The 54788-nt window shown below is 63.0% G+C and carries 59 protein-coding genes (2 of these 59 cut by a window edge); 25 read left to right on the top strand and 34 right to left on the bottom strand.

Annotation, left to right across the window (positions count from 1 at the left end; all coding sequences use genetic code 11):
- Positions 1 to 49, bottom strand: partial view of a Cu(I)-responsive transcriptional regulator gene (cueR, locus tag NKI19_RS16360; RefSeq protein ID WP_254819466.1) — the 5' end (the start) only. The gene continues 350 nt to the left of window position 1, outside the view; the window shows 49 of its 399 coding nt (coding positions 1–49); its start codon is at positions 47 to 49; the stop codon falls past the left edge of the window.
- 268 nt (positions 50 to 317) lie between these two features.
- Between cueR and NKI19_RS16365 the strand changes: the two genes are divergently transcribed.
- The 3 genes from NKI19_RS16365 to NKI19_RS16375 are packed head-to-tail and all read left to right on the top strand — an operon-like array spanning position 318 to position 3312.
- Positions 318 to 1385: a type III polyketide synthase gene (locus NKI19_RS16365; RefSeq protein WP_352489896.1), complete on the top strand. Its 1068-nt coding sequence runs from the start codon at positions 318 to 320 to the stop codon at positions 1383 to 1385.
- Positions 1382 to 2095 (top strand): methyltransferase domain-containing protein, encoded by a 714-nt coding sequence (locus NKI19_RS16370; protein ID WP_352489897.1) that lies wholly within the window; start codon positions 1382 to 1384, stop codon positions 2093 to 2095. Before NKI19_RS16365 ends, NKI19_RS16370 begins: the two co-directional genes overlap by 4 nt.
- Positions 2092 to 3312, top strand: a complete 1221-nt coding sequence (locus tag NKI19_RS16375; protein ID WP_352565381.1) for an NAD(P)/FAD-dependent oxidoreductase — start codon at positions 2092 to 2094, stop codon at positions 3310 to 3312. Before NKI19_RS16370 ends, NKI19_RS16375 begins: the two co-directional genes overlap by 4 nt.
- 116 nt (positions 3313 to 3428) lie before the next feature.
- Here NKI19_RS16375 and NKI19_RS16380 read toward each other — a convergent pair whose 3' ends face one another.
- The 8 genes from NKI19_RS16380 to NKI19_RS16415 all read right to left on the bottom strand — a co-directional run bounded on the left by NKI19_RS16380 (position 3429) and on the right by NKI19_RS16415 (position 8832).
- Positions 3429 to 3593, bottom strand: a complete 165-nt coding sequence (locus NKI19_RS16380) for a hypothetical protein (RefSeq protein ID WP_352565380.1) — start codon at positions 3591 to 3593, stop codon at positions 3429 to 3431.
- A 118-nt stretch (positions 3594 to 3711) separates the two neighbouring features.
- Positions 3712 to 4278, bottom strand: a complete 567-nt coding sequence (locus NKI19_RS16385) for a hypothetical protein (protein WP_352489899.1) — start codon at positions 4276 to 4278, stop codon at positions 3712 to 3714.
- The gene (locus tag NKI19_RS16390; protein ID WP_352565379.1) at positions 4275 to 5012 is read right to left on the bottom strand and encodes a DsbA family protein; all 738 of its coding nucleotides are present in this window, start codon (positions 5010 to 5012) and stop codon (positions 4275 to 4277) included. Before NKI19_RS16390 ends, NKI19_RS16385 begins: the two co-directional genes overlap by 4 nt.
- A 94-nt stretch (positions 5013 to 5106) precedes the next feature.
- Positions 5107 to 5790 carry an SCO family protein gene (locus NKI19_RS16395; protein ID WP_352489901.1) on the bottom strand — a complete coding sequence of 228 codons (684 nt, stop codon included), beginning with the start codon at positions 5788 to 5790 and terminating at the stop codon, positions 5107 to 5109.
- Positions 5791 to 5857: 67 nt separating this feature from the next.
- A complete protein-coding gene (locus tag NKI19_RS16400; RefSeq protein WP_352489902.1) occupies positions 5858 to 6385 on the bottom strand; it encodes a TlpA family protein disulfide reductase in 528 nt (175 codons plus the stop codon).
- A 7-nt stretch (positions 6386 to 6392) separates the two neighbouring features.
- On the bottom strand, positions 6393 to 6833 hold the full coding sequence (locus NKI19_RS16405; RefSeq protein WP_352489904.1) for a DUF411 domain-containing protein: 441 nt from the start codon (positions 6831 to 6833) through the stop codon (positions 6393 to 6395).
- A gap of 30 nt (positions 6834 to 6863) precedes the next feature.
- On the bottom strand, positions 6864 to 8294 hold the full coding sequence (locus tag NKI19_RS16410; RefSeq protein WP_352489905.1) for a multicopper oxidase family protein: 1431 nt from the start codon (positions 8292 to 8294) through the stop codon (positions 6864 to 6866).
- Positions 8295 to 8424: 130 nt separating this feature from the next.
- The gene (locus tag NKI19_RS16415; protein WP_352489906.1) at positions 8425 to 8832 is read right to left on the bottom strand and encodes a hypothetical protein; all 408 of its coding nucleotides are present in this window, start codon (positions 8830 to 8832) and stop codon (positions 8425 to 8427) included.
- A gap of 113 nt (positions 8833 to 8945) precedes the next feature.
- Here NKI19_RS16415 and NKI19_RS16420 point away from each other — a divergent pair, with 113 nt between their 5' ends.
- Positions 8946 to 9542 carry a cation efflux transmembrane domain-containing protein gene (locus tag NKI19_RS16420; protein ID WP_352565377.1) on the top strand — a complete coding sequence of 199 codons (597 nt, stop codon included), beginning with the start codon at positions 8946 to 8948 and terminating at the stop codon, positions 9540 to 9542.
- A 122-nt stretch (positions 9543 to 9664) separates the two neighbouring features.
- A complete protein-coding gene (locus NKI19_RS16425; RefSeq protein WP_352489908.1) occupies positions 9665 to 11104 on the top strand; it encodes an FAD-binding oxidoreductase in 1440 nt (479 codons plus the stop codon).
- Positions 11105 to 11169: 65 nt separating this feature from the next.
- Here the strand turns inward: NKI19_RS16425 and NKI19_RS16430 are convergent, their stop codons facing one another.
- Positions 11170 to 11592 carry a hypothetical protein gene (locus NKI19_RS16430; RefSeq protein ID WP_352489910.1) on the bottom strand — a complete coding sequence of 141 codons (423 nt, stop codon included), beginning with the start codon at positions 11590 to 11592 and terminating at the stop codon, positions 11170 to 11172.
- A gap of 187 nt (positions 11593 to 11779) precedes the next feature.
- Here NKI19_RS16430 and NKI19_RS16435 point away from each other — a divergent pair, with 187 nt between their 5' ends.
- The 4 genes from NKI19_RS16435 to NKI19_RS16450 all read left to right on the top strand — a co-directional run bounded on the left by NKI19_RS16435 (position 11780) and on the right by NKI19_RS16450 (position 16952).
- On the top strand, positions 11780 to 12592 hold the full coding sequence (locus NKI19_RS16435) for a class I SAM-dependent methyltransferase (protein ID WP_352489911.1): 813 nt from the start codon (positions 11780 to 11782) through the stop codon (positions 12590 to 12592).
- A gap of 568 nt (positions 12593 to 13160) precedes the next feature.
- Positions 13161 to 14690 (top strand): DUF2778 domain-containing protein, encoded by a 1530-nt coding sequence (locus NKI19_RS16440; RefSeq protein WP_352489912.1) that lies wholly within the window; start codon positions 13161 to 13163, stop codon positions 14688 to 14690.
- A 363-nt stretch (positions 14691 to 15053) separates the two neighbouring features.
- Positions 15054 to 15839, top strand: a complete 786-nt coding sequence (locus NKI19_RS16445) for a ThuA domain-containing protein (protein ID WP_352489914.1) — start codon at positions 15054 to 15056, stop codon at positions 15837 to 15839.
- A gap of 54 nt (positions 15840 to 15893) precedes the next feature.
- Positions 15894 to 16952 (top strand): Gfo/Idh/MocA family protein, encoded by a 1059-nt coding sequence (locus NKI19_RS16450; protein WP_352489915.1) that lies wholly within the window; start codon positions 15894 to 15896, stop codon positions 16950 to 16952.
- A gap of 120 nt (positions 16953 to 17072) precedes the next feature.
- Here the strand turns inward: NKI19_RS16450 and NKI19_RS16455 are convergent, their stop codons facing one another.
- Entirely contained in the window at positions 17073 to 17771 is a 699-nt protein-coding gene (locus NKI19_RS16455; protein ID WP_352489917.1) for a TetR/AcrR family transcriptional regulator, read from the bottom strand.
- 195 nt (positions 17772 to 17966) lie between these two features.
- On the opposite strand from NKI19_RS16455, the gene NKI19_RS16460 reads away from it, so the two are divergent.
- Both NKI19_RS16460 and NKI19_RS16465 read left to right on the top strand, forming a co-directional pair.
- Positions 17967 to 18452 carry a RidA family protein gene (locus NKI19_RS16460; RefSeq protein ID WP_352489918.1) on the top strand — a complete coding sequence of 162 codons (486 nt, stop codon included), beginning with the start codon at positions 17967 to 17969 and terminating at the stop codon, positions 18450 to 18452.
- A gap of 408 nt (positions 18453 to 18860) precedes the next feature.
- Positions 18861 to 19292 (top strand): DUF6841 family protein, encoded by a 432-nt coding sequence (locus NKI19_RS16465; protein ID WP_352565409.1) that lies wholly within the window; start codon positions 18861 to 18863, stop codon positions 19290 to 19292.
- Positions 19293 to 19357: 65 nt separating this feature from the next.
- On the opposite strand, the gene NKI19_RS16470 is transcribed toward NKI19_RS16465, so the two are convergent.
- The 10 genes from NKI19_RS16470 to NKI19_RS16515 form a co-directional block, all read right to left on the bottom strand.
- Entirely contained in the window at positions 19358 to 19753 is a 396-nt protein-coding gene (locus NKI19_RS16470; protein ID WP_352489919.1) for a hypothetical protein, read from the bottom strand.
- Between the two features lie 81 nt (positions 19754 to 19834).
- Complete coding sequence (locus NKI19_RS16475) at positions 19835 to 20563, bottom strand: amino acid ABC transporter ATP-binding protein (protein ID WP_352709492.1); 729 nt, start codon at positions 20561 to 20563, stop codon at positions 19835 to 19837.
- Positions 20564 to 20592: 29 nt separating this feature from the next.
- A complete protein-coding gene (locus tag NKI19_RS16480; protein ID WP_352489922.1) occupies positions 20593 to 21267 on the bottom strand; it encodes an amino acid ABC transporter permease in 675 nt (224 codons plus the stop codon).
- Entirely contained in the window at positions 21264 to 21935 is a 672-nt protein-coding gene (locus NKI19_RS16485) for an amino acid ABC transporter permease (protein WP_352489923.1), read from the bottom strand. Before NKI19_RS16485 ends, NKI19_RS16480 begins: the two co-directional genes overlap by 4 nt.
- A gap of 120 nt (positions 21936 to 22055) precedes the next feature.
- Positions 22056 to 22844, bottom strand: coding sequence for an ABC transporter substrate-binding protein (locus NKI19_RS16490; protein ID WP_352489924.1), 789 nt, complete (start codon positions 22842 to 22844; stop codon positions 22056 to 22058).
- A gap of 111 nt (positions 22845 to 22955) precedes the next feature.
- Positions 22956 to 24119, bottom strand: a complete 1164-nt coding sequence (locus tag NKI19_RS16495) for a saccharopine dehydrogenase family protein (RefSeq protein WP_352489925.1) — start codon at positions 24117 to 24119, stop codon at positions 22956 to 22958.
- Complete coding sequence (locus NKI19_RS16500) at positions 24116 to 24619, bottom strand: Lrp/AsnC family transcriptional regulator (protein WP_352565375.1); 504 nt, start codon at positions 24617 to 24619, stop codon at positions 24116 to 24118. Before NKI19_RS16500 ends, NKI19_RS16495 begins: the two co-directional genes overlap by 4 nt.
- A gap of 318 nt (positions 24620 to 24937) precedes the next feature.
- A complete protein-coding gene (locus NKI19_RS16505) occupies positions 24938 to 25981 on the bottom strand; it encodes an acyltransferase family protein (RefSeq protein ID WP_352489928.1) in 1044 nt (347 codons plus the stop codon).
- Between the two features lie 214 nt (positions 25982 to 26195).
- On the bottom strand, positions 26196 to 26921 hold the full coding sequence (locus NKI19_RS16510; protein WP_352490110.1) for a 3-keto-5-aminohexanoate cleavage protein: 726 nt from the start codon (positions 26919 to 26921) through the stop codon (positions 26196 to 26198).
- Between the two features lie 176 nt (positions 26922 to 27097).
- Complete coding sequence (locus tag NKI19_RS16515) at positions 27098 to 28918, bottom strand: tetratricopeptide repeat protein (protein WP_352565373.1); 1821 nt, start codon at positions 28916 to 28918, stop codon at positions 27098 to 27100.
- A 357-nt stretch (positions 28919 to 29275) separates the two neighbouring features.
- Between NKI19_RS16515 and NKI19_RS16520 the strand changes: the two genes are divergently transcribed.
- Entirely contained in the window at positions 29276 to 30019 is a 744-nt protein-coding gene (locus NKI19_RS16520; RefSeq protein WP_352489930.1) for a 2OG-Fe(II) oxygenase, read from the top strand.
- A 30-nt stretch (positions 30020 to 30049) separates the two neighbouring features.
- Here the strand turns inward: NKI19_RS16520 and NKI19_RS16525 are convergent, their stop codons facing one another.
- Both NKI19_RS16525 and NKI19_RS16530 read right to left on the bottom strand, forming a co-directional pair.
- The gene (locus tag NKI19_RS16525; protein WP_352565371.1) at positions 30050 to 31405 is read right to left on the bottom strand and encodes a sigma-54-dependent transcriptional regulator; all 1356 of its coding nucleotides are present in this window, start codon (positions 31403 to 31405) and stop codon (positions 30050 to 30052) included.
- A 6-nt stretch (positions 31406 to 31411) separates the two neighbouring features.
- Entirely contained in the window at positions 31412 to 33271 is a 1860-nt protein-coding gene (locus NKI19_RS16530) for a sensor histidine kinase (RefSeq protein WP_352489932.1), read from the bottom strand.
- A gap of 236 nt (positions 33272 to 33507) precedes the next feature.
- Between NKI19_RS16530 and NKI19_RS16535 the strand changes: the two genes are divergently transcribed.
- The 5 genes from NKI19_RS16535 to NKI19_RS16555 all read left to right on the top strand — a co-directional run bounded on the left by NKI19_RS16535 (position 33508) and on the right by NKI19_RS16555 (position 37139).
- Complete coding sequence (locus NKI19_RS16535; RefSeq protein WP_352489933.1) at positions 33508 to 34839, top strand: dicarboxylate/amino acid:cation symporter; 1332 nt, start codon at positions 33508 to 33510, stop codon at positions 34837 to 34839.
- 72 nt (positions 34840 to 34911) lie between these two features.
- Complete coding sequence (locus tag NKI19_RS16540; RefSeq protein WP_352489934.1) at positions 34912 to 35178, top strand: hypothetical protein; 267 nt, start codon at positions 34912 to 34914, stop codon at positions 35176 to 35178.
- A gap of 126 nt (positions 35179 to 35304) precedes the next feature.
- Positions 35305 to 36372 (top strand): glycosyltransferase family 2 protein, encoded by a 1068-nt coding sequence (locus tag NKI19_RS16545; RefSeq protein WP_352489935.1) that lies wholly within the window; start codon positions 35305 to 35307, stop codon positions 36370 to 36372.
- Positions 36373 to 36525: 153 nt separating this feature from the next.
- On the top strand, positions 36526 to 36804 hold the full coding sequence (locus tag NKI19_RS16550; protein WP_352489936.1) for a type II toxin-antitoxin system RelE/ParE family toxin: 279 nt from the start codon (positions 36526 to 36528) through the stop codon (positions 36802 to 36804).
- A 26-nt stretch (positions 36805 to 36830) separates the two neighbouring features.
- On the top strand, positions 36831 to 37139 hold the full coding sequence (locus NKI19_RS16555; RefSeq protein ID WP_352455430.1) for a HigA family addiction module antitoxin: 309 nt from the start codon (positions 36831 to 36833) through the stop codon (positions 37137 to 37139).
- A 43-nt stretch (positions 37140 to 37182) separates the two neighbouring features.
- On the opposite strand, the gene NKI19_RS16560 is transcribed toward NKI19_RS16555, so the two are convergent.
- From NKI19_RS16560 to NKI19_RS16585, 6 genes are all read right to left on the bottom strand, one after another.
- On the bottom strand, positions 37183 to 37470 hold the full coding sequence (locus tag NKI19_RS16560) for a DUF982 domain-containing protein (protein ID WP_352489937.1): 288 nt from the start codon (positions 37468 to 37470) through the stop codon (positions 37183 to 37185).
- 89 nt (positions 37471 to 37559) lie between these two features.
- Positions 37560 to 38366, bottom strand: coding sequence for an ABC transporter permease (locus NKI19_RS16565; RefSeq protein ID WP_352489938.1), 807 nt, complete (start codon positions 38364 to 38366; stop codon positions 37560 to 37562).
- Positions 38367 to 38370: 4 nt separating this feature from the next.
- Positions 38371 to 39204: an ABC transporter permease gene (locus tag NKI19_RS16570; RefSeq protein WP_352489939.1), complete on the bottom strand. Its 834-nt coding sequence runs from the start codon at positions 39202 to 39204 to the stop codon at positions 38371 to 38373.
- Positions 39205 to 39221: 17 nt separating this feature from the next.
- Entirely contained in the window at positions 39222 to 40337 is a 1116-nt protein-coding gene (locus NKI19_RS16575; RefSeq protein WP_352489940.1) for an ABC transporter substrate-binding protein, read from the bottom strand.
- 67 nt (positions 40338 to 40404) lie between these two features.
- Positions 40405 to 41499 (bottom strand): ABC transporter ATP-binding protein, encoded by a 1095-nt coding sequence (locus NKI19_RS16580; RefSeq protein ID WP_352489941.1) that lies wholly within the window; start codon positions 41497 to 41499, stop codon positions 40405 to 40407.
- 125 nt (positions 41500 to 41624) lie between these two features.
- Entirely contained in the window at positions 41625 to 42512 is an 888-nt protein-coding gene (locus NKI19_RS16585; protein WP_352489942.1) for a LysR substrate-binding domain-containing protein, read from the bottom strand.
- A 75-nt stretch (positions 42513 to 42587) separates the two neighbouring features.
- Here NKI19_RS16585 and NKI19_RS16590 point away from each other — a divergent pair, with 75 nt between their 5' ends.
- On the top strand, positions 42588 to 44177 hold the full coding sequence (locus tag NKI19_RS16590; RefSeq protein WP_352489943.1) for a zinc-binding metallopeptidase family protein: 1590 nt from the start codon (positions 42588 to 42590) through the stop codon (positions 44175 to 44177).
- A 34-nt stretch (positions 44178 to 44211) separates the two neighbouring features.
- A complete protein-coding gene (locus NKI19_RS16595) occupies positions 44212 to 45144 on the top strand; it encodes a dimethylarginine dimethylaminohydrolase family protein (protein WP_352489945.1) in 933 nt (310 codons plus the stop codon).
- Between the two features lie 79 nt (positions 45145 to 45223).
- Here the strand turns inward: NKI19_RS16595 and NKI19_RS16600 are convergent, their stop codons facing one another.
- Entirely contained in the window at positions 45224 to 46231 is a 1008-nt protein-coding gene (locus NKI19_RS16600) for an ornithine cyclodeaminase family protein (protein WP_352489946.1), read from the bottom strand.
- A gap of 158 nt (positions 46232 to 46389) precedes the next feature.
- Here NKI19_RS16600 and NKI19_RS16605 point away from each other — a divergent pair, with 158 nt between their 5' ends.
- The gene (locus tag NKI19_RS16605; protein ID WP_352489947.1) at positions 46390 to 46851 is read left to right on the top strand and encodes an Lrp/AsnC family transcriptional regulator; all 462 of its coding nucleotides are present in this window, start codon (positions 46390 to 46392) and stop codon (positions 46849 to 46851) included.
- 106 nt (positions 46852 to 46957) lie between these two features.
- Here the strand turns inward: NKI19_RS16605 and NKI19_RS16610 are convergent, their stop codons facing one another.
- Positions 46958 to 47341, bottom strand: coding sequence for a YybH family protein (locus tag NKI19_RS16610; protein WP_352489948.1), 384 nt, complete (start codon positions 47339 to 47341; stop codon positions 46958 to 46960).
- A gap of 149 nt (positions 47342 to 47490) precedes the next feature.
- Positions 47491 to 48240, bottom strand: coding sequence for an SDR family NAD(P)-dependent oxidoreductase (locus NKI19_RS16615; RefSeq protein WP_352489949.1), 750 nt, complete (start codon positions 48238 to 48240; stop codon positions 47491 to 47493).
- Between the two features lie 96 nt (positions 48241 to 48336).
- Between NKI19_RS16615 and NKI19_RS16620 the strand changes: the two genes are divergently transcribed.
- Entirely contained in the window at positions 48337 to 49230 is an 894-nt protein-coding gene (locus tag NKI19_RS16620; protein ID WP_352489950.1) for a LysR family transcriptional regulator, read from the top strand.
- A gap of 79 nt (positions 49231 to 49309) precedes the next feature.
- Here NKI19_RS16620 and NKI19_RS16625 read toward each other — a convergent pair whose 3' ends face one another.
- The gene (locus NKI19_RS16625; protein WP_352489951.1) at positions 49310 to 49741 is read right to left on the bottom strand and encodes a VOC family protein; all 432 of its coding nucleotides are present in this window, start codon (positions 49739 to 49741) and stop codon (positions 49310 to 49312) included.
- A gap of 72 nt (positions 49742 to 49813) precedes the next feature.
- Here NKI19_RS16625 and NKI19_RS16630 point away from each other — a divergent pair, with 72 nt between their 5' ends.
- Positions 49814 to 49981 carry a hypothetical protein gene (locus tag NKI19_RS16630; protein ID WP_352565367.1) on the top strand — a complete coding sequence of 56 codons (168 nt, stop codon included), beginning with the start codon at positions 49814 to 49816 and terminating at the stop codon, positions 49979 to 49981.
- Entirely contained in the window at positions 49978 to 51180 is a 1203-nt protein-coding gene (locus NKI19_RS16635; protein WP_352451471.1) for an MFS transporter, read from the top strand. The genes NKI19_RS16630 and NKI19_RS16635 overlap by 4 nt, the downstream gene beginning before the upstream one ends.
- Before the next feature lie 121 nt (positions 51181 to 51301).
- On the opposite strand, the gene NKI19_RS16640 is transcribed toward NKI19_RS16635, so the two are convergent.
- Positions 51302 to 52204: a sigma-70 family RNA polymerase sigma factor gene (locus NKI19_RS16640; RefSeq protein WP_352489954.1), complete on the bottom strand. Its 903-nt coding sequence runs from the start codon at positions 52202 to 52204 to the stop codon at positions 51302 to 51304.
- Between the two features lie 204 nt (positions 52205 to 52408).
- Between NKI19_RS16640 and NKI19_RS16645 the strand changes: the two genes are divergently transcribed.
- Positions 52409 to 53815, top strand: coding sequence for a DHA2 family efflux MFS transporter permease subunit (locus tag NKI19_RS16645; RefSeq protein ID WP_352489955.1), 1407 nt, complete (start codon positions 52409 to 52411; stop codon positions 53813 to 53815).
- A 365-nt stretch (positions 53816 to 54180) separates the two neighbouring features.
- A protein-coding gene (locus NKI19_RS16650) for a UDP-glucuronic acid decarboxylase family protein (RefSeq protein ID WP_352489956.1) crosses the window boundary here: on the top strand, positions 54181 to 54788 show its 5' portion. It continues 367 nt past the right edge of the window; the window shows 608 of its 975 coding nt (coding positions 1–608); the start codon lies at positions 54181 to 54183; its stop codon lies beyond the right edge, outside the window.

The raw sequence follows: 54788 nt of genomic DNA on the forward strand, positions 1-54788 counted from the left end.
TCGTCTTGGCCGGCAGGCCGGATTTCTCGGATGCGACGCCGATGTTCATGGCGGAAATCTCCTTTGTCGGAAGAAATAGACATTCCAGTAGATGGAAGGTCAACCTGATGTGGCGATTTTGGATGCCCGACGCAACCGCCCGCCCGCTCCAACCGTTTGCCTGCCAACAGCGCACACTGAACCTTCGGGAAGAAATCAGTTCTCGGAAACGTTTACCGAACAGTGCTCAAAACCCGGCGTTCGACACCGGGTACCGATGAGCAACCCCTCCGGCGGTGGCCCGACGCTACACCGTGCAGACGCCGAGGAGACAGAACATGCCCGTCAAGGCCTATATCAACCGGATCGCGACAGCGGTGCCGGAGCACGAGGTTCATCAATTCTACCTGCGTTTCGCGGCCTCCATGCTCGCGGCCGATCGCCGGAGGATATTCGAACGCATGGCCGATCTTGCCGGCATCGAGCACCGCTATTCCTGCTTTGCGCCGGCGTCCGATCCCGAAGGACCATCCGCCGACCTGGCCGGGACCTTTATCCGCGGCGCGTTTCCCGGAACGGCGATGAGAATGGCGATGTTCGACGATGCCGCACCCGTTCTGGCGCAAAAGGGCATCGACGGATTGCAGCTTGGCGACGACGCTTCCCGCATCACCCATCTTATCGTCACCACCTGCACCGGTTTTTCAGCGCCGGGCATCGATCTCGAGCTGGTTGCGCGTTGCGGCCTGCCGGCCAGCGTGGAACGCACGATGATCGGGTTCATGGGTTGCTATGCGGCGATCAACGGCCTCAAATTGGCCCGCCACATCGTCCGCTCCGAGCAGCAGGCCAAGGTACTGCTGGTCAATATCGAGCTCTGCACGATGCATCTGCGCGAAACCACCGAGCTGGAAAGACTGCTGTCGTTCTGCCTCTGGGGAGACGGCTGTGCGGCTGCGCTCATCACTGCCGAGCCGGCCGGCATCGAGCTCGATAGCTTTCACTGCCTGGTGGCGAGGGAACGGCGGGACCTGATGCGTTGGAACATTCGCGACCACGGCTTCGAAATGGTTCTTTCCGGCCAGGTGCCGGCAGCGATTCATGAAGCGTTGCGGAGCAACCAGGCCGCCATCCTCGGCGGTCGATCGGCGGAAGACATCGACCTTTGGGCCGTGCACCCAGGGGGACGTTCGGTGCTCGACGCCGTCGAAAGAGCGCTGGAACTGGAACCCACCGCGCTGGAAGCGTCGCGCGAGGTGTTGCGCCGGTATGGGAACATGTCGTCTGCGACCGTCATGTTCGTGATGAAAGAGATGTTGAAGGCGGCACCCGGCCTGCTCGGCTGCGGCATGTCGTTCGGTCCCGGGCTGACGGCCGAAACCATGCTCTTTCGAACCGTGTCATGAGCGGCCTGGAGCACCGGCAGCTTGCGCCGGAAATCCTCGACGGCCTTGCGGCCGACGATCCGCGAGCGCTGACCGCGCGCCGCGACCTTCGGCGCATCAATATGCTGATGTTTCAGGTGCCGATCATGACGTCGTTGCTCAAGAGGTTTGTGCCAAAGCCGCCACGCCGCATTCTGGAGATCGGCGCCGGCGATGGCTCCTTCATGCTGGCGGTCGCGCGGCGCATGGCCAGGCATTGGTCCGGGGTCGAACTGGTAATGCTCGACCGCGTCGACCTCGTCACTGCGCAATTGCGCAGTGATTTTGACAGGTTGGGATGGAGGGCCGAAGGCGTCGCCGCCGATGTCTTCGACTGGGCAGGAAAGATCGAGGGCGCACGGTTCGACGCCGTCACCGTCAATCTGTTCCTGCATCATCTCGATGACGCACAGCTCGTGCGCCTGTTTTCGCTGATCAGGCCGAAAGCCCCGTTGCTCATCGCGACAGAGCCGCTGCGGGCGAAACTGGCGCTGGCAGCGATCCGACTTCTGCCGGCAATCGGCGCCAACGACGTCACACGAAACGACGCGGCGCAAAGCGTGCGTGCCGGCTTTCGCGGCAGCGAGCTTTCCAGCCTCTGGCTTGCGGCCAACGGCAAACCGGTCGAGGAACGACGCGCCGGTCTGTTTTCCCACATCTTCGTCGGCGCCAGCGCCAGTGTCGAGCCATGACCGGATTGTCGACCCATGACGCGATCGTCATCGGTGCCGGCCCGGCGGGCACCTCCGTCGCGCTCACGCTGGCCCGGCGCGGATGGGCCGTGGCGATTGTGGAAAAGACCGCGTTCCCGCGCCGCAAGGTCTGCGGCGAATACATCTCGGCAAGCAATCTTGCGCTTCTCGACCGGCTGGAGATCGGCGATGCCTGGCGCGCCAATGCCGGCCCCGAAATCCGCCGCGTCGGCTTGTTTTCCGGCGAGACCTGCGTCGAGGCGGCAATGCCACGTGCAGAGGCTGGGCTTCGTGCAAAAGATAGCTTCGGCCGGGCGCTCGGCCGCGACATTCTCGACTCTCTGCTTTTGCTGGCGGCGCGATCGGCGGGTGTCGAAATCTTTCAGCCCTGCCGCGCCGTCGCCATCCACCGGGATGGCGAGATGCAACGGGTGCAAATTCAGGCCGGAGATGAAACGGCGATGTTGCGTGCACCGGTGATTGTCGCCGCACACGGCTCCTGGGAACCCGGACCATTGCCCAGCCAGCTCGCAAAGACCAATAGGCCGTCGGACCTGCTCGGCTTCAAGGCGCATTTCACCGGGTCGTCGCTCGCGCCGGATTTGATGCCTCTGCTGGCCTTTCCCGGCGGCTATGGCGGCATGGTTTCGGCCGATCATGGCCGCTTGTCGATCTCGTGCTGCATTCGCCGCGATATGCTCGCGCGGTTGCGTAAACAACATGGCCCCAGACACCGGAGCCATGTGTCGGCCGCCGATGCGGTCTCCCGCCATGTCGTGGACTCATGCCGGGGCGCGAGAGACGCCCTGGAACCGGCGCTTCTCGACGGTCCGTGGCTTGCCGCAGGTCCGATCCGGCCGGGAATTCGCGCCTGCTACGAAGGGGACATCTTCCGCGTCGGCAATGCGGCTGGAGAGTCTCATCCTGTCATCGCCGAGGGCATCTCGATGGCGCTTCAGTCCGGCTGGCTGCTGGCTTGCGAACTCGCATCCGCGCCAAGTGGCCGGGCGGGGCGCGAGGCCGCCGCCAGACGCTATGAGGTGGCCTGGAAAAGACTGTTCTCGACACGGGTCCACGCCGCCGCGGCCCTTGCCGGAACTGCCCTTCGCCCCGGCAGCGCCACCTTGATGGCGGCGATCGTCCGGAATTTCCCGCAGGCACTGACATTGGGCGCGCAACTGAGCGGCAAGACCAAGCCGGTTCCAGGCCTTGCCTGACGAGGGTGGGGCGTCGTGCTGCGCTGGTTCGCCTTACATGCCACCGCCACAGATGGCAGCGGTTGCCCCTTCTCCCCGGAATTTGCCATCACATAGTCGTATACCTGACTACGACTTCAGGTTCGCAGGTATTTGACCAGCGCTGCAATCGCGAGCAAGAGCGCGACGAACACCAGGACCCAGACGAGCGCCATGCCGCCCATCATCCATGTACCCATTGGACCATTCATCATTGCCATCACCTTTACGGTCAGTGAAGGCCCGCCTTCGTCGGTAAGCATCGGCGACTGCGAAGGCAATTAGCTCGCCGGGGAATTCGGTCAAGACGACGAGGAAACCCGATCGGCCGCCCTGCCGCCGTGTCCTGCCAACCGGAGTGTCCACCACGTCCTGGTCGTCTTACAAACCTCCGCCGCAGCCGTCCGAGAGATCCCAGACGTCGACGACCTGCTTGCCGGTGAAACCGTGCTCGCGGATCAGGAACTTCGCCAATCCCCCATACACTTTCCAGCGCCAGCATGGGCAGCAGCATGGGCCTTTCTCGTTGGAATTGGCCATCGCATAGTCATAGGCCTGCTGCTCGTCGCCGGAGAGTTTCACATCGTAGTAGGGCAGCATCTTCTGTGCGATGCCGGCCGGAATGTCGTACGGATCGCTGGGGATCATCGCGATCTCCCGGTACTTGGCCAGGCCGCTCACTTGCTCGGCATAGCGCTTCGTCTCCATAGGGCTGCAGCACGAGCCCGTGATCCGCGACATCGCCGGCATGGTGGCGATGGACTCCGTGAACTTGGCCGAACACGTGCTGTTGCCGTTCTGGCTGAGATATTTGAAACGGCGCACCAGATCGGAATCCTCCGCGGCGATCGCCAAATCCGGCCTCTTGAGCAAGCCGACGACCGCAGCGACGCCAAAGGCGCTGCCCAGAACAACCGTCCGCCGGGTTGGGTAGCATATCCGGCTCATTTGCTGTTCCTCGCCTGCTCGATCAGTTTCTTCATCGTTGCCAGGTCGGTCGCGCCGGGGAAAATCTGCTCGCCAACGACGAAGCTTGGCGTTCCGCTGATCTTCAGCGCCTGGGCCAGTTGCGTATTCCTGTCGATCGACGCCTGGATATCGGGCCGCTGCATGTCGGTCTTCATTTTAGCCACGTCGAGCCCGACGTCGGCAGCGACCTTCAGCACGACCGCTTCGGTCACCCGCGTCTTCACCGCATACAAGGCCTTGTGGAATGCCATGTACTTGCCCTGGCGCACTGCGGCGAGAGCCGTCTTGGAAGCAAATACGGAATCCGTGCTGAGGATCGGGAATTCCTTGTAGACGATCTTGAGCTGCGGATCGTCGGCCATGGCTTGCGCGATGATCGGCGCAACTTGCCGGCAATAGGGGCAGTTATAGTCAAAGAACTCGACCATGGTGACGTCGCCTTCGGCGTTGCCGCCGACCGGGCTCGCCGGGTCCCGGAAAATCTCGTCGGCCCTGGCCGCCAGGGCGGCTTTCGCCTCTTTTGCCGCGGCCTCGCGCTGGCGGGCATCGAGGCTCTGCAGCGCCTCCATGACGACCTCGGGATGCGCCAGGATATAATCGTGGACGCGCTGGTCGAACTGGTCCTGGGACATCTCGCCCGCGGCGATCGCCTGGTTGGGGAGACCGAGCGCAAGCCAGATCGTCGCGCTGGCCAGCGTTAAGGCACGGGCCATTTTGCCGATGGCTCCGCTCAATGAATTGGACTCGTGGGTCACAGGGTTCTCCTTCCTCTGTTTCGCCGGACCGCCGGCACGTGCGAATGGTGCCTCAGAACATGCCCTTGATCTTCGCCCACCATCCCGTTTCCGGCTCATGGTGCGGGCGCTCGACATTGTTGGTGAGCGCATTGACGAAGGTGACGAGATTGACCGCGGCGAAATTCAGGCCATGGAAATTCGCCTGCCAGCGGCCCTCCTTGTCGATCACATGGGTGACGGTGCCGTGCATCTGATAACCATCATCCGTCAGCGTGAACTTGTGGCCGAAGGCTTCCGCCAGCTTCCGGGTCGCATCCTCCGGCTGATCCGGGGTCGTGGTCAGGAACAGCCAATTGACGGGATCGAGCCCGTGCGCCGGCCCGTATTTGCCGAGCACGTCTGGCGTGTCCCTGGTCGGGTCGGTGGTGATGGTCACAAAGGTGACCTGGCCTTTCATCGGCGTGCCGTTCACCATGTTCTGGATATCGGCGATCTTCTCGGCATGCAGGGGACAGACATCCGGGCACGATGTGTAGATGAAGTGGAGGACGACCACCTTGCCGCGCAGGTCTGCCGTTCGCACGACACGCCCATCGGCGGTGCGCAGCGTGAAATCAGGTGCCGGCTTATCGATCGTCTGGAAATATTTCTCGTCGCCCTCAAGCATGGCGTCGATTTCGTCGAGTGAGTGGGCTTGGGCCTGAGACGACAAGCCCGCGGCCAGCGCCGCAATGGCAATTACGCCCAGCAGCAAACACCTCCACTCGTTCAAAGCCGACGCGACGCAGCGAGCCTTCAACCCGGACATATCTGTTCCTTTCTCACTCGGCGGCGATGCGGCTGCGGATGAAGTCGACCATGTCGGGCGCGTCCCATTCGGCCGGCCCAATCAGCCGGCCGATCTCCTTGCCGTCGCGATTGATCAGCAGGGTTGCCGGAAGGCCGACGGTGCCGATGGCAAACATTGCCTTGCCCGAGACATCGATGTTGAGGGCGAGGAGCTTGATGCCGATCTCGGCAAAGAATTTCTTCACAATCTCAGGACCGGCGCGGTCCATGGACAGCGCGACGACCTCGAAATCCGGACCGCCGAGTTTGGCCTGCAGACGATCGAGCGTCGGCATCTCCTTGCGGCAGGGCGCGCACCACGTCGCCCAGATGTTGAGCAGCACGACCTTGCCGTGGAAATCCGCAAGCGTTTTCGGCTTGCCATTGCCGTCCTCGAAGCTGATTTCCGGTACGGGGACGGGCGCCTCGTTAACGACGAAGTTCTGCGGTGGCTCGGCGGCTGATGCCGGCAGCAAAAATGCCAGCAGCATGCCAATCAGGACCATGGCCAGTTTGCTCACAACAGCCTCACTCGGTCGCATAGACGGTGGGCGCCTTGCCGTCCTTGGTGAAGGCGTAGACGACGAAGGGGCCTTGCTTCTCACCACCCATGCCCGGAGCGCCCGTCGGCATGCCGGCCAGCGTTATGCCGGTGATCGCCGGGCGTTCGGTCAAAAGCTTCTTGACGATCTCGACCGGCACCAGGCCATCGACGACATAGCCGTCGACCATCAGCGTGTGGCAGCCTTCGAGGTCGGCCGGCACGCCGGCATCGCTGCTGATCTGAGAGAGATTGTCGACCGGCTTGATATCGACCTTGAAGCCGTTGTGCTCGAGATAGTTGGCGTAGGACTCGCAGCAGCTGCATTGCGGGTTCTTGTACATGACGGCGTTGATGGTGGCGGCGAAGGCGGGCAGCGGCGTTGCGATCAACAGGGACAGTGTGGCCAGGCGGTAGGTCAGTTTCATTGCAGTTCTCCTTGGTTGGATAAAAAACTTTCAGGTCACGCGGAACACTGTCATCAGGCCGGCCATCTGGTGATCGGCGACATGGCAGTGCAGCATCCAGTCACCGGGATTGTCGGCAACGAAGGCGCATTCGATCGTGTCCTTGGGGGCGAGCAGCACCGTGTCCTGCCATTGCCGGTGCGGTACCGGCGAGCCGTTGCGCGAAAGCACCGACAGGCTGAAGCCGTGGACGTGCATGGGGTGCCACCAGGCGGTTTCGTTGCGCATGGTGAGACGGCAGGTGGCGCCGCGTGACAGCGTGAACTGCGGCGCCATTCCAGCGTGGCCGTCGCCGGTCATCGACATGCCGTTGATTGCCCAGGCGGCGGCGCCGTTCATGCCGTGCATCGCCATGCCCATCATGCCGCCGACGCCGGCCAGCTTGCCGCCGCCCATCATGCCGCCCTGCAGGACGATTTCATGCCGTTCGGCCTTGGCCAGGTCGGGGGCCGGCAGCGGATTGGCCGGCAAGCGAAGCGGCGCATCGAGAGGATGGTCGCGCAGCGGCGCTCCGGCGTCGTAGGCGAGCGTGGTCAGGGTGTAGGCGAGGCCATCGTAGTAATCGTCGATCACCGCGTGCCGGCTGCCGGGGTCGCCCTGCAGGTTGAGCAGGACATCGACGCGCATCGCAGGCGCCAGCACCAGGCGGCCGCTTTCAGGCTCGTGCGGATCGCAGGGCTGGCCGTCGATGGCGATGACAACCGGCCGGTGGCCTTCGAAGCTCAGGGCGATGATGCGGGCGAGCGATGCATTGGCCAGCCGCAGCCGGAGGCGCTCGCCGGTCCGCACCTTCTGGTCCGCCGGGCGCGCGCCGTTGAGGGTCACGAGACCGCCGACGCGGCCGGACATGGCGGCATCCATCGCGCTGCCGAAGCCGGCGGCGATCTGTCCATCGGCCGCAAGCCGCCAGTCTTGCAGCAGCCACAGAATGTCGCGGTCGACGGCGATCGGCTCGGCCTCCTCGACGATCAGCGCGCCGGCAAGGCCACGACCGAGCTGAACCAGGCTGTTGGCGTGCGGGTGATACCAGAAGGTGCCGGCATCGGGCGGGGTGAATTCATAAGTAAAGTTTTCATCTGGCCTGATCGGCTTCTGCGTCAGGCCGGGTACTCCGTCCATCGCGTTCGGCAGCCGGATGCCGTGCCAGTGAACCGTGGTGTCTTCGCCCAGTCCGTTCTCGACGACGATGCGAGCGGGCCGCCCCTGGCGCAAGCGCAGTGTCGGGCCCGGGACCGTGCCATCATAGGCCCATACCGGAGTGCGCGGACCATCGGGGCCGGTGAGCCGTGCCTGGCCCGGCGCCACCCTGATCCGGTGTTCGTCGGTAGCCAGTGCAGGGCGGATCGCTGCGGAGGCGGCAATGCTCGCTGCCGCAAACAGGAATTTGCGGCGCGTTATGAACGGACTTGAAACGGAATTCACCCTTGTGACCCCTGCGGTAACCGACGGCGAACGTCGCGACATCGATTGAATTGCTGCCGCGCCCGCTGCGCGGTACACGCAAGCGGGCGATCAGACGCCGTCGATCAACCGCGGAAACGGCAGAACGGCGTCAGACGAGAGCGCTGGGTCTTGGAGGGAATGGCTCGGGAAGCAGACTTCGCCCATGCAGGAACGCGGCGGGAAGCGCCGGCGGCAGCTCGGCCTGCGGCAGTCCCGTCACGGGGAGAGCTTGCGGCAGCACCGCCAGAACCGGTGCGACGCAGGTCGGCGCACATTGCATCGGTTTGTCGTTGTCGGCTGAGCTCTTGAGGCAAGCGCTGCAGTCGCCGCCCTTGGCATCGGCCATCTTGGCCATGTCGGCGCCGGTGGTGCCGGCATCTGCGGCCATCACCATGCGGCTGTCGATCGCCATCCTGGCCGACATGACGGCAGCCTGGGCGGCGGACAGGCTGAACCCGGCGGTCAAGACGACCGCGAGCAGCATAGTCAGAAGGTGTTTGGGTGACAGACGTGCCATGTTCGGCCTAGGCTGGCCTCAAATAGCGGTTTTTGCAAGCCCCTGCGAGATCGAGACCGTCGAGGAACGAGACGCCCAACAATAACATTAACGGCATCACATCGGGACAGACCATGCAGCAAGCCATTACGTCGGACGGCCTTCGCCGGGTGGTGCTTGTCGTCGCGCTGTTGAACCTCGGTTATTTCGGCATTGAATTCGCCGTGGCGCTGGCGATCGGCTCGGTGTCGTTGTTCGCCGATAGCGTCGATTTCCTGGAAGATGCCTCGGTCAACCTCCTGATACTGCTCGCCATGGGATGGTCGCTGCGTGCCCGCTCGCGGGTCGGCATGGCGCTGGCGCTTATCCTTCTGGTGCCGGGCCTGGCGACGCTGTGGACCGGGTGGGAAAAGTTCAACATGCCGGTGCCGCCGCAGCCGACGGCGCTGACGCTGGCGGGGTTGGGCGCCTTGGCGGTCAATCTGTCATGCGCCTACATGCTGGCGCGCTACCGCCGTCACAGCGGCAGTCTTACCAGGGCGGCATTCCTGTCGGCCCGCAACGACGCCGTCGCCAACATCGCGATCATACTGGCCGGGTTGGTGACGGCCTTCCTATGGCGCTCGGCATGGCCGGATCTGTTTGTCGGCCTGGGGATCGCGGCACTGAATGCAGACGCGGCGCGCGAGGTCTGGGAGGCCGCTCGGGAGGAGCACCGAGCCGTTTCGTAGGGCGCCAATATAGGCCGTCCGGCTGCCAGTCCGCCAGAAACTTGCGTGGTTTCTAATATAAGTGCACACTTCCAAAGCGGGCGGAGGGAGAACGGCTCATAAGCAAAATCGGGAGGAAAGCCATGGACAGCATGAGCCTCACCACACTTGAGCGCGGCACGACGACCGTCGACGCCGCAGCCCTGGAGGCGTTTTCGGCGCAGTTGCGTGGCACCATGCTTAGGGAAGGCGATGCCGCCTATGACGAAGCACGGACGATCTGGAATGCCATGATCGATCGGCGGCCGGGACTGATCGTGCGCTGCGCCGGCGCCGCCGACGTTATCGCCGCTGTGAATTTTGCCAGGGAAAACCGGCTTCTGCTTGCGGTCCGCGGCGGCGGCCACAACATCGCCGGCAGCGCCGTCTGCGATGGCGGCCTGATGATCGATCTGTCGCCGATGAAGTCGGTGCGGGTCGATCCGGCGACGCGGCGGGCATGGGTGGAACCTGGAGCGACGCTCGCCGATGTGGACAGGGAAACACAGGCTTTCGAACTGGCAGTGCCGACCGGGATCAACTCGACCACCGGCATCTCAGGCCTGACCCTGGGCGGCGGCTTCGGCTGGATCACGCGGAAATTCGGCATGACCATCGACAGTCTTCTCTCCGCCGACGTGGTCACCGCAGACGGCAAGCTTTTGCGCGCCAGCCAGACGGAAAATCCGGACCTGTTCTGGGCGCTGCGCGGTGGCGGCGGCAATTTCGGCGTCGTCACGGCCTTCGAGTTCAAGCTCCATCAGGTCGGTCCACAGGTCCTGTCGGGACTTGTCGTTCATCCTTTTGCCGACGCCGAAAACGTGCTGCGTGAGTACCGGGCGGCTCTCGAAGCAGCGCCCAATGAGCTGACCTGCTGGGTGGTCATGCGGCAGGCGCCACCGCTGCCGTTCCTGCCGGCGCGATGGCATGGCAAGGAGGTGCTGGTCCTGGCTATGTGCTATTGCGGCGACCTCGAGGAGGGCGAGAAGGCGACGCAAAGGCTTCGCGCCATCGGCACACCGATTGCCGATGTTGTCGGTCCTAACCCGTTCACCGGCTGGGAGCAGGCATTCGATCCGCTGCTGGCGCCAGGTGCTCGAAACTACTGGAAGAGCCATGACTTCACCGAGCTGTCCGACAGCGCGATCGAGGTCGTCACGGCCGCGATACCTGGGCTTCCGGGGCCGGAATGCGAGATATTCTTCGCCCATCTCGGCGGTGCCGCGGGCCGTGTGACAGCGGATGCAACGGCGTTTCCGCAACGCAGCGCGCACTACGTCATGAATGTTCACGCGCGCTGGCGCGAACCGGCAATGGACAGCGCCTGCATCGACTGGGCGCGCGGCATCTATGAAGGCACGAGGCCCTTCGCCGCTGGCACGGTCTACGTCAACTTCATGCCGGACGACGAAGTCGACCGTGTCGCAGCGGCCTATGGCGGAAACCATCAGCGGCTTCTGGAGATCAAGCAGCGCTATGATCCGCTGAACCTGTTCCGCATGAACCAGAATTTGCGTCCCGTGGAAAATTTGCGCGCCGCTTAGGCCAGGCACCTCATCAAAAGGCCCGCGTCTCCGAAGAGGACGCGGGCCGGTTTCGCTGGCATGCGCTAGGCAGGTATCAAGACGGCGATGCGGTGGATGCCGACCACCTTGCTGGTGTTGGCTGCCTCGTCGGTCTTGCCCTTGGAGCAGGTATAGACGTCACCTTCCTTGAGCTTGAATTGCTTGTCGGCTTTCTTGATCGTGAATTCACCGGCGGCAATGGTGCACACCATGTCGTTGTCCATTACCATTGCAGGAGCAGTTGCTCCCGGCTGAAAGACCACATCGACAATTGAGATGCTCTTGTAGGCGGGGATATCGGAATTGCCGGTGCCGACCTCAACCACCCTGACGCCGGGGGCTATTTCCTTGCCTTCCTTCGGGCCGTATTTCTTGACCTTTGCAGCTGCCGCCAGCGTGAACAAAGGCGTTACCGCGGCCGCCGTCACGCCGAGCGCAATTGCAGACCTGCGATTTATGGTTTTCATCGCATCCTCCCATTATATTGGCCACGCACCAATGCGCATGGCTGCAATACATTAGCACATATGCAGGTAATTGCAGCACGGCGTTTGAGAGCTTCCGGGAGCGAACCGCCTCCCGGTCGAATACGACCGAATGGCAAACAATTCCATGCTATGCTGGCGAGCCATCAAACGGGCGACGGGGATAGCAATGTTGGAAACGGACAAGGTGTTCGCTGGCTCAATTCCGGAAAACTACGACCGCTATATGGTGCCGTTGATTTTCGAGCCGTTCGCCGCAGATCTTGCACGACGAGCAGCGTCCTTGTCGCCAAGCGCCGTTCTGGAAACCGCCGCGGGCACCGGGGTTGTCACCCGCGCATTGGTGCCAAAACTGTCCCCCGGTGCAAGCTATGTCGTAACCGACCTCAACCAGCCGATGCTCGACTACGCCGCTTCGCAGCAAGCTCCCGACGATCGCATCAAATGGCGTCAGGCGGATGCTCTGGCGCTGCCGTTTGAAAATGCGACCTTCGATCTCGTTTGTTGTCAGTTCGGTGCGATGTTCTTTCCCAACCGCTCATCTGCCTACCGCGAGGCCCGGCGAGTCCTGAAGCCCGGAGGACATTTTCTATTCAGCGTATGGGATCGCATCGAAGAGAATGTATTTGCGGACGATGTGACGAATGCTCTCGCGAGGATTTTTCCGAACGATCCGCCGCGCTTTCTGGCACGCACGCCGCATGGCTACCACGATACGGCACTGATCCGTAGCGAATTGGAGGATGCAGGCTTTTCCGGTGTGGTGATCGAGACGAGGGCCGAACAAAGCCGTGCCTCCTCTCCTCGCCTTCCGGCCGTTGCTTATTGCCAGGGCACTCTGCTTCGCAACGAAATCGAGGCCAGGGAGGCGGGAAGGCTGGACGCTGCAACCGACTATGCCGCAGCCGCAATTGCAGACAGGCATGGCAGCGGCGAGGTTGCTGCCAAAATTCAGGCTCACATAGTCATGGCTGTAGCCTAGGTGTTTGAATATCCCGTTCCAGCCTTCGCGACATTCAGCTGCTATGCAGTAAACATCTTGCCGCTATCCCAAATTCTCAGACGTTAACCGTTCATTCGCCCGCGTGGCAGTCGACAAGTGGCGGTTCGACAAGTGGCCGTTGACCGATAGCCGGGGCTTGATGGCGGCGGCTGCCGGCCGCGCGATTCTGGTCGGCCGGACTTCGTTTTGGCAGCCATGGCCAACTCCGCCCAGCAAGGTCTAGTCATTTCGCTTTCTTGACTCGGCCGACAAAAACGGGCAGCAAAGTCATCATTGGAGGGCAGTTTTGCCAACTATGCAGGTTTTGGAGGGCGTTTTTCGGTGTGACCGTCGCCCAATCGGCGGTCGGTAGAGGGATTGGTTAACCAACTTTGTCCATCTTTTGAATCAATCGGCAACAGACGCGAAGTGTGCTGGGGGCACCAGGCGAACTGTGAATGTCACGGCTGCGAAATCCGCTAGCCGGCATCGGCCGATTGAGAGTGGTTGAATGGCGTTTGTAAGTGCGAAAACCCGGGGTGACAGTCCTGCAACTGGATTGACTTCGATGAGGCCCGGCCTGCGCTGGGTCGCGGTTCCGGCCGTCGGCGCAGCCATTGCTTTATGGTCGGTAGCGACCTTGGCCGGCCTCAATTCGATGGCAACCTCGCTCACCGCCGCTTCCAACGGTCTTCCGCAAAGCCTGCTCGCGCCGCGCACCATCGCGCTCGCCGATCCTCGCCGCAGCCTTGCAAAGGCGCAGGCCCCGACATGGGCCGCGGCAAACGCAGCGCTGTCGGCCCGGCTGCTGCAGCACGAATGCGATGCCAACTGCCTGCGGTCGGCGTCGAACTTCGTTCACCAGGGAAAATCGGCGCGTCTCAAGCGCAATGCCGTGCCGCCTGTCGCCGCCGCATCGCGGCATCCAAGCTTCGACGACGTGGTGGCCAAAGCCGCGCTGTCGCCGCAAAAGCTTGCCGCCGCCTTTGCCCGTGCCTCCTCCGGCTCACCCGTCATGCTCGCAAGCCTGCCGGCCGACGCCCGGTTCGCCGAGCCGGTACGCATACCCGACCCGAACGGCCCGGCATCGGTGCGCTTCGGGCCGGAGGTGGCGGAGATCGAACGCTCGTCGCGACTGGCGCTGGCGCTGGCGAATACATTGCCGGAGCAGATGATCGACGTGCTCCCGGCAGCCGTCGCGGCAAGCGAGCCCGCGGCTTCGCAAGTGCCGCAAGAACCCGAGGTCCAGTTGGCCTCGCTGCCGCCGCAAGACGACATGCCCGACAGCATTCCGCTGCCGACGCTGCGTCCGCGGGCGGTCATCGATGAGCCGGCACCTCAGGCTCAAGCCTCGAAAGACCGGGCGCCGAAAGACCGGGCGCCAAAGGATCAAGCAGCAAAAACGGAGCCGCCCCAGGCATCCAAGGCCCAGGCATCCAAGACCCAGGCATCCAGGGCGAGCAAGGTCCAGACGGCCGACGCTCCGCCGGCCGAAACGCAACCCGGCAGCCTGTCGCCTCGCAATTCGTCACAAGCGGCAGTGCCGGCGGTGTCGGGCAAGCCGGGCAAACGGTCGAAGACGCAGGGCGGCGACATGCTCGCCTATGCCAAGCCCGACATGCCTTCCGGCGGTCTCGGCGGGGCCTTCAGGAACCTGTTCACCACGCCCGGCATGGGCAGCGGCGTCGCCGTCTACGACATCTCGGCTAAGACCGTCTATATGCCCGACGGCTCGCGGCTGGAGGCGCATTCGGGACTGGGCGCGATGGTCGACCAGCCGCGCTATGTTCACAAGAAGAATGTCGGTCCAACGCCGCCCGACACCTACAATCTGACGCTGCGGGAATCACGCTTCCACGGCGTCGAGGCCCTGCGTCTCACCCCTGCCAGCGGCAGCAACAAATATGGCCGCGACGGCCTGCTCGCCCACACCTACATGCTGCGCGGCGGGCGCGCCGAATCCAATGGTTGCGTCGTCTTCAAGGACTATGCCCGCTTCCTCGCCGCCTACAAGAAGGGCAAGATCAAGCGCCTCGTCGTGGTGCCGCGCCTGTCGAAGCCGCTGACACGCGTCGCCCAAGAGGGCCGCGGCGCTTAGACGGTAGCGGCGACGCACTACGAAAGCCGTTCTTTAGCGATCCTTCGCGCCCCCCTCTGTCCTGCCGGACATCTCCCCCACAAGGGGGGAGATCGGACTTCGCGTTTGTCTGTCGCCATCCTGCAACGTTGGCGATTGGCGAAATCGCGGATGACAGTCAATCTCCCCACAAGTGGGGGAGATGTCCGGCAGGACAGAGGGGGCGCTGTCCCGCCGGCATTGCTGGTTTTGCCGCCTGGACGTTCCCGCCCGCTTTCCAACAGATTGTCAGCAGCCGGCCGCGAAACGGTTTTCATTCCCGGCCGAGGATATTATGACTGACCGGCCGGGGCGGCTCCAGCTTCAAACAATCACGAGGACATCATGACAATACGCGCTGTCGTCTGGGGCGAGAATATCCACGAGCGGACCAATGAGGTGGTCGCCGGCATCTATCCCGAGGGCATGCACGCGACGATTGCCAATGCGCTGAAGCTCGACCCGGAGATTTCGGTATCGTGGGCGACGCTGGAGCAGAAGGAGCATGGGCTGCCGGCCGACCGTCTGGCCGAGACCGACGTCTTGCTGTGGTGGGGGCACAAGGATCATGGCGCCGTCGCCGACGAAGTGGTCGAGCGCGTGGCGCGCCGCGTCTGGGAAGGCATGGGGCTGATCGTTCTCCATTCCGGCCATTTCTCGAAGATATTCAAGAAGCTGATGGGCACGCCCTGCACGCTGAAATGGCGCGAGGCGGGCGAGCGCGAGCGGCTCTGGGTGACCAGCCCCAACCACCCGATCGCAGCCGGAATCGGCGAGTATTTCGAGCTCGAGAACGAGGAGATGTATGGCGAGCAGTTCGCCGTGCCGGAGCCGCTCGAGACCGTGTTCATCTCGTGGTTCCAGGGCGGTGAAGTGTTCCGGTCGGGGCTGACCTATCGCCGCGGCGCCGGCAACATCTTCTATTTCAGGCCCGGCCACGAGACCTATCCGACCTATCACGACGCCAACGTCCACAAGGTGCTGCGCAATGCGGTGAGATGGGCGCACAACCCGCAAGGCTCTAATCCAGCCATCCTCGATGCGCCGAACGTGCCGGTGGAAAAGGCGCTCGAGCCGATCGTCGAGCGCGGCGGAAAGCTGCATTCCGCCGGCGAAGCCGGCTTTCGCTAGACGACAAATCTATGATCGAACAAGAAGATAAAGCCCTGTCCTAAGGATAAGAACATGCGTCTGTTGATACTCGGTACCGGCTGGATGGCGGAGGAGCATGCCAGGCAGTTCGGCAAGATCGAGGGCGTCGAACTGATCGGCGCCGTCGATCTCGACCGTACGCGCGTCGACAAGTTTTCGGACATCTACGGTATCCCCTACCGGTTCGCGTCGCTGGACGAGGCGCTGGCATGGGGCAAGTTCGACGCGGTGGCGAACGTGACGCCGGATCGCATCCACCATCCGACCACCATGATGCTGATCGCGGCGGGCAAGCCTGTGCTGTGCGAAAAGCCGCTCGCCGAGAATTACCAGAGGGCCAGTGAAATGGCCGATGCCGCCGAGCGGGCCGGCATCATCAACATGGTCAACCTGACCTATCGCAATGTCGCGCCGCTGCAGAGAGCGCGCGCTATGGTGCTGGCCGGCGAGATCGGCACGGTCAGGCATGTCGAGGCGTCCTATCTGCAGAGCTGGCTGGTGTCCAAGTTCTGGGGCGACTGGCGCACCGATCCGAAATGGCTGTGGCGGCTGTCGCGCGGCCACGGCTCCAATGGCGTGCTGGGCGACGTCGGCATCCACATTCTCGATTTCGCCAGCTATGGCGCGGCGCTCGACATCGACCATGTATTCTGCCGGCTGAGATCCTTCGACAAGGCGCCGGGCAACCGGATCGGCGAGTACGAGCTCGACGCCAACGACAGTTTCACCATGGCGCTGGATTTCAGCAACGGCGCCTTCGGTATCATCCATGCCAGCCGCTGGGCGACCGGCCATTTGAACGAACTCCGCCTGCGCATCTACGGCGACAAGGGCGGCATCGAAGTCGTGCACAATCTGACCAGCTCGGAGCTGAAGGCCTGCATCGGCGAAGACGTCGAGAACGCCAAATGGCAGGTTCTCGACGCCGGAACGGTGGCGACCAACTACCAGCGCTTCGTCGACGCAGTCCGCAACGGCGTCCAGGCCGAACCGTCATTTCGCCACGCGGCCGAATTGCAGAAGGTCCTCGACCTCGCAGTCGTCTCGGATGGGAAGAGGGCCGAATTGAGCACGCACGCGGATGCGCGATAGGCTTGGTTTCCCTCGCCGTCGGACGGGGCGGTCAGGGTCGAAACAAAACTGATCCCTTTGAACGACCGAGTTCGAATCTCGGCCGTTCACGGCAGGAACCGACGCCTGTGAAGGAAGAGTTCATCCTCTTGAAGAGAGGCCATCGAGCAGGAAGCCGAGGCCTTTGCGGAAAGCACCATCCCAATCGTTATCCAACAGCAGACGGGAGCGCTCAATTGTCGGGTAGCATTCGCTGAGACGCGTATGGCGCTGCTGCGTGGCGGCCCTGCCGTCGTCCGAGAGGTCGAAGTTCGCCCGGCTGATGGTGGCGCCCATCACATAGTTCCACAGCGACCATATCGCGACGTTCAGATCTGCGTCCGCCACACCGGCCCTGGACAAGGTCTTGCTCAGCAGTTCCAGGCGACCGAGGATGTTCGGGCCGAGCGCCCGGCGCGGCAACAGCGATGCCGACCAAGGATGGCGCAGCATGCTGGCGCGCCAGTCTTCGAGCATATGGACGACTTGCCCGCGCCAGTCTCGAGACTCAACCATTTGCGCCGGTCCGCGATATTCGAGCACCGAATCGAGCGCCAGATCAAAGACATCCCCTTTCTTGTCGACGTGCCAATATAGGCTCATCACGCCCGAGCCGAGGCGATCGGCCAGCCGACGCATCGTCAACCCGTCGACCCCTTGGGCGTCCAGCAGTTCTACGGCGGTCGCCACAATACGTTCCCGCGACAGAGGCGGTTCACTGCGCGACTCCTTCACGGGCTGGAGCCGCCCGCTTGTCCGTTGAGACCGCGTGCTCCGGGCGCCGCTGCGTTTGGCTGCCATCCGTCTTCCCCGCTGTTCAGGCCGTCGATTTTGACCGGCAACGGCATGAATGTCGATCCTGAACGATTGACTCGTACGGCGTACCATGCGACTGGCTCGTGCGGCGTACGAGTCGATCGCCGATACCGGTTAATGTTCAATAATGGCCGCCGCGAGGGTTGCGTTGCTCGCCGTCCGCAGAGCCAAGAGAAAATCATGCCACGCGCCAAGCGCCTGCTTATCGGAGGGTCAATCGTCATGACCATGGGAGTTTCCACTGCTGCGACAGCGAATGAGAAAGATCTCGAGCTGACCATCGTCAACCCACAAACCCTCTACGACCCGTCGCCGAATGGCTACAGCACGGCAGTGATCACGCCCCGCGGAGCCCGGGTTGCCTACATCTCCGGACAGGGCGGCCAGGACAGCACGGGAGCCTTGTCGCCCGACTTCGCTGTCCAGGTTGCGCAGGCCTACGCAAATTTGCGCACGGCCCTCGATGCGCTCGGTGCGAGGCCGGATCAGGTCGCCAAGCTCACAGTCTTCGTGGTCGATCACGATATGTCCAAGCTTGAGGTGTTGACCAAGAACGTCAAGGCGATGTTCGGCGAGGCACTGCCGGCGCAGACTCTGGTTCCCGTTCCCAAGCTTGCAATCGACCCCATGCTCTTCGAGGTGGAGGCCGTTGTCGTGCTTGACTAGGTGCGCGGCTATAGGTCCGATCGCCCAGATAGAAATCGGTCGAGCGCGCCGCCGACAGCCGCGCGCTCGCATCACGAGGGGCGAGCAACAGGGCTTCGCCTGTCGCATCGGCGACAAGGGTGGCGTCGAAGTCGTGCACAATCAGGGTCGCACCACGCCTTCGTCATCCCAGGGCGGAGCAAGGAGCGGAGCGACGCGGCGCAGCCCCTAGGATGACGAAGTCATGATGGCTGAAGGCAAATTACGGATGTCGGAGATTTACGCAGCGTTCCCGCCGCCTGCCGCCTCGCTTCGCTCTTGCTCCGCCCTGGGACGAAGTCATGATGGCTGAGGGGCAATTGCGGATGTCGGAGATCGGCGGAGCGTTTCCTGGTCCCACCCAACATAGCCGCACCTGGAGATGAAATGATGGAGACCAGCGTAAGGAAGCTATTCGACCGATATGAGCGCTTTTTCAACCAATCCCTCGGCGGCGACATGGACATGGATGAGGTCGCATCGCTGTATGCTTCGGATTTCATAGCGGCTTCGCCCGCCGGGGTCATGACTGGAAAGAACGATGAGCAACTCAAGCAGGTCATGGCGCAAGGCTATGCGCACTATCGCGCGATAGGGACGAAGGAAATGCGGATACGCATCGTCCGGCTCTCGCCGATAGACGACCATCATTGCGTGGCTCATGTCGCCTGGACGGCAACCTATGCCCGCAAGGATCAATCGAAGGTGGCGATAGATTTTGACGTCCACTACCTCGTGCAGAAGTTGGATGGGGAGCCGAAGGTTTTCGGCTGGGTATCGGACGACGAGCAGGCCCAGTTGAGAAAGCACGGCATCGTCTGAGGTCGGCACCAGCTTCGATCACTCTGAACGACCGAGTTCGACTCGTTGCCGACGTGTGACCACAATCACGTTTGAGGCCAACGCTTTTTCGGTGTTTGTGCTGCCAAGACAATGGTTTCCTCGCCACGTTCGCGAATATCGATCACATGACGGGCGGAAAACGGTAACTCAACCCCACTCCAAATCTCATCATTCTGAGCAAGTGCTAACGGTTCGTTATAGAGGAAACCCAAGTAGCCTCCGTCGATCCGTTCGTGCACCAGCACCCACATGCGCTCTACGGAGACGGACTCATTCTCATCGTCGACCGAAATTCGAAAGATCAGTTTCGCGAAATCTCCCGGCTGCAATCCTTCTCGTTCACGCGAATTGGGTATCCAGAATGTGTCCGGCGCCGCCCGATGATATTCCTCGCCGTCATCCAGGCACCACCCGTCCAACTCGAAATCCGGCTCACGCATCGCTCTATCTTAGCGACCAAATGGACATCCACAAACCACCATTTCGGCCATTGGCGGCAGCGAATTGACCGAACCTTGATCCTAATGCCGCAGGATCTTGCTCAGGAAGGCGCGGCTGCGGTCGGTCTTCGGGGTGGAGAAGAACTCGTCCGGGGTGCCGCTCTCGACAATGGCGCCGGCGTCCATGAACACGACGCGCTGGGCGACCTTGCGGGCAAAGCCCATCTCGTGCGTCACCACCATCATGGTCATGCCTTCCTCGGCGACCGCGACCATGACGTCGAGCACTTCCGAGATCATCTCGGGGTCGAGTGCCGAGGTGGGCTCGTCGAACAGCATGATCTTGGGGCGCATGCCGAGGCAGCGCGCGATCGCCACGCGCTGCTGCTGGCCGCCGGAGAGTTGCGCCGGATAGGCGTTGACCTTGTCGGCAAGGCCGACCTTGGCAAGCAGCTCGCGCCCGGCCTTCTCGGCCTCAGTGCGCGGAATCTTGCGCACATGGATCGGCGCCAGCGTGACGTTCTCAAGCGCCGTCTTGTGCGGGTAGAGGTTGAACGACTGGAAGACGAAGCCGATCTCGGTGCGCAGCCGCGTCATGTTGGTGGCGGGGTCGCCGAGGCGCTGGCCGTCGACCGTAAGGTCGCCGTCGCGGATCGTCTCCAGCCCGTTGATGCAGCGGATCAAGGTGCTCTTGCCCGAGCCGCTCGGGCCGCAGACGACGACCACTTCGCGCGGCTCGACGCTCAGCGTGATATCCTTGAGCACATTGAGCTGGCCGAACCATTTGTTGACGCCGCGAAATTCGATCATGCCGGTGCCATTTTTGCTGGAGTTCGACATCACAATTGCACCTCGCCATGCGCCGCGCCCAAGCGTTGCTCCAGCCGGCGCGCCAGCATGATCAGGGGGTAGCAGACGATGAAATAACCGAGGCCGACGAGGAAGAAGACGAGCAGGCCGTTCGGCACACGCTGCACCACAAGCCAGCCGACGCGGGTGAGGTCGGTGAGGCCGATGGCCGAGACGACCGAGGAATCCTTGATCAGCAGCACATATTGCCCGACCAGCGGCGGCAGCACGATGCGCATCGCCTGCGGCAGCACGACCTGGCGCATGCGCTGCCAGCGCGACAGGCCGGACGCCAGCGCCGCCTCTACCTGCCCGGTCGGCACCGAGCGGATGCCGGCGACGACGATCTCGCAGATAAAGCAGGCGGCCAGATTGGTCAGCGCGATGATGCCGGCGGTGAAGGCGTCGAGCTCGATGCCGAGTTCCGGCAGGATGAAGAAGATCAGGAAGATCTGCACCAGGAACGGCGTGCCGCGGATCAGGTCGACCCAGGCACCGATCGCGCCGCTGATCAGCCAGTTTCCGCCGGTGCGCAGAATGCCGAGGCCGAAGCCGAGCAGCGTACCCAGCACCAGGCTGATCAGCGACAGCACCACGGTCATGCCGAGGCCGCGCAGGGCGAGGGGATAGCTGCCGGCGATGCTTTGCAGCTGCTGCCAGATCATGTCCGTGCCCCTGCCAGGCCGAGCCAGCGCCCGGACAGCGCCGCCAGCCCCTTTAGCCCGTAATAGAGCAGGAGGTAGAAGGCGGCGATGGTGATGAAACCTTCGGCCGGCATGAAGCGGTCGGAAGCGAGCAATTGTCCGGCGCGTGTCAGTTCGGCAACCGAGATCAGCGACAGCAGCGCGGAATCCTTGACCAGCACGATCGCCTGGCCGAGCAACGGCGGGATCGTCACCTTGAACGCCTGCGGCAGGATGACGAGGCGCATGCGCTGGACATAGGTCATGCCCGAGGCGACGCCGGCCTCGACCTGGCCGCGCGGGATCGACAGGATGCCGGCGCGGATGATCTCGGCGACATAGGCGCCGCTGTTCAGCGACAGGGCCAGGATGCCGACGACGAGCTCGGGCAGGACGAAGCCGAGCCGCGGCAGGCCGAAATAGAGGAAATAAAGCTGCGCCAGCAGCGGCGTGGCGCGCACTGCGTCGATATAGGCCTTGGCCGGGACGCGAAGCAGCCGGCCGCGCTGCAAATTCATAGCGGCGAGCACGATGCCGACGGCAAGCGCACCGGCAAAGGAGAGGACAGACAGCCACACGGTCGTGACGAGGCCCTGCCCGAACAGGGGCAGATATTCGACGATGGTGCGGAAGCTGAAGTTTTCGAGCATGGGTGGGGCGGTGAATGGTGATTGGTGATAGGTGAATAGCGAGTAGCGAGTAGCGAGTAGCGAGTAGCGAGTAGCGCTTTACCACTCACTACTCACTACTCTCTATTCCCTCTACTCTACTCAGTGATCCTTCTTCCAGGCGTCGGAATTGACCCAGTAGTCGAGGTTCTTCTGCAGGCGGCCGTCGAGGCTGACCTGGTCGAGGAACAGGTTCATCCAGGTCAACAGGTCCTGCTCGTCATAGCGCGTGGCGAAGGCCAGTGGCTCCTTCGACAGCATGTCGGGCATGATGATGAAGCTGCCGGCCGGATAAGCGGTCGACTGGCCCTTGACCGCCGAGACGTCGTTGACGCCGCAATCGGCCTGGCCGTTGTTGACGGCGTCGAGCAGCAGCGGACCGCCGCCCTTGTAGCTCTTGATGTCGGCATCGGGGAAGGCGGCCTTGGCTTCCTTCTCTCCGGTGGCGCCGAGCAGCACCGCGATCTTGGTGCCCTTGGCCTTGCAGTCCTCGGTGGACTTGAAGGCGGTCCCAGCCTTGGTGAAGACGGTGCTGCCCGTGTACATGTAAGGCTTGGTGAAGGCGACCTTCATGCCACGCGCCAGCGTCGGCGTCATGTCGGCGACCAGAAGGTCGGCCTTGCCCGACAGCAGCGCCGGGATCAGGCCATCCCAGTCGAAGTCGAGGAAGGTGATCTTGACGCCCATTTCCTTGGCCATCAGTTCGGCGAGTTCGACCGAACTGCCGGTGCGTTCGCCGGCAGCACCGACCAGCGAGAAGGGCGGTCCTTGCGTCTGCACCGCAACGCGCAATTCACCGCGCTTGGTGATCTCGTCGAGCGTTCCGGCACTGGCGACAGCGGTGAGGCCGGCGAGCGCAAGTCCGGCGATGAAAAGCTTGGCAATCTTCATTTGGGCATTCCTCCTTGTTGTCGTTTGTTGTTCCACTTGTTGTTTCACCCCATCGAGGTGCTTTTTGAGCGGCGGCGCCGTTGCCGGCGGCAACCACCGTTCGAAAATCCTTCAGGCCCAGCTCACCGTTTCGGCGACCTTGATGCCGCGCCTGGCCAGCTCATCGAGGAAGCGGCCATCGGGCACATGCAGCAGCGGGTTGAGCAGGCCGGGCGCGGCGATCTCGCGCCGTGCCAGCATCTGCGCCACGATGCTGGCGGGATAGCCGACGCCGAGGCTCATGCCGAACAGGCCGGAGGCGAGATCGCGTTCGATGACCAGCTCCGAGGTCACCGTCTTGCGGCGGCCGCCTTCGCTGCCGACAAAGACGTTGCGCATCACGCAAAGGTCTTTTTCGTCGGCGCCATATTGCAGTTGCGGACCGAGCAGCCGGCCTAGGAATTCGCGCGGGCTGACGCCGGTGCCGGGCACCTTGTCCTCGGAGAGGAAGCCGAGCTGCTTCAGCGGCGCCCAGAACGCCGACCAGCCGGGCCAGCGCAGCGAATAGCGGCCGGAGCGCTGCAGCCCCTTGGCGGCGGCGAGCATGCCGGCATAATGCGGCGCGTCGCCATTGGGGAAGGCTTCCAGTCTGCCCAGTCCCGCCACCTCGATCTCGTGGATGAAACGATTGTCGTGCTGGCGGGCGGCCGGCACATCGACCCGTTTGCCGTCCTCGACCAGCACGCTGTCGCGGTTCTGGCTGACCAGAACCATGTCGAAATTCCAGCTCACCTTGTAGCGCAGCGGCTCGATCGTTGCTCTCGGCTCGGGAATGCCGCCACAGTAGGAATCGATCGCAGTGATGGTGTCGAACTGGCTTGCGGCGCGCGCGTAGAGCACAAGGTCGATGCCGGGGTCGAGCCCGCATTCGGTGACGATCGAGACGCCGGCCTTTTCGGCCTCGGGAGCGAGATCGGCGATGGCCTTGCCATAATTGGTGGTGACCAGCGGCGTGCGCGTCGCGATCGCCGCCTGTACCGCCTCGCGCATCAGCGGCTGCGGCAACAGGTCGATGACCGCGTCGACGTCCTTCATCACATCGGCCAATGCCGGGCCGATCGCGCCCTCCGGCACGACGAAACGCACCCGGGCAAGGTCGGTCAGGCCGCCAAGCCGCGCAGCGCCGCCGGTTGCGGTGTCGACGCAGACCACTTGCTCGACACCGTCGCTGGCAACGAGGTCGGCGATCGCCGCCCGGCCTTGCAGGCCGAGGCCGCCGAGAACCGCGACCTTCATGCCATTTCCTTCCGCGTCTCGTCCGACCAGCAGCCTTCAGGCAGGCTGACCCATTTGTTGCAGGACGCCATGACGACGAAGGTCTCGCTGCGCACGACTTCGCCCGGCTCGCCGGCGCCGGGGATCAGCTCGCTGGTGACGCGGTAGAGATCGGCGACATCGCCGGCCACGGTTACATCGACGATGATGTCGAAGCGCCCGGTGACGACGGCGGCCGAATTCACGAAAGGCAATTCCGAGATGCGCTGCGCCAGTTCCCGCGCCCGGCCGCGCCCTTGTACATTGATGCCGACGATCGCCGAGATCAGTTCGGGGCGTTCGGTCAGGTTGAGCAGCCCGACGATCTTGAGCAGGTTGCGGTCGAGCAGGTTGCGCAGCCGCATGCGCACCGTCGGCACCGAGATCGCCATCCTCTCGGCAAGGCGGTTGACGCCAAGCTGCGCGTCCTGCGACAGCAGCTTGACCAGTCGCCGGTCGGTCTGATCGAGATGTTCCCGCAAACGCTCAGGCTTTCATAAAGGGAAAGAAATGATGGGATTTTCTTTCAGATATGAAAATACCTTATGATGGATTTTTAACAACGGCAAGAGCCATGTCATCCGCTATGGCTCTGTGCCTGTCGGCAATTTTTCGTCGAGTGTGCCACATTTTGTTCTTGCTTTGTGCCGGCAGCTATGCTACTAATTTGGGTATGGTGCCAATTGGCTCCAACGACCCGCCCACCCGAGGCGGATTTTTGTTTCCGGATCTTTTGAAGGTTCAGCGCCGCCGGTTTGAGGTTGGCGGCATAGCGCCGTTCTGCGGGGTGCGGTCGCAACTCATGCCTTCACGTGACGGGCGGAAAGGCTCATCCGCGATATGGCCAAAAGCGGCTTTTCAATAAAACCGTAGCTGGCCAGGGAGACGGCAATGCAGGCGGCGACAATAACCATGCCAGCAAGCCATGGTGATACGCTGACGCTTGCAACGACAGGAGCGGTCGCAAGCAGCACGATAGGATGCGTCAGATAGAGAGAGTAGGAAGCATCGCCCAACCTTGCCAGCAGGCGAGGAGCAAAAAGCCGGAAGTAGCTTTCCAGGCTGATGCAACCGGCGACAAGGATCAAGGCCGGGATTCCCTGAGCAAGGGTTCGCGGCAAGTTGAAGCCAAGTACCATCACCAGCATGGACACGATGGCGAACACGAGCGCCGAGACACCCAGGACGGTAGGCAAACGCGCCAGTCTGCCGACCAGGTGGCCGAGCGCCATGCCGGCAAGGAACTCAAACAGGATTGGCGTGGTATAGAAAAATAGCACAGTGTCGGCGGCGGGTTTGAAGACGATGCGCGCCGCTACGGCGATTGCAAAGACAACGCCGACCATGGCCATTTGCGTCAGCGTGCCGAAACGCATAGTCGCTGCGAACAGAATGTAAAACAGGATTTCCAGATTGAGCGTCCAACCCACGCCAAGCACCGGTTGGACATAGCCTGTGACCGTATCGAGATAGGCTATGAAAAGCAGGCTATTGGTGATCTGCTCAAGAAACACTGCACGACCGGCAAACAACCAAAGTGCGGCGACCATAAGGAAGGTCATGACCCAATAGAACGGAACGACGCGCGTGAAGCGCTGCATCAAGAAAGCACGGTGGTCGGCGCGTCTGTTCTCTGTCGAGAGAACCATTACAAAACCACTGATGACGAAAAACAGGTCGACGCCACTGTTTAGAACGGGAATACGCAGATCGAGCATGCCCAGTGCGGCCGGAAGATGATAGATAACAACCATGAGGGCTGCTAGCCCGCGCAGGACCTGTATCGATGTATATTGTTGAACCCGACGCGGCGCAGCGTGACCATTCTCTGGAATGATGTTCATCAAAAATGGTCCCCGGTGCGGGGGAGCATTAACATACGTGATCGTTGATGTGCCGATTAATTGTTGGTTTAATTAACACGTAAAGTTTTAGATAAGTTTTACTGAAGTTAGCATGCGGCGACACTTGCGCTTGCCGACTTCGGCGTGCCGTGCTGCCAAAACTTGGTATCTCCCCCGCGAAGAGGAGATTGGCCGTCATCAACGCTTCCCCGCGCTAACGTCCCGCTCTGAAAATCGCGACCGCCGCGGCTGTCAGCGCAGCGTTACTAGATGCTACTGTTCCATCAGGGAGCTCCTTGCCGTCTTCCAGTCCGACGCGCGTCGACCAACGGCGTTCCACCGCCCGGTGCACGAAAGGCCAGACTGTGGCGTCGGCGCCGTGCAGCAGGATTGCCCGGCGCATTCCGGCGCCGTCGAGCACGGCGGCGATATCATCGCTGATCTCCAGCGCAGCGTCCGGCTCATGCTCGGAGATTTCGATCAGGATGCGCAGCACGCGTTTGCCATGGTCGAGGCTCACCAGGCGCTCGGCGTCGGCGACCGAGGCGAGCCCGGCCTCGATGCCAATGCCGCGCTGGCGCAGACGGTCCATGACGGCGGGCGCGGCGTCTTCGCTGAGATTGACCGAGGCATAGTCGGGCAGTTCGCTCCAGCCGGCGATCGCGGCCAGCGTCCGCTCGTCGTCGTTCTCGATCCAGGCACCCGTCGACACGCCGATCAGCGTCCCCGGGCAGGCGCGGCGGAGCGCCAGCACCGTCCGGTCCATCGCCACCGGAGCCAGGCTTTCGCGACCGTCGAGCCCGCGGGCATGGATGTGCAACTCGGCGGCACCGGCGGCGACCGAGGCGGCGCCGTCACGCGCCATGACCTCCGCCGTCAGCGGCAGTTGCGGATGATAATCGGCGCTGCGCGCACCATTGATGCAGGTCTGGACGATCATGAAGGTGGCGGCCTCGTTGAAGTGGACCAAGTTTAGCGCCGGATGGCGGAAACCGGAATCGGGTTCGGCATGCATTCCCGATAGTGCGGCCCGGCGTGAATCATTCTGGCAGGACTCGCCTCTATCGCTTTATTCGCAAACGGCCTTCTCAGGCGAGGGGACGTCGGTCCGCAGAGTTATGGCGACATGCCCATCGCGCGCAGTGCAGCCTTGGCTTGACTGTATTCGACGAAACCTCTGGGGCAATCGCTGACGACGCGTTGGTAAAGCTGCAACACTTCGTCATCCTGGCCCTGCAGCCGGCTCAACTCGGCGGTATAGAAATTGGCCTCGCACACTTGTCCGGTTTTCTTGACCGCGTCCGGATCTTCGGCTGCCGCCAGTATTTGGGCGGGCGTTTGCTCGCCAAGGAACATTCGAACTACCGGGGCGGGCCAGCTTGTCATGTCGAGCTTACCAACCGCTTCATGCAGATGTCTCGCTGTGCCATTGCGTCGGTTCACAATATCCAGCCAGATCGCGGAGTAGGGATCATCGACCTGAATCGCGGCCGATTGTTCGAGATCGGCCTGTGCCTTGGCCAGCGCACCGGAATAAAAATAGAGAATACCGCGGCCCGCATAGGCATTGGCATGTTTGGGATTGAGCTCAATCGCCTTGCTATAGGCGGCAATAGCGCGGTCGTACTCGCCCATTGCCGCCAAGGCTATACCACGGTTGTTGTAGGCGCTCGCATATTTGGGATCGAGGCTGATCGCCTGGTCATAATCAGGGATAGCCCGATTGTGATCCCCCCTTGCCGCCAAGGCGTTGCCTCGGCTGTTGTAAGCAGTAGCATTTTTCGGGTCGAGGCTGATAGCTTGGTCGTAATCGGCGACGGCGCGGTCATAGTCGCCCTTCCTCTGCCAAATCAGCCCTCTATTGTAATAGGGCTTAGCGTATTTTGGATCGAGGCTGATGGCTTGGCCGTAGTCGGCAATGGCGCGATCATAGTCTTTCTTGGACGCCCAAGCGATGCCACGGTCATCGTAGGCATGGGCACCTTTTGGGTCGAGGTTTATTGCGCGATCGTAGTCGGCAATGGCGCGGTCATACTCGTCCTTGTTTTTCCAAACCAAGCCACGCTGATAGTACGCGTCAGCGTCTTTCGGGTCGAGGCTGATCGCCCGGTCGTAGTCGGCAATGGCGCGGTCATACTCGCCTTTGTCTTTCCAGACCAAGCCGCGTTGATAGTAGGCGTCGGCCTTTTTTGGGTCGAGGCTTATCGCCTGATCATAATCGGCCAGGGCACGATCCTTGTCGCCTTTGTTCACCGCCCAAAACAAACCCCGGTTGAAATAGATTTCGGGTCTTTTCGGATCGAGCCTGATAGCTTCGTTATAGTCGGCGATGGCGCGATCGTTTTCGCCCTTTGCCGCCAAAGCCACGGCTCTGTTGCTGTATGTATTTGCTTTCTTGGGATCGAGACTTATCGCTTGGTTATAATCGACAATGGCGCGGTAGTACTCGTGCCTACGTTTCCATATTAAGCCGCGGTTATTGTAGGCGTCCGCATCTTGCGGATTAAGTTCGATAGCCTGGTTGTAGTCTGCCAAGGCTCCGTCGTCGTCACCCTTTGCGGTCTTGGCTACCGCTCGATCGTAAAACACTTCGCTGTCGCGAGGGTTGATGCCAAGAGACATTCGATAATCGGCAAAAGCACCATCGTAGTCGCCCTTGCGTGCCAAGGCATTGGCACGGTTGGTATATCCGTCGGGGTCACTTGGGTCGAGGCGTATCATCTCGCTGTAGTCTGCGATGGCACGGTCGTCGTCGCCTTTGTGCGCCCAAACCAAACCGCGATTGTTATAGGCGTAGGCATATTTTGGATCGAGACCGATGGATTGGTTCAAATCAGCGATGGCGCGGTCAAAGTCACCTTTGTCGTCCCATGCGCTGCCTCGAGTAAAGTAAGCGCGGGCACGATTGTCCGAGGACACTGTCTTGTCCTTGATCATTCGCGTGCACGCCGCGATCCGTCGGGCCACGTCAGCCTGTTTGCCGCTACACTCGGCGTGGTGTTTTTCGGCAGCCACCGCCGGGAGTTCCGAGACAAGCAAGACCACGAGGCCAGCCAACACCCGCCAGAAAAACCGATGCCGTTCTCGAAACATGCGCTCACCCCGCTGGCCTTATGGTTCATCATCTCATGGAAATGGCAAATGGATATTTTCTTATCGCAAGCAGGCTTGACCAATCGAAGCTGCGGGGTCTCGCATCCCTTTCTGCGTCAATCCGCGTTTAGCAAGAAACGGGTGGTCTGCGCGCGCCGTTTCACCCATCTCAATGACAGAGAAGCCACAGGAGGCGAAGCCATGACCATCCATTCAATAGGCGCGAAAGCGGCGGTGAAGTCGGCGGAGGCGCGCGTTGCCGGATATGACTGGCGGGCGCTGGCCGATGAGCTGAGCGACTATGGTTGCGCGGTGATGGAAAAGCTGCTGACGCCGCAGGAGTGCCGGCAGATCGCCGGGCTCTATCCGGACGAGGGCCATTTCCGCAGCCATGTGCATATGGCGCGGCATGGCTTCGGCAAGGGCGAGTATCGCTATTTCCGCTATCCCTTGCCCGATTTGATCGGCGGCTTGCGCAGCGCGCTCTATCCGCGCCTGGCCGCGGTCGCCAACGACTGGAACGCGCGCATGGGTATCGCGCAGCGCTACCCCGACGAACACGCCGCGTTCCTCAGGCAATGCCACGAGCAGGGCCAGACGCGGCCGACGCCGCTCCTGCTGCAATATGTCCCCGGCGACTTCAACTGCCTGCACCAGGATCTCTACGGCGATCTTGCCTTCCCGCTGCAGGTGGCGATCCTGTTGTCCGAACCGGGCAAGGATTTCACCGGCGGCGAGTTCGTGCTGACCGAGCAGCGTCCGCGCATGCAAAGCCGCGTCGAGGTAGTACCGCTGCGCCAGGGCGATGCGGTCGCCTTCGCGGTCCACAATCGACCGGTCCAGGGCAGCAAGGGCAATTACCGCGTCAATCTCAGGCACGGCGTCAGCCGGCTTCGCTCCGGCATGCGCCACACCGTCGGCATCATCTTCCACGACGCCAAATAACCGAGCCGCCCGGTCGAGGCCCGGCGACGATTACCTGGAAAAATCGCTGCGCACGATGCCGTGGCGCTGGAGTTTGTCGTAGAAAGTCTTGCGCGGAATCCCCAGCGCTTCGATCGTGCGCCTGACATCGCCGTCGTTGCGGCCAAGCGTCTCGCGAATGATGTCGGCCTCGTAGCGCTCCAGCCGCTCCGGCAGCTTCATGGCGGCATTCGATTGGGTCGGGGCAGGGGGTTGTGCTTCGGCGCCTTCCTCCAATCCAAGCACGAATCGCTCGGCAAAATGCGCCAGTTCGCGCACATTGCCCGGCCAATCATGGTCGGTGAGATGGCGATGCACCGTCGCCGGCACTGCCGGCATTTGGCGGTGGAAGCGGGCGGCGGCGCGCTCGGCGAAATAGAAGAACAGCAGGGCGACATCGTCGCGGCGCTCGCGCAGCGGCGGGATCGAGATCGTCACCACGTTGAGCCGGTAATAGAGATCCTCACGGAAAGCGCCGCGCTGGCGCGGATCGCCGAGGTCGACCTTAGCGGCGGCGACGACGCGCAGATCAACCGGCCGCACCTCGTTGGTGCCGAGCGGCGTGACCTCGCGCATCTCCAGCACGCGCAGCATCTGCACCTGTGTCGAGACCGGCATGCCTTCGATCTCGTCGAGGAACAGCGTGCCGCCGCTGGCATGCTCGATGCGGCCGATCCGTCTCTTATGCGCGCCGGTGAACGCGCCGGCCTCATGGCCGAACAACTCGCTCTCGATGACCGTCTCCGGCAGTGTGCCGCAATTCAGCGCAACGAAATTGCCCTTGGCACGGCGGCCCCAGCGATGCAGAAGACTGGCGACCACCTCCTTGCCGGAGCCGGTCTCGCCGGTGACCAGCACGTCGACCTCGGTGTCGGCGATCTGGCGCAATGTGCGGCGCAGCCTGTCCATCGCCGGCGTCTGGCCGATCAGCGGCAGCCCGTCCTGCGCCTCTCCGGCCGCCTCGCGCAAGGCGCGGTTCTCCATCACCAGGCGGCGCTTTTCCGCTGCCCGGCGCACGCTCTGCACCAGCCGGTCGGCGGCGAAAGGTTTGGTGATGAAGTCGTAGGCGCCATCCTTAATCGCCTTGACGGCCATGGCGATGTCGCCGTGGCCGGTGACGAGGATGACGGGAATGTCGGCATCCAGCTGCAGGATGCGGTTGAAAAGCTGCAAGCCGTCAATCTGCGGCATGCGGATATCGGACACCACGACGCCGGCAAAACCGGCGTCGAACCTGGCCAGCGCCTCGGCCGCCACCGCAAAGGCCGAGACCGAGAAGCCGGCAAGCTCCAGCGTCTGCGCGGTGGCCTTGAGGAGATCGCGGTCGTCGTCGATCAGGATCACCGGCGCGGCATTGTCGTTCGTCATGATGGCTTACGCTGCTGTCTGGAGATGAATGGTGAAGCGGGTGCCGCTGTCGTCGCTCGAAACCTCGATGCGGCCGCCATAATCGGCGACGATGTCCTTCGAGATGACGAGGCCAAGGCCAAGGCCTTTTTCCTTGGAGGTGTTGAACGGCGTGAACAGCGATTTGAGGATCGCGGGTGGAATGCCCGGTCCGTTATCGGACACGCCGACCGTCACGCCGTCCGCGGTCTCCTCGACCGACACCTGCACATGAGCGTCGTCGCGGCCGTCGAGCGCCTCGAGCGCGTTCTGGAAGAGGTTGATCAGCACCTGTTCGAGCCGCACCCGATTGCCCATGACCTTGAGGCTCGGCGGCGGCAGGTCGATGGCCAATGCGTCGAGCCGGCCGGCAAAGCGGCTTCTCAGGAGCATGACGGCCCCCTCGACGATAGCGCGCAATTCGACAGGCTCGGCGGCGGTGCGGCCCTTGCGGGCAAATGCCTTCAACTCCTCGGTGATTGAGCCGATACGTTCGGTAAGGGCTGCGATGGCGCCGAGATTTTCCTCGGCCGGCCCGGTCTGCTTGCGGTCGAGGAAGGTGCGGGCGTTGTCGGCGTAGGCGCGGATGGTGGCGACCGGCTGGTTGATTTCATGTGCGACACCGGCGGCGACCTGGCCGAGGATGGCGAGGCGGTTGGCCTGGACCAGATCCTGCTGCACGATTTGGAGCTTGGCTTCCGTGCTGCGGTGGCCTGTTATCTCGGCCTGCAGCCGGTCGCGGGCGCGGCTCAAATCCTCGGTCCGTTCGACGACGCGGCGTTCGAGTTCGGTGCGGGCCGCTTGTTCAGCGGCAATCCGCATCTGCGCCGACTGCCGGCGCCACAACAGATAGGCGGCAAGGCCGAGCAGCGGGACGACGACGCCGAGCGCAAGAAGCCGCATTTCGCGGACGGCGGCGGCGATCGGCGCCTCGGCCGGGATGAGATAGTCGAGCCGCCAGGGGGTCGAAGGAACCGGCGTTGAAAGGCTGAGATATTCCGCGTCGCTGCCGCCCGGCGTCACCGCGTGGACAATCGACACATCCGGGCTGAGCGCCCGCGGGTGCATGATCGGCAACGGCACAAGCGGCGCGTCGCCGAACTGTTGGCTGTCGCGAATTGCGGCCTGCTTGGGTGCGGCCAGCGGCGCGGTTGTCATGAAGCGCCAGGCCGGCACGCTGGTGATCAGGACGACGCCATTCTCGTCGCTGACATAGGCCGGGCGGTTCGCCTCGCGCCAGTCGGCTTCGAGCTGATCGAACTCCATCTTGACGACGACGACGCCGAGCGGTGCGGCTGCATCGCCGACGCGGCGCGAAATGTAGAGGCCGGGACGCTTGCTGACATTGCCGAGCGCAAAATACTCGGCGGTTCCGGCCTGCATCGCGCCGGAGAAATAATCGCGAAAACGATAGTCATTGCCGACGAAGCTGATCGGCTCGCGCCAGTTGCTGGAGGCGATCGCCAGTCCATCGGTGCCGATGACATAGAGTACCGACGCCTTGGTGCCGGAGACCAGCCCCTCGAGCTTGCGGTTCAGCACATCGATTGCCGCGGCATTTTTCTGCGACAGCGCGTCACGCACTTGCTGGTCTGCGGACAAAAGCAGGGGTAGGGCGCGCGGGCTTTCGAGCACGGCGCGCAGCAGCGCGACCTTCAGATTGGCGTCGGTACGCCCCTGCGCCGCCAAGGTCTCGACCTCGGCCTTGCGGCCGTAAAGGCCGGCGCCGTAGAGCGCTGCCGTGATGATCAGCAGGGCGACGGCCGCAAACAGCAGCCAAGCTCGGCGCGCTTGCCTGGCGAGTTGCTCGGGCGTCGAAGACAAGGCACCGGCGGGGCGTTGCAGCATCGCCCATTTGTGCATGAACTCGCACAAAACACAATTCGACCTATGCGGAGATTCGCACTTGTCTATGCGTCCAGCACTGCGGACGCTTGCGAATATTCAACAAAATCAATGATGAAAAGCTCTTCTGCGTATCTGGCACGGCTGTTGCAAACACGAATTCGGCAGTCGCGAGGCTGCTGGTCAAAACAACTGCCCCGGGGAGTCGAGCTTTCGATCGGGGCGCCATGGAGGACGTCATGCAGACAGCAATCGCTGCCGCCGAGCCGCGCGGCAAAGTACCCTTATACCGGCATCTTTATGTGCAGGTGCTGGCGGCGATCGCCGCCGGTGTGCTGCTCGGCCATTTCTATCCGGAAACCGGCGAGGCGATGAAGCCGTTCGGCGATGCCTTCATCAAGCTGGTGAAGATGGTGATCGCGCCGGTGATCTTCCTGACGGTGGCGACCGGCATAGCCGGCGTTTCCGACCTGCAGAAGGTCGGCCGCGTCGCCGGCAAGGCGATGATCTATTTCCTGGTGTTCTCGACGCTGGCGCTGGTCGTCGGCCTGGTCGTCTCCAATGTCGTCCAGCCCGGCGCCGGCATGCATATCAATCCGGCGACGCTCGATACCACCAAGGTGGCGGCCTATGCCGAGAAGGCGCACGACACAACCATCGTCGGCTTCCTGATGAACATCATCCCCGACACCATCACCGGCGCCTTCGCGCAGGGCGACATTTTGCAGGTGCTGTTCTTCTCGGTGCTGTTCGGCGTCGCCCTGGCACTGGTCGGCGATCGCGGCCGTCCGGTCGTCGATTTCCTGCAGGCGCTGACCACGCCGATCTTCCGCCTCGTCGCCATCCTGATGAAGGCCGCGCCGATCGGCGCGTTTGGCGCGATGGCCTTCACCATCGGCAAATACGGCATCGGCTCGATCGCCAACCTCGCCATGCTGATCGGCACGTTCTACCTGACCGCGCTGCTGTTCGTGCTGGTGGTGCTCGGCGCGGTCGCCCGCTACAATGGCTTCTCGATCCTGGCGCTGATCCGCTACATCAAGGAAGAGCTGCTGCTGGTGCTCGGCACCTCGTCCTCGGAAGCGGCACTGCCGGGCCTGATGGCCAAGATGGAGCGCGCCGGCTGCAACCGCTCGGTGGTCGGCCTGGTCATCCCGACCGGCTATTCCTTCAATCTGGACGGCACCAACATCTATATGACGCTGGCGGCGCTGTTCATCGCGCAGGCGACCGACACGCCGCTCACCTACGGCGACCAGATCCTGCTGCTCGCCGTCGCCATGCTGAGCTCCAAGGGTGCCGCCGGCATCACCGGCGCCGGCTTTATCACCCTGGCGGCGACGCTCTCGGTCGTACCCACCGTGCCGGTCGCGGGCATGGCGCTGATCCTCGGCGTCGACCGCTTCATGTCGGAATGCCGGGCGCTGACCAACTTCATCGGCAATGCCGTGGCGACAGTGGTGGTGGCGCGCTGGGAGGGGGAACTCGACCAGACGAAGTTTGCCGCCGCCATGGCCGGCGACTTGCCGGAGGAAGTCGACCTATCGCTGCCGGGTTTGCAGGCCGCCTGACTGTTTAGGCCACATGGCTTTAAGCCCGGAGGCGGTTCGCCGGCTCCGGGCAAAAGCACCGGCGGTCGTGGCATGCCGCCTGAAACGCAACCTGAAGTGGCCCTGTTTTCGACGCGGGGCTTGTTCCAGCCGCATTTGAAGGCCAGTATCCGCCATGCCTTCAAGGCACCCGTCCGCTTCGCTCCCGACCTGATCGCGAGGCGAGACATTTCCGTCGGGCTCGGTTGCATCTCATCCTTGCCGAAATCGTCGGAGCTTTTGCTGCCGCCGACCCCTGACCATGGCAGCAGCCTCGAAGGCAATGGCGGCCTCAGTACGAAGTCGCAAAGCGAAACGTGACCGGTCTCCTCGTGGAAAGCGCAGGCTTTCTCCCAGGGAACTCGTTCCGTGCCAAGAGGGCGCTTGAAGAGGGGGCGGCCCATGAGGGCCTTTGCCGAACCAAAGCAAGATGCGAGGTCAAACGCGATGCAGTCTGTCCAAAACAGGATTCCGGTATCCATCATCATCCCGAACTACAACTACGCGCGGTTCCTCAAACGCAGCATCGACAGCGCCCTCGAGCAGGACTACGCGGATGTTGAAGTCATCGTGGTCGACGATGCATCGCAGGACAATTCCACGACAATCATGGAATCCTATCGCGACGAGATCCTCGCCTGCCCGCGAGCGCAAAATGGCGGACACGCGGCGGCGTTCAACACCGGCTTTGCGGCGAGCTCGGGCAAGATCGTCCTGTTCCTCGACGCCGACGATTATCTTTATCCGACCGCTGTCTCCACCATCGTCGAGACCTGGGACGAGGCAACTGCCCAGGTGCAGTCCAGACTGCATATCGTCGACGAAAGGCAACGCATCAAGGATGTCTTTCCGCCACCCGAACTGCCCTTCGACAGCGGTGACGTCATGCCGAAACTCCTGCACAAGGGCCGCTATCAGACGACCGTGACCAGCGGGCTCGCCTTCGACCGCGCAACGCTGGAATCGATCATGCCGATCCCGGAGCCGGAGTTCCGCCAGGGCGCCGACGGCTATCTGGCAACGCTGGCGCCGATGTACGGGCATGTCCAATCGATCGACGAATGCCTCGGCGCCTACCGGATCCACGGCGCCAACCATTCAGTCTTCGGTGAAAAGCTCGCCGAGCGGGCACGCTGGCGGGTAACTCACGATTTCCGCCGCATGCAGGCGCTGTCGGACCAGGCCTCCGGGATCGGCCTGACCATCGTGCCGTCGGATGCCGTGCGCCACGATCCGGTCCACCTGGAAGAGCGGCTGGCGTCGCTTTGCGCGGACAGAGACCGACATCCCGTGGCCGACGATTCCCGGCTGGCGCTCGGGGCGGCCGGCGCGGTCGCCAGCCTCGAAATGACCGCATCCCTGCGGCGGCGCGCAATCCTTGCCGCGTGGTTCCTGTCGGTCGGGGTGTTGCCGCGGAAAATGGCCACCGCGGTGCTGACGTGGAAGCTTGATGCGTCGTCGAGGCCGGCATTTTTGAGTCGCCTGTCCAAGAGAATCCGCCACGCGATGGGATAGTGAGCGGCACTGTGACATAGCTCCGCCTGGTTTTGGGCCGATACTCCCCAGCCTCCAGGGGACGCGATCATCGCCTCTGACAGACCCGGACCATTCTGTAAATTATTTGCTTACACCTGCTTGACCAGCGTAAGCAATATGCTTACATGTGGTATGATCAAGTCGTTCAAGCACAAGGCGCTGGCGGACCTCTTTCAAACCGGAAAGACCGGGAAGATCGACGCCAAGATGCATAAGCGCATCCTTGTCCGGCTTGACCGCTTGGAAGTCTCGGAAAGGCCTGATGACATGGACCTGCCCGGCTTCGACTTCCACGCTTTGAAGGGCTTCAACCCGACCCGCTACACGGTGCATGTCAACGGGCCGTGGTGCATCACATTCGAATTCGACGCCAATGATGCTGCCCGCGTCGATTTCGAACAGTACCATTGAGACGGCTTAGATTGGAGAAATCGATTATGAGCGTGTATGAACCGATGCGTCCGATGGAGCGCTGCCCATCCCACCCCGGGGCGTTGCTCGACGACATTATCCCGGCAACCGGCAAGACCAAGGTGGAAATCGCCAATCTGCTCGGAATCTCGCGCCAGCAGCTTTACGATATTATCCGCGAAAAGAAGCCGGTGTCGCCGGCTGTCGCGGCGCGCCTTGGAAAGATGTTCGGCGACGGCGCCGCGATCTGGCTCAGGATGCAGGCCGCTTACGATGCGTGGCACGCTGAGCGCGAGGTCGACGTCAGCGCCATTCCAAGGCTCCATGCTGCCTGAGATGCAATAGATCCGCCGAACCACCGAGGCTCTCACAAATCGATCACGGCCCCCGCTGCCGGGATCGGCCCTCCGGTTCGACGGCTCGCTCGACCAGGACGTGCGCCTCTTGCGCGGCCTCGACGAACGCGTCCCTGGCGGCTTCGGTCCAGCGGTCGTCGCTCATGGCGCGGCGGCATGTGCGCAGTGCCAAGCCGTGTTTGGCGCTGCCGGCGTCACGCCAGTGGGCCTCCAGTAATTCGACAGCCTGCCGTGCGTTGGAAATGTTGCGGATATCTCCCACGATGCCGACCGCAACCGCAACCGGCTTGGAAAACCATCCTTGGTTCATGGCGAAGCCTTCGACGTGTTGAACTACCTATAACGAAAATCGTAGCGCAAGGTTTCATTCGCGCCAGTCACCACGGCGTGAGGCGGCCCTCACTGTGCCGCGCGCAGCCTGACCACGAGGCTGCGCGCCACAAGCACCAGCACGGTGATGATGATCAGGATCACCGAGAGTGCGGCGATCGCCGGGTCGATGTTGTCGCGCAGGCCCATCCACATCAAGCGCGGCAGCGTGATGGCGTTGACCGAGGTGATGAACAGGGTGACGCCGATCTCTTCCCAGGACAGCACGAAGGAGAGCAGTGCCGCGGTGACGATGCCGAACTTGATGTTGGGCATGATGATGCGGGTGGCGCGCTCCCACACGGTGGCGCCGAGGCCGCGGGCGGCGAGGTCGATGCGGCGGTCGAGCTGGCTGAGCGACACCAGGATCAGCACCGTGGCGAAGGGCACCGTCATCACCGCATGCGCCATGGCGACACCCAGCCAGGTGTCATAGCCGAAGAACGACGAGAACCCCGAGATCGAGGTCAGCAGGAAATAGAGCGTGATTGCCGATACCACCGGCGGCACCACCATCGGCAGCAGCACGAAGCCGACCAATACTGCCGTGAAGCGCGGCTGGAACATCCAGACGCCGAGGCTGAAGCAGAGTGCCAGCACCGTGGAAAAGGCGCTGCTGACGACGCCGATCCTGATCGAGAGCAGGATCGAATTGATCCAGCGCGGATCCTCGATCAGCGCCCGGTAATGGCGTAGCGACAGTTCGCCGGACGGCATCGCCAGCATGCGGCTCGGCGTCAGCGACACCGGAATGACGGCGAGCAGCGGCAGCAGCAGGAACAGCGCGACCAGGGCGGCGAGGATCAGCGAGATGGGACCGGGGCGGTAGGTCGGCATCGCGCTAAACCAGTTGCTTTGGTCTGATATAGCGGAACAGCAGCGCCATCAGCGCGCCGACGAACAGCACCAGCACCACGCTGATCGCAGCACCCAGGCCCCAGTCCGGGCTCTGGAAGATGCGGAGATAGATCAGCTCGGCGATCATCACGCTGCGGCCGCCGCCAAGGATCGCCGGCGTGACGAAGAAGCCCAGCGAAAAGACGAAAACGATCAGCGCCGAGCCGATGATGCCGGAGCGGGTCATCGGCACGAACACCGACCAGAAGGTGCGCATGCGGCTGGAGCCGAGGCCGCGCGCCGCCAGCAGCACACGGTCGTCGAGGCTGCGCATCGAAGAGGCCAGCGGAAACACCGCGAAGGGGATGAGGAAATGCGTCATGCCAACGATGACGCCAAACTCGTTGCGCACCAGCGCCAGCGGCTCCGAGATGAAGCCGACCGCCTGCAGCCAGGTGTTGATCAGGCCGCGATTGGACAAAAGCGCCACCCAGCCGAAGGCGCGCGTCAGCACAGAGATCCAGAACGGCACCAGGATGCAGAACTCGGCCACGACACGCTGCACGGGCGTGCCGCGCACCCAGACAACGGTGATGGCGTAGGCGGCGGCAACTGAAACGATCGTCACGATCGCCGCGATGCGCAGCGTGCGGATGAAGACCGACTGCACCAACTGATCCGTGAGCAGCGCATTGTACTGCCCCAGCCCCGTCGTGGGCAGCGTAAAACTCCATTTGACCACGCCAAGGAATGGCCAGGCGTAGGCTAGCGCAAGAAAGAGGAGCAGCGGCGCCATCAACAGCGCCGCGCCCATCCTGTCGGAGAGGTATGCTCTCATCCGGTTATCCCGGCTTGTCAGGCGGAGATGATCTTCGTGTATTCGTCGAGTGCCGCCCCGTAGTTCTTGGCGTACCAATCCATGTCGAGCGGGATCTGCTTCTTCATGTTCTCGGGATCGACGGGGTTGATGCGCTTCTTGTCGGCAGGGATCAGCGCGTCGGCGGCCGGATTGGCCGGACCCTGGCCGAGCTTCTCGAACATGATGAGTTCCTTCTCCGGGTCCTGCGTGCTGGCGATGAACTTCATCGCCGCATCCTTGCCGCCGGGATTGCCCTTGAGCACGGCGAGCGCGCCGGGCGAGATCAGGCCCTGGTCCCAGATGAACTTGATCTTGCCGCCGGAATCCTGCTCGATAAGCGAAGCCCGGGTCGACCAGACGATCGCCATCGACGCCTCGCCATTGAGCAGCACGCTCTGGCTTTCGGCGCCGCCACCCCAATAGGCGACGACGTTCTCCTTGAAGGCGGCGATCTTGTCATGCGCGCGCTTGAGGTCGAGCGGGTAGAGCGAGGCCGGCGCGACGCCATCGGCAAGCAGTGCCGCTTCCCAGCTCGACACGCCCCATTTGTAGAGCGAGCGCTTGCCGGGGAATTTTGCCACGTCGAAGAAGTCGGCCATGCCGGTCGGCGCCTGGCTGCCGTATTTCTCGGCATCGTAGGCGATGACGTAGGAGAAGAAATAGGTCGAGGCGGCGTATTCCCAGCCAAATCCCGGCCGCATCTTCTTCTTGTCGACGATCGAATAATCGATCGGTTCGAGCATGCCTTGCGCACCGAGCGTGATGGCCGAGAACGGATCGACGTCGACCAGGTCCCAGGTCGGCGCGCCGCTCTTGAACTGCGCCGCGATTGCGCCTTCGGTCGGGCCAGAGCCGTCCATCTTGACGGTGATGCCGGTCTCCTTGGTGAAGGCCTGGCCGTAAGCCGCGTCATAGGCGGTAATGGCGTCGCCGCCCCAGTTGACCAGCACCAGTTCCTTTGCCGCGGCAAAGGCGCCGGTCGAGCGCAGCAGCATCGGCGTGCCGGCCAGCACCATTGCGGCCAGCTGCGTGAACTGCCGGCGCGAGATCTCGCCGCGCACTGCCCTGGCGGACAGCGCCTCGATGGAATTTTTCTTGGTGTCGTTTGTCATGTTAGTTCCCCTTTTTTGTCGTTGATATTTCCTGAAAGTCAGCTTGGCGAATTCGCCACGCCGATCGTCATTGTCCTCCGTCCGGAAGGAGGAAACCCTTTTCCGCCGGCCAGGTCAGCCAGACGGAATTGCCCTTGCTGAGCGCAGAGGCGGCGACCTCGTTCGGCACCGAAACCGTCACCTTGGCGCCTTGACGCGTGGTGAGATCGAGCCGCGTCGCAGCGCCAAGATAGGTCGAGGCAACGGCAGTGGCGGCAATGCCGTTCTCGCCCGCGGCCGCTTCCGGCGCGATCGACATGTATTCGGGCCGGATCGCCAGGATGGCGTCGCCACGGACCTTCTCGGCCTTGCAGCGCATGCTGATCGCGCGGTCTTCGCAGACGCCCGTCGAGCCATTGTCGGCCGGGCGCACGCCCTTCAGCGGCAGCATGTTGATCTCGCCCAGGAACTCAGCGACGAAGCGGTTGTCCGGCCGGTCGTAGACCTCGTCCGGCGCGCCGACCTGCAGCAATTTTCCATGGTTGAAGATGGCGACGCGCGACGACAATGCCAGCGCCTCGCTCTGGTCATGGGTGACAAAGACGAAGGTGGTGCCGGTCTCCTGGTGCAGCCGCTTCATCTCGGCCTGCATCTGGCCGCGCAGGCCCTTGTCGAGCGCCGAAAACGGCTCGTCGAGCAAAAGCACACCAGGCTCGAAGACCAGTGCCCGCGCCAGGGCCACGCGCTGCTGCTGGCCGCCGGACAATTGCGACGGCAGTTTCTTCTCGTGGCCCTTGAGCCCGACGCGCTCGATCATTTCGCCGACGCGGCGCTTGATCTCAGCCGCCGATTTCTTGCGCACCTTGAGTGGGAAGGCGATGTTGGCCTCGACGCTCATATGCGGGAACAGCGCGTAGCCCTGGAACACCATGCCGGCGGCGCGCTGCTCGGCCGGCCGCTCGGTGATGTCGACGCCGTCGCTGTAAAGGCGACCGTCGGTCGGCTGAATGAAGCCGGCAAGGATCATCAGGAAGGTGGTCTTGCCGGAACCGGAGGGGCCGAGCAGGGTGAGGAACTCGCCACGGCCGATATCGAGCGTCAGATCGTCCAGCGCACGGAACGAGCCGAAGCTCTTGCCGATCCCGATTGCCTTGATCTCTGCGGCCCGGCCGGGTTGCTGCATCCTGCCCTTTCCTTAGCGTAGGCGAAATCGTAGGCAGGGCGGCGGCTCACCGCAACCGAATAGTTTTCGCCTGATCGGCAAATTTGATTCATCTATGCCCCAATCTTCCCCCTCCGGGGGGGAGATTAACGCTGGTTCTCCGACAGCTTCGACCTCAGCCACCGCCCAAACGCCTCCAGCACCGGATGCGTCGCCTTGGCGTGCTCGGAAACCAGAAAATAGGAGCGCGGTGAATTGATCGCGATGTCGAAGGGGCGCACCAGCCGGCCTTCGCTCAGTGCCCGGCCGCTGGTCAGCTCGTCGCCCATGGCGATGCCCTGGCCGGCGATCGCCGCCGAAAAGACCAGGTTCATGTCGGAAAAGAAGATGCCGCCTTCCGGGTCGGGGTTCTCGACCTTGGACAGCGCCAGCCAGCGCGCCCAGTCCTCGGTGTCACCGAGATGCAGGAGATTGGCGCGTAGCACGTCTGCGGGCTTGGAGAAGCCGCCGATCTTGTTGAGCAGCGTCGGGCTGCACAGCGGCGTGAAGGAGATTTCGCACAACAGCTCGACCGCGCGGTTGGGCCAGTTGCCGACGCCAAAGGCGATAAAGGCGTCGGCCTCGGCATTGCTGACGTCATCGAGGCGGCGCGGCGTCAGGATGCGGAGCGCGACATCGGGATACATCTGCCGGAATTCGCCAATGTGCGTGCACAGGAAAAGCGAGGCGAAGCCAGGAGTGCAACTGACACTAAACGAGCCGCCGACGCCGCTGCCGGCATGGCGCGTCACCGCGTCGCCCAGCACCGTCAGCGCCTTGCGCACATCGCTGGCATAGCGCTGGCCGCGCGGCGTCAGTGCCACGCCCTTGCCGATGCGCTCGAGCAGGTCGAAGCCGAGATCGCGTTCGAGCAGGCGAAGCTGATGGCTGACGGCGCTGCGGGTCAAATGCAGTTCGTCGGCGGCGCGCCAGACGCTGCCGTGGCGGGCAAAACTGTCGAGGGCGCGCAGCGCTTGAGTGGAGGGAATTCGCAAGAGGTGAACCGAATTTGCATGAGCCGGAAAAACATATCACTTTTTGGCGAGACGCTTCACTGCTTTCTTTGACGGATGGAGATACCGGTGACCTCGGCGCAAGCGACCGCGCTTGCCTGTCTGGACGACATCCAGCCGTCGCTATCGGCGTGGACGCGGACCATCTTCGACTTCGGCGAGACCGCCTGGCGCGAATACCAGTCGGCGGCCTGGTATGTGGAGCATCTGAAACACGAAGGCTTTTCGGTCGAGGAAGGCTCGGGCGGCATGCCGACCGCCTTCTGCGCCCACTGGACCAACGGGACCGGCCCGACGATCGGCTTGTATGCTGAATACGATGCGGTGCCGGGCAATTGCCAGGATGCGGCGACGGTGAAGCGACCGCGTCCGGGCCTTGGCGAACAGGCCGGCGGCCACACCGATCCGCATTCCGGCCTCGGCATTGCCAGCCTCGGCGGGCTGCTGGCGACCAAGGCGGCGATGCAGCGCCACGGCATATCAGGCACGCTGCGCTTCACCGGCGAGCCGGCGGAGAAGGTGCGGGGATCGAAGCCGATCCATGCCGCGAAGGGCTATTACGATGGGCTGGCAGGCATGATCTCCTTCCATCCCTTCTACATGCTGCCGCTCTGCAACACGGCGCGCTGGGACACGCATTGCGGGGCCGCCTATGCGATGATCTACCGCTTTGTGTGCGACGAACCCGAAAATTGGGTTCGCGCAAGCGATGCAGCGCCCATTCCGCAGGCGCATTCGGCGGTGCGTGCGCCCGGCGCCAACGACGCGCTCATGATGATGTATATGGCCTCCAAGGCGCTGCGCGATTCCATGCTGCCGCATCAGGGCGGCTGGTCGATCAGCGAGGCGATCCTGACGGCGGGCCAGGCGACCGCCGACAATCTGCCGGCCGGGCTGGCCGAGATCCAGTACATGATCCGCGCGCCGACGCTGGCGATGGCCGAACAGGTCACCGCCGTGCTCGACCGCAATGCGGAAGCCGCAGCCAGGATGAGCGGCTGCCGCCACGAGCGGCACTGGGTGTCGAAGTCGCGGCCGGGGCTGGCCAATCACGTCATGGCCGGCATTGCCTTCGACGCGCTGGCGGCGGTCGGGCCGCCGCATTGGGACGAGACGGCCAAGGCGATCGCCCGCGAAATCCAGGTCAATGCCGGCGGCGAGGCGACCGAAGAACCATTCATCGACGAACTGGAGCGGCTGATTGCGCCGCAGGCGGCCGAGGCGCTGCTGCGCCGCGACCTGCCGCCATCGCAGCTCAATTCGACCTCCGACGATTACACCGACATGTCGTGGCACGCGCCGACGGCGCGGTTCTACGTCGCCCGGCCGGCGCTGCGGTCCGAGAACGGCCACGCTTTTCCGTCCTGGGCGATGAATGCGCTGGGCGGCATTTCTGCCACGATCGACCCGATGGTCACCTGCGCAGCAAAGACCATCGCGCTCGCCGCACTTCGCCTGTTGGAAGACGAGGCCGCGCGCAAGGCGGCGATGGACGAATTCGTCGCCCGCACCGGCGGCGGGATCGGCGGCACGAGCTGGATTGCGCCGCTCTGCGACTACGAGCCGCCGATTGGATTTCGCTGGCCGGAATATGTCACCACCCCGCGCGGACGGGACTGGTGGATACCAGGCAACCAAGCCGCATGATCTACCAAGCCGCCCCCTTCACGAGGAGAACCCTATGACCGTCCATGACCGCATCGTCGCCGAGCCGTTTTCGCTGCAGCGCCGCAACCCGGCCGGTGGCACCAAGCCGCTGACCGCCTGGGGCTTTGCCAACGAGACCGACGTGCTGACCGACGTGCTGCTCGGCTCGCCGAATTTCCTGCGCCATCTCTCGACCAGCTCGCTGTCGCGAAAACATCTGCGCGAGGCGCCTTGCAACGTCCAGATCGCGCAGGCACAGCACAAGGACCTCGCCGCCGCCTACGAGCATTTCGGCGTCAACATCCACTGGCACGAGCCGACGCCGGAGCTGCCGATGCAGGTCTATTCGCGCGATTCCAGCGTCATGACGCCCTACGGCGCCATCATCACCGCCATGGCCCAGTGGTGGCGGCGCGGCGAGAACTACGCCGCGATCCGCACTTATGAAAAGCTCGGCATCCCGATCTACGACATGGTCACCGCCGGCACCTTCGAAGGCGGCGACTTCAATGTCATCGAGGATGGCGTGGTGCTGATCGGCTGCGGCGGCGCCCGCACGCAGGAGGAGGGCGCCCGCCAGGTGCAGGCCTGGTTCGACAAGGAGGGCTGGGAGACCCGCATCGCCTTCATCGACGAATATTACGTCCATATCGACCTGATGGTGGTGCCGATCGCCGAAAAACTGACCGCCGTCTGCGTTGACTGTACGGAGCCGGGCATCGTCGACTGGCTCAAAGGCAAGGGCCACGAGATCATCGACGTGCCGTTCCAGGACACGATGGCGCTCGGCTGCAACTTCATGTCGCTGGGCAAGGATCGGGTGATCGCGCCGACGTCCAGCCAGACGCTGATCGGCCAGCTCAAGGCGCGCGGCTTCGAGGTGGCGGCCATCGATATGAGCGAAATCTCGAAGACCGGGGGCGGCATCCACTGCATGGCGCAGGCGCTGAAGCGCGAGCCGGCCTGAGAGGCCGCCTTTAGCCCGGCCGCTTCCGCGAGGGGGCCATTGTCAGGAAGGTCGATCCCGCCTGGCTCGCGGAACGCGCCTACAGCACGATGGGCTTTCCCTTGCGCAGACGCTTGGCGCAACGATAGGCGAGATCGGCGGCGACCATGTCTTCCATCGCAATGCCCATCGCCTTGTAGGTGGTGATTTGTTGATTGGAAACACGACCCGGCGCGCGGTCGAGCAGCATGGCGCCAAGCTCGGTGCCGAAATCCGGGTCGAAGCCGGCAAGCTCGCAAGAACCGACCGGGGTCGGTTTGAACGCATCCTTGGTTTCGACAAAAAGACTGGATTTGGCGATGAGCTCGATCGGCATTTCACCGCCGGGCGGCGCCACCCCGACCGACGAGACATGCGTGCCCGGCTGGACCCAGCCTGGGTCGATCACCGGCTGGTAGGAGTGGGTCGCCAGGCACACCACGTCGGAACTGCGCACCGCCGCCTCGAGATCGGCGACCGCCACCACCGACGGATGCAGCCGGGCAAGCGCTGCCGCATCGTCGAAGCTCTTCGAAGCGACCCGGATTTCGGCAAAGTCGCGCACCAGCGGCAACAGATGCAGGTGCTGGTTGGCCTGCACGCCGGCGCCGACCACTGTCGCTATCCTGGCATCCCGGCGGGCAAGCGCGCGCACCGACAGCACGGCGGACCCGGAGGTTCGCGCCGCGGTTATGAAGGTGCCGTCCATGATGCAGACCGGCAGGCCGTACAGCGGATCGAACAGGCTGATGGTGGCAAGGTGGCTGGGCAGGTTCTTGGCTAGATTGCCTTCGAAGACATTGACGATCTTGACGGTCAGGTTCATGCCCTCCATCCAGGCCGGCATGGCGAGGCTGTAGCCGGCTCCGGGGATGTCGAGCTGTGGCCGGGGTGGATTGACGACCTTACCTTGTGACAGCGCCTTGAAGCCGTCTTCCAGAACATCGAGAAGCTGGCTGAGGTCGATGCACGCCATCACGTCGGCTTCGCTCAGTACCAGGATCTCGGTCGCTCCCTTGCTGATTTCCGCCGCACTCTTGCCAGCTGGGCTGAACGCTTCCTTGGTCATCCTGCACTCCTTTTGTTCGTCGAAATCGGCTCACCACGTTTGCTTTGTGGGTGAGGTAAACGCAGGCTATTGCGAGGCATAATGTGATGAAATACGTTGATTTTGGCATCTCTGCGTGAAATCAACACACAAACCCCTGAGATAGCGTGGATTGTGAAATGGGCGATCTCGACCAGATAGACCGCAGCCTGCTCAGGCTGCTGCAGGAGGACGGGCGCCGGACGACGCTTGATCTGGCCGGGCGTATCGGGCTGTCGCCGACCGGAACCAGCCAGCGGGTGAAGCGCCTGTTCCGCGACGGGTTCATCACCGCGGTCAGGGCTATGCTCGATCCGCGCAAGGTCGGCAGGGGAACGCTGGTGTTCATCGAGGTCCGGCTTGACCACACGGCGCCGCATGTCTTTGACCGCTTTGCCGAAGCCGTGGCGAAAGCTCCGGAGGTTCTGGAGTGCCATATGGTGGTTGGCGGTTTCGATTATCTGGTCAAGGCGCGGATCGCTGAAATGGCGGTGTTCCAGGATTTCCTGCAGCGGATTATTCTGCCTCTGCCCGGCGTGCGCGAAACACACACTTTCGCCTCCATCGCCGATGTCAAGCCGAATGCCCTCTTACCGGTGTGATCAGATGGAGGAGGGGAATGCTGTTCAGGGCGACCTTGAACGCATCTTCGCCACCTTATTGCTCCCCCTGGCGCGCCTTCCGGTGCAGAGATGCCGGAGACCGGCTCTAGCCTTGCAGGGTCAGCAGGTTCGCGTCGCGCGCGAGCCGCCACTCACCATCCGCCTCCTTGCGCAGGAGCGTCAGTGCATATCCCGATCTATGGAGCGGCTCGCCATTCGGCGGGGTCGCGGTCATGTCGATGTGGCTGCGGATGAAGGCCCAATTGCCGAGAAGCTGTAGTTCCACGATATCGCTCGTGCCGTCGATATGAACGCCGGCCGTCTCCCGCGCGGCTGCCGCGAAGATCTCCTTGTCGAAGGGTTCCCGGCCGGGAACCATGAAGATCGCGTCGTCCGTCATCAAACTGAGGACGGTCGCGATGTCTCCACGCCTACTCGCATCCATCCACGTCTCGACCAGCTTTCGGATTGCTTTTTCGTCGCCCGTCATCCGTTACCTCCCTGGCATTGCGTCGTCATCGATAGCGCACGGCGCTCCTCCCTCGCCGAAACATAGGGCTTGGATCGCTCTCGTCATCGATTGCGGTGAGTCGCGCGGCGTGGGCATGGTCCGCGAAACGGTAGGTTCGCGCGTCCATGCTACCGCCAGCCGCCCGAGGCGGTGATGCGCTCGCCGGTCAGCCATGACGCTTCGTCGGAGGCGAGGAACACCGCGACGCGGGCGACGTCTTCGGGCAGGCCGAAGCGGCCGAGCGGGGTCATGGCGATAATCTGCTTCTCGAATTCGCTGCCGACGATGCCAATGCGCGCGAGGCCTTCGGTGTCGACGCCGCCGGGCGCGATGGCGTTGACGCGGATGTTGCGGGCGCCGAGCTCCCGCGACATCGACAGCGTGATCGTGTCCACGGCACCCTTGGTGGCGGCATAGACGAGCGAGTTCGGCTGCGGATTGCGGCTGGCAACCGAGCTTATGTTGATGATGCTGCCGCCGCCCGGGCCAAAATGGCTCACTGCTTCTTGCGTGGTCAGAATGATGCCCAACACATTGGTGTCGAACTCACGGTGGAACTCGGCCTCGGTCACCGCTTCCAGGCGCTCGAATGCGAAGACGCCGGCATTGTTGACCAGTATGTCGAGCCCGCCAAACGCCGATTTTGCCGCCTCGAACAGGCGGCGCACGTCGGCCGATTGCGATACGTCGCCCTGGACGGCGACGGCGCGGCCGCCACGGTTCTCGATCTCGGCGACGAGGCGGTCGGCGCCTTCCCGTGACGAGGCGTAGTTGACCACCACCGCGGCACCGGCCGTGGCAAGACCCTTGGCAATGGCGGCGCCGATACCCTTTGACGCGCCGGTGACGATGGCGACCTTGCCGTTCAGCTTGCTCATCAATCTCTCCTTTGTCGACGATGATCGGTATTTAATGATGATTAAAAGGCGTATTAGGATCATCATGATCCATTCTTTCGTGCCTGGAATTCGGGAATGACCACCATTCTCGAAAAGACCGCCGGCCTCGTCGCCTTCGTCCGCACCGTCGAAGCCGGCTCGTTCCATGCCGCCAGCCGGCTGGTCGGCTCCAGCCCCTCGGCGGTGTCGAAAAGCGTGGCGCGGCTCGAGCGCCGACTAGGCGTCAGGCTGATCCAGCGCTCGACGCGCCGGGTCGGGCTGACCAGCGAAGGCCTCGCCTATTACGAGCGGGTGGCGCCGCTGCTCCGGGCGCTGGACGATGCCGAGGACATCGTCCAGATGGCCGATACGGCGCGCGGCCTGTTGCGCGTCACAGCGCCGGTCGAACTCGGGCGCGGCCTGATCGCGGCATGGGCGCAGGCGTTCCTTGCGCAGCACGACGCAGTCAAACTGGAGCTCAGTGTCACCGATCGTCACGCCGACCTGATCCGCGAAGGCTATGACGTTGCGGTGCGCATGGGGCCGCTCGCAGACACCGGGCTCGTCGCGCGCAAGATTGCCAATCTGCCGATCGTGCTGGTGGCCTCGTCGGCCTATGTCGCACGGCGCGGCTGTCCGGCTTCGATCGAGGATCTGGCGAACCATGACTTCATCCGTTACCAGATGGCGGGCCGGCCTTATCCGGTCACGTTTGCCGACGATACGATGATCGTGCCGGATGGCCGGTTAGACACCGACGACGGCGGCGCCATTCGCAACGCAGCACTTGCCGGCGCCGGCATCGCGCATCTGATGCGGTTTGCCGTGCAGGACGATCTCGACACGGGCCGCCTGGTCCGCATCCTGCCCGAAGTGGCGATGCCAACCATGCCGGTGCACATCGTCCATGCCTACGGGCGGCAGCTGCCGGTCCGGGCACGGCTGTTCGTCGACTTCCTGGCGGGCCAGATGGTGGCGCTGATGCGATAGGGCAGACGCGGTCTGGGCAAGCACCCAGGTTTTGGCAGAGACCAACCGTGCCGGCCGGTGCGAACCACCTTACCGGAAGCTAGAAGGTGATCTTCACTGAATCGGCGCTGCGGCTGGCCGGGCCGTGGTGGACGGCCTCGATGTTGTTGCCGTCGGGGTCGAGCAGGAAGGCGGCATAGTAACCGGGATGGTAGTGCTGCCGCTCGCCCGGCGCGCCATTGTCGGTGCCGCCCGCCTCAAGCCCGGCCTTGTAGAAGGCATCGACCATCGCACGGTCCTTTGCCTGGAAGGCTAGGTGATGGCGCCCGGTCAGCTTTCCCAGGGCCGCCGGGCTGTCGGGGCTGGAAATGAACAGCTCATCGGCCCAGAAATAATCATCGCCGGCGCCACCGATCGGTATGCCGAGCACATTGAGAACTGCCTCGTAGAAACGCCGGCTGGCCTTGAGATCCCTGACCACCAGCTGGACGTGGTCGATGAGACGGCCGCGATGAAGTTCCTGATTTGCCATGCTTGACAGCTCCTGATCGCCGCTTGGAAATCTAGCTTCGAACGGTGCGCGGTCAATCCAGAAAGCCGTGGAATGGCCAGCAAAGCCGTGGAATGGCGCCATCGCACCGACTGGATAAAAAATGCAACCGGATTGTCGGATTCAAAAGTTGTCCAACGTCCTTCGGACGCAAGCGGCTCGGCGAAGCTCGAAAAGGTCGTGCCGTATCAACCCTTCCGGCATGGGAGAAAATTGAAATGAGCCTTCCCTATCGTTGGGTCATCGTCGCGGCTGGCGCGCTGATGACCTGTGTCGCCCTCGGGGCGATGTTCTCGCTGGCGATCTTCCTCGAACCGATGGCACTCGACACACAATGGTCGCGTGCCGGCATATCGAGCGCGATGACGCTGAACTTCCTGGTAATGGGCCTCGGCGGCTTCGCCTGGGGCGCCATTTACGACCGCTTCGGCGCCCGCATCGTCGTCATGACCGGCGCCGTGCTGCTCGGCCTGGCGCTGGTCCTGGCCAGCCGCACCGGCTCGCTGCTCGTTTTCCAGTTGGCCTACGGCGTGCTCGTCGGCCTCGCGGCAAGCGCCTTCTTCGCGCCGATGATCGCGCTCACATCCGCCTGGTTCGACACGAACCGCAGCCTCGCCGTCTCGCTGGTCTCGGCCGGCATGGGCGTGGCGCCAATGACCATCTCGCCCTTCGCCCGCTGGCTGATTTCGGCCTACGACTGGCGTACCGCAATGTTCGACATCGGCATAACGGCGTGGGTGCTGCTACTGCCGGCCGCGCTTCTTGTGCGCCAACCGCCCAAGCCCGCTGCCGACGGCGCTGCCCCAAGCGTTGCCGCCGAGGGCGCCGGCATGACGGTTCCGCAGGCGCTGCGCTCGCCTCAATTCATCGTGTTGGGACTGACCTTCTTTGCCTGCTGCGCAGCGCATTCGGGGCCGATCTTCCATATGGTGAGCTATGCCATGCTGTGCGGCATAGCGCCGATGGCGGCGGTCAGCATCTACAGCATCGAGGGCCTGGCAGGGCTGGGTGGCCGGCTGCTTTACGGCGTGCTTGCCGATCGGCTGGGCGTCAAACCGGTGCTGATCACCGGGCTGGCCATACAGGCCGTGGTCATCGCAGCCTATCTGGCGGTCAGCGAGCTTGGTCAATTCTACACGCTCGCTGTCATCTTCGGCGCCACCTATGGCGGCGTCATGCCGCTCTATGCGGTGCTGGCGCGCGAATATTTTGGCCAGCGCATCCTCGGCACGGTGTTCGGTGCCGTAACCATGCTGTCCAGCCTCGGCATGGCTTTCGGCCCGCTCGCCGGCGGCATGGTGTTCGATGCCTATGCCAGCTATTCCTGGTTGTTCATCGGCTCGGCCCTTGTCGGGCTTGGCGCGATGGCGATTGCGATCGCCTTCCCGCCGCTGCCGCGCCGGGAGTTGCAACCGGCTTAAAGCAGGATCGACGGAAAAGGGCGGCCGCTTGGATGGCAAGCGGCCGCGATCCAAAATAGCTGGCGCGTTTCGCGGGAGCGGTCTGGCCAGTGCTCGGTTCGATATTCTGAAAGAAGAATTGCTATGCTTGCAGGGCCACCACCTCGGCGCCGTCAAGCGTGTAGCGCGCATAGCGGAAATCGCGAATTCTCGCCAATCTGTCGTCCGCCCATTCCAGCAGGATAAAGTATCTTAGCCCTCCGGCTGAGTCATCCGGATCGATCACCAGAATGGCTGGTCGCCGATCCACCAGGCCTGGAAGCAGCCGCCAGTCGTGGATACTCGCGTAATTGTGGAAGTACCGGCCCACTTTCGTGCGACCACTCGCCCGCAGCCGGTTGACGAGATCAAGCCGCACGTCTTCGGCCAGCATGTCGCGGATCGCATCGAAGTCGCGGGCGTTGAACCGCTCTACATAGGCTGCCAGACGCGCCCGCTCGGGCTCGGCCAACAACGGCACGGGCCGATCGTCAGGCTCGCGGGCGACTTCGCGCAGGCGCAGACGGCCGCGATGAAGCGCGGCCTTCACCGCCGGAACGCTGCTGTCGATTATGTTGCCGATTTCTTCGAGCGTATAGCCGAGCACATCCATGAGGATGACGCTGCTACGCTGCGCTGCCGGCAGGCGCATGAAGGTCCGCAGGCTTGCGGCTGCAGTGTGCCGGCCCTCGGCCGACATGCCGGGGTCAGGTATCGTGTCGATATCCTCGAGGGCATGCGCGGCATCCACCCTGGCGCGACGGCGCAGGTGGTCGAGCGCTGCGTTGTGCGCGATGCGGAACAGCCAGCCCTCGACATTGGCTATCGGCCCGGTCCCGGGGAACGCCTCGAGCGCCTTCACCGTAGCTTCCTGGACGACATCCTCGGCATCGATCACCGAACCGGTCATGCGGGCGCAATAACGGTGCAGTTTCGGCCGCAATTCGCCGAGCAGCCGGTCAAATGGCTCCCGTCCTTCTGGCGTGCCGATTGCGGATCCGGTCATCGCACAAGGGTTGATTTCATGCGTGTCTCCCAGGCAGAGGCGCCCGCCATCGGGGGCAGCGTCCTATAGACGCTCGACGATGGCAAAAGGATTCGGTCGAAAAAACTTTCTTTGGCTGGAATCCTTTGGTGGTGCCTCCGCGTCACTGGATCACGGGCCCGCGAGACTGGCGGGCCATCTGTTCAAGCCGGAGGCGTCATCATCATGAGCAAGCAAAGTGCGGCATCAACGAAGGTCTGGGTTCTCGCCCTCACGTCGATAGGCTCCTTGATGGTCGTTCTCGATGCGATGGTCGTGGCAACGGCATTGAGCACGATGCGGGTCGAGCTCGATGCCTCGCTGGAGACGCTGCAATGGACGATGAACGCCTATAATTTGAGCTTTGCCGTCCTGCTTATGACCGGGGCGGCGCTCGGTGACAGGTTCGGCCGACGCCGCATCTTCATCGCCGGATTGGCGCTGTTCGTCGCAGCGTCGGTTGCCTGCGCGCTCGCCGGAAATGCCGGATTGCTGATTGCGGCCCGTGCGGTTCAGGGCGCGGGTGCTGCAATGGTCATGCCGCTGGCCATGGCGCTGCTGAGCGTCGCTTTCCCCCCGGAGGAACGAGGCAAGGCGCTGGGTATCTTCAGCAGCATCACCGGCCTGGCCCTGATCATCGGCCCGATGGCGGGTGGTGCGATCTCCGAAGGCCTCTCCTGGCACTGGATCTTCTGGCTCAATGTCCCGGTCGGCATCGTTCTCATGCCGCTGGTGCTGCGTCGGATTCCGGAGAGTCACGGGCCGGGCACGGCTATCGATGTCCTCGGCGTCGTGCTGGTAACTGCGGCGGCATTTGGAGTGGTCTGGGGTCTGATGCGCGGCAACATCGTGGGCTGGAGCAGTTCTGAAGTGCTGTCGGCGCTGACGGCCGGACTGCTTCTCGCCATCGCATTCGTCCTTTGGCAGTTGCGTACCCGTGAGCCCATGCTGCCTTTGCGGTTTTTTCGGGCGCGCGCATTCTCCTCGGGCGTAGGAGCGAACTTCCTGCTCTGCGCCGCCATGTACGGGCTCGTATTCCTGTTGCCGCAGTTTTTGCAGTTTGCCCAGAGCCGTGGGCCGCTCGGCGCGGGCATGGGATTGCTGCCCTGGACCGCCACGCTTTTCGTGGTCGCACCGATCGCCGGCAGCCTGATCAATCGCGTCGGCGAGCGCTGGCTTGTCGTGGTCGGATTGATCCTGCAAGCAGCCGGAATGGCATGGCTGGCGCAGATCGCAGCACCTGATCTGCCCTATATCCAGCTAGTCGCCCCGCTGATCATTACCGGCGCCGGCGTATCGATGGCCATGCCTGCCGCGCAGAATGCGGTTCTCAATGCGGTCGCGCGGCCGGAGGTCGGCAAGGCTGCCGGCACATTCAACACATTCCGCTTTCTGGGCGGCGTGTCCGGGATCGCGATCGCCGGTGCGGTGTTCGCCGGGACCGGAAGCTTCGCGTCTACCGACGCCTTCAGTGATGGCTTCACCTCGGCAATCGACGTCTCCGCGCTGCTCTCGCTCGCCGGCGCGCTCGTCGGAATGGGGCTCCCGGAGCGTCGCACAGTGGCGCTCGCGAATGCGAGCAAGGAGGCGTAACCCGGAAGCGGGACGCTCGCGCGTGAGTGGGTGCCGCGAAGCGGGTCCACGCCCGCTACTGCCCGGCGGATGCGAGGGTGCCGCTCGCCATGAGGCCCCACAGCTGGTCGGCGCTCAGGTGCCTAGAACCTGCTGCACCGCAGCGCATTCGCGTCCAAATGCCGATTGCCGGTACGTCGAGGTTCGGACGCAAATTGCCGAAAACCCGCAATTCAGGGCAGTTTTCGCCTACTTTTGCGCCACGCCTCACGCGACTATTTCAAGTACGTTAAGATTTTGTGTTGCAGCGCAGCATTTTTTTCCTATTCTCGCCTTGGGGATTGGGCATTCGGTTTCGTGACGAACTGGCGTGAGGATCCCAAAAAATGCAGCGGGCAAAGCGAGTCTTGGTCACCGGGGGCGCAGGTTTTCTAGGGTCGTTCTTATGCGAGCGATTGCTTGCTGAAGGCCACGAGGTTGTATGCGTCGATAATTTCTTCACAGGAAGTCGGGGAAACATCTCGCATTTGCTTGACAACACATACTTTGAGGTCATTCGCCACGACGTCACATTTCCGCTCTACATAGAAGTTGATGAAATATATAACCTTGCTTGCCCGGCAAGCCCCGTTCACTACCAGTTCGATCCGGTCCAGACGACAAAGACCAACGTCCATGGGGCGATCAACATGCTGGGGCTCGCCAAGCGTGTTCGCGCAAAGATCCTTCAGGCTTCCACGTCTGAAGTGTACGGCGACCCCGAGATTCACCCGCAGACCGAGGACTATTGGGGCCGGGTGAACCCGATAGGGCCCCGTTCCTGTTACGACGAAGGCAAGCGGTGTGCCGAAACCCTGTTTTTCGACTATTGGCGACAGCACAGGCTGCGGATCAAGGTAGCGCGCATCTTCAACACTTACGGTCCAAGGATGCGTCCGGACGACGGCCGCGTCATTTCCAACTTCATCGTGCAAGCACTGCAAAACAAGCCGAT

The organism is Mesorhizobium sp. M0751 (genome assembly GCF_040320265.1).
GTDB lineage: Bacteria > Pseudomonadota > Alphaproteobacteria > Rhizobiales > Rhizobiaceae > Mesorhizobium.

Coding starts and splice junctions, on each gene's coding strand:
- NKI19_RS16575 (WP_352489940.1), bottom strand. CDS start 40,337: ATGACAAACGACACCAAGAAAAATTCCATCGAGGCGCTGTCCGCCAGG.
- NKI19_RS16420 (WP_352565377.1), top strand. CDS start 8,946: ATGCAGCAAGCCATTACGTCGGACGGCCTTCGCCGGGTGGTGCTTGTC.
- NKI19_RS16430 (WP_352489910.1), bottom strand. CDS start 11,592: ATGAAAACCATAAATCGCAGGTCTGCAATTGCGCTCGGCGTGACGGCG.
- NKI19_RS16645 (WP_352489955.1), top strand. CDS start 52,409: ATGAGCAAGCAAAGTGCGGCATCAACGAAGGTCTGGGTTCTCGCCCTC.
- NKI19_RS16525 (WP_352565371.1), bottom strand. CDS start 31,405: ATGACGAACGACAATGCCGCGCCGGTGATCCTGATCGACGACGACCGC.
- NKI19_RS16470 (WP_352489919.1), bottom strand. CDS start 19,753: ATGCGTGAGCCGGATTTCGAGTTGGACGGGTGGTGCCTGGATGACGGC.
- NKI19_RS16635 (WP_352451471.1), top strand. CDS start 49,978: ATGAGCCTTCCCTATCGTTGGGTCATCGTCGCGGCTGGCGCGCTGATG.
- NKI19_RS16495 (WP_352489925.1), bottom strand. CDS start 24,119: ATGAAGGTCGCGGTTCTCGGCGGCCTCGGCCTGCAAGGCCGGGCGGCG.
- NKI19_RS16640 (WP_352489954.1), bottom strand. CDS start 52,204: ATGACCGGATCCGCAATCGGCACGCCAGAAGGACGGGAGCCATTTGAC.
- NKI19_RS16610 (WP_352489948.1), bottom strand. CDS start 47,341: ATGACGGGCGACGAAAAAGCAATCCGAAAGCTGGTCGAGACGTGGATG.
- NKI19_RS16630 (WP_352565367.1), top strand. CDS start 49,814: ATGGCCAGCAAAGCCGTGGAATGGCGCCATCGCACCGACTGGATAAAA.
- NKI19_RS16580 (WP_352489941.1), bottom strand. CDS start 41,499: ATGCAGCAACCCGGCCGGGCCGCAGAGATCAAGGCAATCGGGATCGGC.
- NKI19_RS16365 (WP_352489896.1), top strand. CDS start 318: ATGCCCGTCAAGGCCTATATCAACCGGATCGCGACAGCGGTGCCGGAG.
- NKI19_RS16620 (WP_352489950.1), top strand. CDS start 48,337: ATGACCACCATTCTCGAAAAGACCGCCGGCCTCGTCGCCTTCGTCCGC.
- NKI19_RS16435 (WP_352489911.1), top strand. CDS start 11,780: ATGTTGGAAACGGACAAGGTGTTCGCTGGCTCAATTCCGGAAAACTAC.
- NKI19_RS16570 (WP_352489939.1), bottom strand. CDS start 39,204: ATGAGAGCATACCTCTCCGACAGGATGGGCGCGGCGCTGTTGATGGCG.
- NKI19_RS16460 (WP_352489918.1), top strand. CDS start 17,967: ATGCCACGCGCCAAGCGCCTGCTTATCGGAGGGTCAATCGTCATGACC.
- NKI19_RS16440 (WP_352489912.1), top strand. CDS start 13,161: ATGAGGCCCGGCCTGCGCTGGGTCGCGGTTCCGGCCGTCGGCGCAGCC.
- NKI19_RS16390 (WP_352565379.1), bottom strand. CDS start 5,012: ATGGCCCGTGCCTTAACGCTGGCCAGCGCGACGATCTGGCTTGCGCTC.
- NKI19_RS16515 (WP_352565373.1), bottom strand. CDS start 28,918: ATGATCAAGGACAAGACAGTGTCCTCGGACAATCGTGCCCGCGCTTAC.
- NKI19_RS16535 (WP_352489933.1), top strand. CDS start 33,508: ATGCAGACAGCAATCGCTGCCGCCGAGCCGCGCGGCAAAGTACCCTTA.
- NKI19_RS16615 (WP_352489949.1), bottom strand. CDS start 48,240: ATGAGCAAGCTGAACGGCAAGGTCGCCATCGTCACCGGCGCGTCAAAG.
- NKI19_RS16375 (WP_352565381.1), top strand. CDS start 2,092: ATGACCGGATTGTCGACCCATGACGCGATCGTCATCGGTGCCGGCCCG.
- NKI19_RS16625 (WP_352489951.1), bottom strand. CDS start 49,741: ATGGCAAATCAGGAACTTCATCGCGGCCGTCTCATCGACCACGTCCAG.
- NKI19_RS16465 (WP_352565409.1), top strand. CDS start 18,861: ATGGAGACCAGCGTAAGGAAGCTATTCGACCGATATGAGCGCTTTTTC.
- NKI19_RS16490 (WP_352489924.1), bottom strand. CDS start 22,844: ATGAAGATTGCCAAGCTTTTCATCGCCGGACTTGCGCTCGCCGGCCTC.
- NKI19_RS16485 (WP_352489923.1), bottom strand. CDS start 21,935: ATGCTCGAAAACTTCAGCTTCCGCACCATCGTCGAATATCTGCCCCTG.
- NKI19_RS16600 (WP_352489946.1), bottom strand. CDS start 46,231: ATGACCAAGGAAGCGTTCAGCCCAGCTGGCAAGAGTGCGGCGGAAATC.
- NKI19_RS16550 (WP_352489936.1), top strand. CDS start 36,526: ATGATCAAGTCGTTCAAGCACAAGGCGCTGGCGGACCTCTTTCAAACC.
- NKI19_RS16475 (WP_352709492.1), bottom strand. CDS start 20,563: ATGATCGAATTTCGCGGCGTCAACAAATGGTTCGGCCAGCTCAATGTG.
- NKI19_RS16565 (WP_352489938.1), bottom strand. CDS start 38,366: ATGCCGACCTACCGCCCCGGTCCCATCTCGCTGATCCTCGCCGCCCTG.
- NKI19_RS16540 (WP_352489934.1), top strand. CDS start 34,912: ATGCCGCCTGAAACGCAACCTGAAGTGGCCCTGTTTTCGACGCGGGGC.
- NKI19_RS16455 (WP_352489917.1), bottom strand. CDS start 17,771: ATGGCAGCCAAACGCAGCGGCGCCCGGAGCACGCGGTCTCAACGGACA.
- NKI19_RS16370 (WP_352489897.1), top strand. CDS start 1,382: ATGAGCGGCCTGGAGCACCGGCAGCTTGCGCCGGAAATCCTCGACGGC.
- NKI19_RS16590 (WP_352489943.1), top strand. CDS start 42,588: ATGGAGATACCGGTGACCTCGGCGCAAGCGACCGCGCTTGCCTGTCTG.
- NKI19_RS16530 (WP_352489932.1), bottom strand. CDS start 33,271: ATGCTGCAACGCCCCGCCGGTGCCTTGTCTTCGACGCCCGAGCAACTC.
- NKI19_RS16545 (WP_352489935.1), top strand. CDS start 35,305: ATGCAGTCTGTCCAAAACAGGATTCCGGTATCCATCATCATCCCGAAC.
- NKI19_RS16450 (WP_352489915.1), top strand. CDS start 15,894: ATGCGTCTGTTGATACTCGGTACCGGCTGGATGGCGGAGGAGCATGCC.
- NKI19_RS16520 (WP_352489930.1), top strand. CDS start 29,276: ATGACCATCCATTCAATAGGCGCGAAAGCGGCGGTGAAGTCGGCGGAG.
- NKI19_RS16555 (WP_352455430.1), top strand. CDS start 36,831: ATGAGCGTGTATGAACCGATGCGTCCGATGGAGCGCTGCCCATCCCAC.
- NKI19_RS16595 (WP_352489945.1), top strand. CDS start 44,212: ATGACCGTCCATGACCGCATCGTCGCCGAGCCGTTTTCGCTGCAGCGC.
- NKI19_RS16445 (WP_352489914.1), top strand. CDS start 15,054: ATGACAATACGCGCTGTCGTCTGGGGCGAGAATATCCACGAGCGGACC.
- NKI19_RS16405 (WP_352489904.1), bottom strand. CDS start 6,833: ATGAAACTGACCTACCGCCTGGCCACACTGTCCCTGTTGATCGCAACG.
- NKI19_RS16425 (WP_352489908.1), top strand. CDS start 9,665: ATGGACAGCATGAGCCTCACCACACTTGAGCGCGGCACGACGACCGTC.
- NKI19_RS16480 (WP_352489922.1), bottom strand. CDS start 21,267: ATGATCTGGCAGCAGCTGCAAAGCATCGCCGGCAGCTATCCCCTCGCC.
- NKI19_RS16380 (WP_352565380.1), bottom strand. CDS start 3,593: ATGCTTACCGACGAAGGCGGGCCTTCACTGACCGTAAAGGTGATGGCA.
- NKI19_RS16415 (WP_352489906.1), bottom strand. CDS start 8,832: ATGGCACGTCTGTCACCCAAACACCTTCTGACTATGCTGCTCGCGGTC.
- NKI19_RS16560 (WP_352489937.1), bottom strand. CDS start 37,470: ATGAACCAAGGATGGTTTTCCAAGCCGGTTGCGGTTGCGGTCGGCATC.
- NKI19_RS16510 (WP_352490110.1), bottom strand. CDS start 26,921: ATGATCGTCCAGACCTGCATCAATGGTGCGCGCAGCGCCGATTATCAT.
- NKI19_RS16605 (WP_352489947.1), top strand. CDS start 46,390: ATGGGCGATCTCGACCAGATAGACCGCAGCCTGCTCAGGCTGCTGCAG.
- NKI19_RS16385 (WP_352489899.1), bottom strand. CDS start 4,278: ATGAGCCGGATATGCTACCCAACCCGGCGGACGGTTGTTCTGGGCAGC.
- NKI19_RS16505 (WP_352489928.1), bottom strand. CDS start 25,981: ATGAACATCATTCCAGAGAATGGTCACGCTGCGCCGCGTCGGGTTCAA.